Consider the following 57,190-nt stretch of genomic DNA (forward strand, 5'->3'; position numbering starts at 1 on the left):
GGCCTTGATCTGCTCGATCTGCTTCTCTCCACCGCGCGTCCAGGAAACCCCGAAGCCCTGTGGGATCAGGTAGTTGCGGGCGTAGCCGCTCTTCACCTCGACCACGTCGCCGGGCTGGCCGAGACCTGTGACCTCATGGGTCAATATGACTTTGTTAGGCATTGTTGTTCTCCTTAGCGGCCTGAGCCTGCGTATGGCAGCAAGGCCATCTCGCGGGCGTTCTTAACGGCACGGGCGATGAGTCGCTGCTCCTGAACAGAAACACCGGTGATACGGCGGGCGCGGATCTTTCCACGCTCGGAGATGAACCTGCGCAGTGTCGCGACATCTTTGTAGTCGATGACACCGACACGAATCGCCTTCGCTGGGGCGACGTTCTTGCCGTCTTTGCCCTTGCGGATCGGCTTGCGGCGGTCGCCGCTAGATTTTCCAGCCATGATTTCCTTTACTTTCCTTCACGATGTGTAGTTTGGCCGCGATCTCGGCGGGATCTGTCTGGACGAATGTCACAGCATCCGTCAAATTCCCCACTCGGGTCGCGGGACCACCGGTCAGAACGGGGTCTCGTCCGGGTAGTTGTTCGGCGCGTTGCCGGGGGTGTTCCACACGTCTCCGGCGGGTGCTGCCTGTGCTGCCGGCGCCTGCGCCCACGGCTCGTTCGTCTGGGTGGAACCACCGCTGCGGCCTCCACCGGGTGCTGAACGAGTGACCTGTGCTGTGGCGTAACGCAACGATGGACCGACCTCGTCGACCTCGAGTTCGATGCTGGTGCGCTTCTCGCCCTCTTTGGTCTCGTACGAGCGCTGCTTCAGGCGGCCGGTCGCTACGACCCGCATGCCCTTGGTCAGTGAACCCGCCACGTGCTCGGCGAACTCACGCCAGACGCTGGCACGCAGGAAGAGCGCGTCACCATCTTTCCAATCGTTCGTCGCGCGGTCGAAGTTGCGCGGCGTCGAAGCGATTGTGAAGTTGGCGACGGCAAGCCCGTTCTGCGTGTAGCGCAGCTCCGGATCCGCGGTGAGGTTTCCCACAACCGTGATGATCGTTTCGCCCGCCATCGTTACGCTTCCTTAGCGGCGTCGGCAGGTGCCGCTTCCGTGGGAGCAGCCGGCTTGGCGGCGATCGCTGCAGCCTTGCGGGCTGCCTTCTCTGCGGCCAGCTTGGTGGCCTCGGCGACCTGTGCAATCGCTTCCTCGGCCCGCAGCACCTTGGTGCGCATGACGGCCTCGGACAGTTTCAGCTGGCGGTCGAGTTCCGTCGTGGTCGAGGCGTTCGCGGTGAAGTCGACGACGGCATAGATGCCCTCAGACTTCTTGTTGATCTCATAAGCGAGCCGGCGACGTCCCCAGATGTCGATCTTGTCGATCGTGCCACCGTCGTTGCGAACGACATTCAGGAACTTGTCCAGGCTGGGTGCCACGGTGCGCTCGTCGATCTCTGGATCGAGGATCACCATCAATTCATACTGATGCATAACTAACCCACCTCCTTCGGACTATACGGTCGCAGACTTTCTGCGACAGGAGGGTTCTAGCATCGCGATCTGTGGAGGCCGGGAATCCGGCACACAGACAACCTCAGCATTCTACGCGCTGGGCGAGGGCGCCCGCAACCGCGCGCCTTGCCCCGTTGGGGCCACCGTGGTGGATCGCGCCAGTTGGCACGCTTGGTGCCAGTTCAACCGGGCACGAAGTGTTCCGGGTGGCGCGAAGTGCCTCACGGCACGCGCACCACCCGGCCCCCGGCGTCCGGGAGGTCGGCTACTTGATGGCGGCGTTCGCGGCCTGTTGCGCTGTAGCCAAGCCCTCGGCAACGGGGGTGCGTCCGAGGAAGATCTCCTCGAAGACCGGGCCGAATGCCTCTTGGGCGGCCTGCCACTTGGCGCCCTGGGGCGCCTGAACGGTGCCGTTCGCCAGCACGTCGAAGAATGGCGTGACGCCGATTCCCTTCTCGTTCCAGAAATCGAGGTACACCTGCTGGGCGGCGGTCACTGCCGGCGACGCCGACCCGGTGGCTCCGATCGGCGCTGAGCCGGCCTCACTGCCCAGCCACTGAAGTACTTTCTTGACCGCGTCGGGATGAGCGGAGTGGGCATTCGCCGCGGCGACAACACCGTTGGTCACACTGATTGCGCCGGCCGGCCCTGCGGGCATGGTGGCCACGCTCCACGGAAAGTCGGCACCCTGTTCGACGTTCGCGAGGTTGTAGACGCCGGACTGGAACAGCGCCATCTTGCCCTGGGTGAACTGGTCACGACTGAAGTCGCCGTTCGTGTTGGTGTCTGCGGCGCTCGGTGACACGTGGTGCACGTTGATCAGGTCGACCAGATACTGGAAGGCAGCCACGCCCGCGGGGGAGTCAAAGACGAACTCGTCGCCGGACTGTAGGGCGGCCCCGTTCGAACCGAGGTAGTTGATGTAGATCGCGTTCAGGTCGTTGGCCGCGTTGTAGCCGTACTGCACGATCTTCTTCGGGTCGAACTGCGGCGAGTCTGCGGTGTTCCCGTTGGCGTCAACGGTGAGTTTCTTCAGAACCGGCAGCAGGGTGTCATCCGCCCCGGTGGGGTCCCAGTGCAGCGAAGAGAGGCTGGTCGGATCGATTCCAGCGGCGCGCACCAGATCCTCGTTGTAGAACATTCCGATTCCGGGGTCAGCCAGTTGCGGCACACCCCACAGGGAGCCGTTCAGGGAATACTGCGCGACCACACTCGGGGCCCAGGCCTTCTGGGCGTCAGCACCCAGCGCCTCCGTGATGTCCAACAGGTCGCCGTTGTTCGCGTAGTCGACGAAGTTGCCTCCGTTCACCCAGAAGATGTCGTCGATGCTCTTGCCGGCGATGTCGGTGCGCAGCTTGGTCCAGTAATCGGCCCAGCCGATCACCTGCACGTCGACGGTGATGTCTTCATTCGCCTTCTCGAACTCGGCGAAGGATGTCTCGTACGCGGCCGCGACCTGGTCATCCCAGAGTCGCATGGTGACGGTTGTCTTCTCGGGCGGGCCGCTGGGGATCAGGGCGACAGCGGCGGCCACGGAGCCGGCGACAACGGCGGCGGCCGCGACCACAGCGACAATGACAGTAGAACGCTTGGGCATGGGGATTCTTTCTGGATCTTGGGGCAGGGATGGGCGGCCGGGGCCGGGTAGACGCGCCTCCAGGTGCATTCGGGCGCAACAGTGAAAGCCAACCTAACGGTACCCTGCGAATATTCCCGGTTTCGAATCCTCGTGTCCGAACCGTTATGCGGCCGCGAGCCACCGGGGAGATCGGTCCCCCGAATCCCGGCACCCCCAGCCGAGGATCGTGCTCACCGAAAGCCGGTGATGGCGATCGAACGCACGATCTGCTTCTGGAAGAGAAGGAACAGCAGGATCAACGGCACCAGGGCCAGCGTCGTGGCCGACATCACCAGGGTCCAATTGCCGTTGTACTGGGATTGCAGGCTTGCCGTGGCCACCGTGATCACACGCCACTGGCTGCCGCTGGTGACCACCAGCGGCCACATGAAGCTGTTCCACTGGCTGACCATGGTGATGAGCACCAGGGTGGCGATGATCGGTTTGCTCATCGGCACCACCACTTCTACGAGGGTGTCCAGCGTGTTCGCCCCGTCGAGACGGGAGGCGTCGATCACATCTTGTGGAATGCCCCGGAAGTATTCGCGAAGCAGGAAGATGGCGTAGGGGCTGGCGAAGGTGAACGGCAGCACCAGCCCCCAGAACGTGTTGCGCAACCCCAATTCGACCATCATCAGGTAAAGGGGGATGACCACCACCACGGCCGGCACCATCAGGGTGGACAAGTAGATCCAGAACATCGCCTCCCGACCGGGAAAGTCGACCCGGGCGAACGCATAGCCGGCGAGAACGGAGAAGGAGACCTGGAACACGGTCACGAAGACAGCCATCAGCAGGGTCACCCCGATGGCCCTGCCGAAGTCGGCCGGTCCCGTGATGAGCGAAACCATGTTCGTGAGGCTCCAGGGGTCGGGGAGCGCCAATGGGTCTTCGCGCGCGAACTGCTCGGGTGTCTTGAACGCGGTCATCGCGCTCAACAGGAACGGCCCAAGAGTGACGGCGGCCCCGACCAGCAACCCGAGGTAGATACCGGCGGTCACTATCGCCGGTGTGCGCGTGCGTCCCGCCGAACGCGCCCGGCGCGGCTTCGCCGGAAGTGCGACGACCGTCTCAGGAGCTGAGGTCATAGGTCGTCCTCCGCCCGAAATAGAGTTGTTGCGCAAGGGTGATCCCCACCAGGATGACCAGCAGTACCACGGCCATCACCGCCGCCCTGCCCATGTCGAACGTCTGGAAGGCCTCGAAGTAGATGCGGGCTGCGATCACGTCCGTGCGGTGCTGGGGGCCACCCCCAGTCAGCGCGTACACCTGGTCGAAGATCTGAAAGGTCGAGATCACGCTGGTGACCAGCACGAAGAACATGGTCGGGCGCAGCAACGGAAGCTTGACACGCCAGAAGGTCGTGAACGGGCTCGCGCCGTCAATGGCGGCAGCCTCGATCACATGCTCGGGAATATTGAGCAGGCCGGCCATGAAGAACAAGGTGATGTAGCCGACGTTGGTCCAGATCACAACGGCACACACGGCCGGCAGCGCGAGATCGAGGTTCGTCAGCCATTCCACCCGGATGCCCAGGATCGCATTCAACGCGCCGTCCGTCGGGGCGAAGATCCACTTCCAGACCACTCCGAGGGCGAGCGGGGCGCAGATCCACGGCAATACATAGATGGTTCTGAGCACGAGCGAGCCCGGCAGGCCGCGAGTCAGCCAGCTGGCCACCAGCAGCCCAAGGACGGTCTGGATCGGGATCACGATCAACACGAACACGGCCGTCACCATCAGCGAGTTCGCGAAGACCGGGTCGCTGAGCACCGACCGGTAGTTGTCGAGCCCGACGAAGCGGGCGGGGCTGATCAGATCCCACTGCTGAAAGCTCAACCAGAGCACGATGAGCACCGGGAACACGAGAAAACAGATCAGTCCGAACAGGCTCGGCGCCAGCAGGGAGTAGCCGGTGATCGCGTTGCGCCTGGCCAGCATGCGACGGCGCCTCACCGGTGCCTCGCCGCGGGGCAGGGCCGTTCGCTGAGGGTCAGTCGCGCTACGAGTCACGTGCGGCCCACCAGTCGTGCAGTCGTTTCGTCGCCTCCTCGGCGTCGAGTGGGCCCTCGTCCAGCCGCACCTCCAGGAGATAGCGGTAGGCCTCGCCCACCTCACGACCCGGCGGTATCCCCAAGATCTTCATGATCTGTCCGCCGTCGAGGTCGGGACGCACCGCGGCCATTTCCTCCTGCGCCGAGAGCTCGGCGATCCGCTCCTCGAGATCGTCGTAGGCGAAAGAGAGCCGGTCGGCCTTACGTCTGTTGCGGGTGGTCACGTCTGAACGAGTCAGGATGTGCAGGCGCTCCAGCTGGTCACCGGCGTCGCGCACGTAGCGGCGCACCGCCGAGTCCGTCCATTTGCCCTCCGTATATCCGAAGAATCGCAGATGGAGCTCGATCAGCTGTTTGACCGCGTCGATTGTCTCCTTGTCAAAGCGCAACTCACGCAATCGTTTGCCGGCGAGCCTGGCGCCCACCAGGTCATGGTGGTGAAAACTGACCTGGCCGCCGGGCTCCATCACGCGGGTGGCCGGCTTGCCGATGTCGTGCAGGAGGGCCGCCAGGCGCAGCGCCAGATCGGGTGGGGCCTGCGGGTTTCTCGATTTCTCCAGGTCGATCGCCTGTTCCAGAACAGTCAAACTGTGTTCGTAGACGTCTTTGTGGCGATGGTGCTCGTCTTGTTCCAGGCGCATTGCAGGAAGCTCCGGCAGCACGATCTCGGCGATCCCTGCGGTGACCAGAAGCTCCAAACCGGGTCGGGGATCGGAGGTCATCAACAATTTTGACAGCTCGTCGCGCACTCGTTCGGCCGAGATGCGGCGAATACTCCAGGCCATCTCGCCCATCGCCGCCCGGGTCGCCTCGTCAACCTCGAAGCCGAGTTGGGCGGTGAACCGTGCCGCCCGCATCATGCGCAAGGGGTCGTCGCCGAACGAGATCTCCGGCGACGACGGTGGGCGCAGCGTGCCGGCCAGAATGTCTTCCACCCCGCCCGAAGGGTCGACCAGAACAACCTCGGGTACCCGGAGCGCCAACGCATTCACGGTGAAGTCACGGCGAAGCAGGTCCTGTTCGAGGCTCGTACCGAACTGCACCTCCGGCTTGCGGGTCTTACCGTCATAGCTGTCTGCACGATAGGTGGTGATCTCGACCGTGTCGTGCCCAAGTTTCGCCCCGATGGTGCCGAACGCCCGGCCGATGTCCCAATGCGCATCGGCCAGCGGCACGATCACCTTCAGGATCTGGTCGGGAGTCGCATCCGTGGCGAAGTCGAGGTCGGTGGCCCGTCGGCCGAGGAACGCGTCACGGACCGGTCCGCCGACGAGAGCCAGTTCGTGGCCAGCGGCCCGGAAGGCGCTCGCCAGAGCAGTGACCGGGCCGGACGCCGCGAGTTCGCCCAGCCGCTCGAGGGATTGCGCGACCGGTTGCATGGATACGATTGTATTGGTCTTGTATTGGCGGACGGTACGAGGCTTACGGTGTGCTGGCACCGGCGACGCATTCGTTGCGCCTAGAATCACTGCATGGAGGCCGAGTGAGCAGAACGCATCGGCGTCCATGCTCGGTTGCGACCGGGTGGACCGAAGACGAACGCTCCCCGGCTGGCCGAGTCTCGGCTTTCATTGCCGCCCTGGTGTGCCTCGTTCTCGTGTTCGCCGCCGCGTCGTGGTTGGGTCCACTGGCGGGGGCTCGGGCAACTGCGGCCAGCGCCTCCGGCACTCACCTGAGCGTGACCGCCGGGCAACTGGGGATCGTCGGTGTCGGTTCGGACGTGAGCTTCAGCATGGTGATACAGAGCACTGATGGCGCTCCGGTCGCGGCCGGTCGGATACAACTGCACCTGGACCGCGCGCCCCTGGCCGACCGCAGCGCACTCGAAGCCTGGCTGAATCCCAGCAGGGAGACGACGGCACCCACCGGGGTGGTGATCACGACAGTGGCTGTGCGGGCCGGCTCCGGCACCCAGACCACGGTCACCGCCATGGTCCCGGCCAGTTCGATGAAGCTGGCCGCAGGCAAGGTCTACCCGGTCGAAGCCGTCTATTCGCGCAACGTGGACGCCCAGAGCGGAGCTGTGGCCGCCACTGCCCGCACGACCGTGGTTGCAGACGCACCGGGTACCAGAGGTGCGCTGGCCGTCGTCGCACCGTTGACTGTTCCCGCGCCGACCAACGGCGTGATCTCGGCAGACGACCTCGAGCGCCTGACCGCCGCCGATGGAGAGTTGACCGCGCGGCTCACTGCACTCCAGCACCGTCCAGTCGCCATCGGGCTCGACCCGATGATTCCCGCCTCCATCCGCCTTCTCGGCAAATCTGCACCCCAGACCGCAACCTCATGGTTGGCACGATTGGCGGCGGCCCCCAACGAGATCTTCCCGCTGCAATACGCCGATGCCGACATCGCCGGCCAGTCGCAGGCGGGGATTGGCCTGCTGCAACCGACCTCGTTCGATTTTGCCATCGATGACTCGCTCTTTCTCAAGCCAACCGCCGAACCCACCCCCGCCCCCAGCCCCGCCCCCAGCCCGTCACCGCAAGTAGGGGCGTTGCCGGATCTCCCCACCGCGGAGTCCCTCACCAAATGGCCATATTCCCTTGACGGCATAGGATGGCCCGCGGATGGCACTGTGACCGCAAAAGACTTGGATCATTTCGCCAAGGCCGGCTTGGAGACCACGATCCTCAACAGCTCCGCGATCAAAGGCGACACCACCGGCCACGGTGTCGCTGCCCGTGCTCTCATCAACGATCACCAGGTGCTGGTCGCCGACAGCAGCCTCACGGCCGCACTCAGAATGGCGGCATCCGCCTCCACCGAAGCAGTGTGGACGCAGGCGATGACTGACCTGTTCGCACAGCTTGCGGTGTACGCTGCATCGCCCGACCCTGTCCCGGTGTTGGCCGACATCGGCAGGGACACCTCGAACTTCGGCTGGTTCGACGCCACCATGTCTGCGCTGACCGGACAGAACCTGGTGGGCGCCGCAACGCTGGAATCCCTCGTGCGCGACACCGCCACGACGGGCGGGGCAATCGTGAATTCCCCAGAAAAGGCCGGCCGAATCGAGCGGATCAGAACCTTGAACGACCGGGCCACCCAGGTTGACAGGCTCGCAACCGCGGCCAAGAATCCGGCGCTTCTGACCGGGCGCTACCGCGCTGACATGCTCGCGCTGCTGGCGACGTCGTGGCTGGCCGACCCGGTGGCCTGGGAACAGAACGTCGACGAGTCGCTCGATGCCTCGGCCGGGTTGCTTGACGATGTGCGGTTGGCTCCAATGAGCGATGTGCAGATGTTCGGCGGGCAGGTCGCCATCCCGATCACGGTGATCAACGATCTGCCCCTTCCGGTGACAGTGCGTGTTCAAACGGTGCCGTCGAACGCACGCCTGGTGGTCGACGACGACGTGATCGCCGAATTGGCGCCCGGCTCCCAGACCAAGGTTCTCGTTCCCGTCACCGCCCGCATAGGGAACGGCGACGTGACCCTCAGCATCGCCCTGTTCAACGAGGACCTGAGTGTGCAACTCGACGGGCCCGAGTATGTGGCGGTCACCGTGCGCGCCGACTGGGAGACCTTCGGCACGCTGATTCTCGCGGTTCTGGTGGTCGGATTCTTCGGGCTGGGGATCTTCCGCAACATCCGTCGTCGTCGCAAGAGCCGAAAGGCGGGTGCCGTCGACCCGGGCGGAGCCGCGCCCCCCGTAGGCTCAAGCCATGCCGAGGAGCAGCATGACCAGTCCAGCTAGCACCCCGGGGCAGGGTCCGTCTATCGGCCGGGCGAGTTTCGCCCTCGCCTCGGGGACCGTGGTCTCCCGCGTTCTGGGTTTCGTGAAGGCTGCCGTGCTCGCCGCCACCCTGGGGGTTGTCGGCAGCGCCTCGGGCGATGCGTTCGCGGTGGCCAACCAGTTGCCGAATACCGTCTATGCCATCGTCGCCGGCGGCGTGCTCAGTGCGGTGCTGGTGCCACAGATCGTGCGTGCCGCCCTGCACGCAGACGGCGGTCGCGGCTACATCAACAAGTTGCTCACTATCGCCATGGTGCTGCTCGGGCTGGCCACAGCGGTGACAATCCTGGTCGCCCCCTGGCTGGTGCAACTGTATGGCCCCGACTTCACGTCCGACCAACTCGCCCTGGCGACCGTCTTCGCATACTGGTGCCTGCCCCAGATCTTCTTCTACGGCTTGTACACCCTGCTCGGTGAGGTACTGAACGCAAAGAGCATGTTCGGCCCGTTCACCTGGGCGCCGGTGCTCAACAACATAGTCGCGATCGCCGGCCTGGTGATATTCATCGTGCTGTTCGGGGCGGGGTCGGGCAACCGGCCGGTCACCGACTGGTCAAGCTCGATGATCTCCATCCTTGCCGGCAGCGCCACCCTCGGTGTGGCGGCTCAGGCATTCGTGTTGCTCTATTTCTGGCGGCGTATCGGAATCAGCTACCGGCCGGATTTCCGCTGGCGGGGCGTCGGTCTCGGTGCCACCGGAAAGATCGCCGGCTGGGCGTTCGGGATGCTCCTGCTCACCACTCTTGCGGGCGTCGTGGAGTCCAGGGTCGCCTCGGCTGCTTCCGGGGAGGCGGCATCGATCTTCGCGCTGCAGACCGCCTGGTTGGTGTTCATGTTGCCACACTCGGTGTTCACCGTATCCATCGCCACCGCCTACTTCACTCGAATGAGCGAACACGTCACGCGCGGGGACGATCAGGCACTCAAATCGGATGTCTCGGCATCGATTCGCGGCATCTCGGCAATCATCGTCTTCGCCACCGCAGGGCTGATTGTTGTCGCGTACCCGTTCAGCAGCCTCTTCGCACAGGACTACGTGGGCACCCAGGCCCTGGGAAACGTGATTATCGCGTTCTTGATCGGCCTGCCCGCCTTCTGCGTATTGTTCGTGCTACAGCGCACCTTCTACGCCTTGGGAGACACGCGCACGCCGTTCTTCTTCACGCTTTTCCAGGTGGTGCTCTTTTCGGTCGGGGCCTTCCTGTGTCTCTTCCTGCCGGTTCAACTCCTTGCGATCGGGATCGCCCTGACAATGTCGATCTCTGGAACACTCCAGACCCTGCTCGCTGCAATACTCTTGCGCCGTCGCCTTCGCCACATCGACGGCTTTCGGATCGTACGGTCCCTCACCCGCTTCGTCGTGGCCGCGATCCCCGCAATGATCATCGGCTTCATTCTGGTGTGGTTGCTGGGCGGTCTCCGGAACGGCGGATTCGCTGTCACCGGGGTTCTGGGTGCTGGGCTCTCCATGATCCTGGTCGGGGTGGCCATGACCGCCTGCTACGTCGGAATGCTGCATCTGATGCGCGTGAGTGAGTTGCACGACGCACTCGGACCGCTGAAGCGACGGTTCGGCCGGGTTGGGCCCTAGGCCTGGTTCAGCCTCGGTGCCGTTTGCCCGTGGCGCACGGATACCTGCCGTAAGGGTGCTGGAATAGTGGCCGGTTAGGATGTGTTGTAGGGAAGGCGAGCGGCGAGCATGCCGGGAGATTCGGTCGTGTTCTGCAGGCCGTCCACAGTCACACAAGAGGAGTGATCGTTGCGTCAAGTCATCATTATCGGTTCGGGCCCCGCTGGCTACACCGCGGCGATCTATGCCGCCAGGGCAGGGCTCGCCCCGCTTGTTATCGCCAGTTCGGTGGAAGCCGGGGGCGAACTGATGAACACGACCGATGTGGAGAATTATCCGGGGTTTCCCGAGGGTGTTCAAGGCCCTGACCTGATGATGAGCTTTGAGGCGCAGGCAGAGCGCTTCGGCGCAGAGATCCTGCTGGATGACGTCACTTCGGTCGAGCTCGAGGGCCCGGTGAAGAAGGTCACACTCGGCTCCGGCGAGGTCGTGGAGGCTCTCGCGGTGATCGTCGCGACAGGCTCTGCCTATCGCAAGCTGGGACTCGCCGATGAAGAGCGCCTGACGGGGCGCGGCGTGTCGTGGTGCGCCACCTGCGACGGCTTCTTCTTCAAGGAGAAGACGATCGCTGTCGTCGGCGGCGGCGACTCCGCGATGGAAGAGGCCACGTTCCTCACCCGGTTCGCCGACAAGGTCTACGTGATTTACCGTGGGGACACCCTGCGGGCATCCCTGACGATGCAACAGCGAGCCTTCGACAATGAGAAGATCGAATTCATCTGGAACAGCCAGGTCACCGCGATCAACGGCGAGGAGTCGGTGACGGGAATCACGGTGCACAACTCCGCCACCGGCGAAGATTCGACCCTGGAGGTACAGGGTCTGTTCATCGCGATCGGGAGCGACCCGCGTACCGCACTGGTGAGCGGCCAGATCGACCTGTCCGACGACGGCACGATAGCCGTTGAGGGACGTACCTCGAAAACCTCTCTGACCGGGGTTTTCGCAGCGGGAGATGTGACAGACCCGACCTATCGGCAGGCCGTGACCGCCGCAGGAACCGGCTGCGTGGCCGCCCTCGACGCCGAACACTATCTGGCCACCCTGCCCGCCGAGACGATCGCCCAGACCCAGGGGCCCGCGGCCCCGGAAGAGAAGGAACTGGTCACTTCGTAAACGTCGGTCACCGGTGGTCACCCCAAGCACGACCGCTGGAGCGCTCGAGCGGGCCGGGCCCCGCAGACGCCCAAGATCCATGACGGTCCCGATCGACGACAGTCCAGATTGACAACAGTGCAGATTGACAACAGTGCAGATTCAACGAATGAGGAGAAACATGTCCAACGTAAAAGCAGTCACCGATGCCAGTTTCGAGAACGACGTTCTCAAGTCGGAGAAGACCATCCTGGTCGACTTCTGGGCCGAATGGTGCGGTCCGTGTCGCGCGGTCGGTCCCATTCTCGACCAGATCTCTGTCGAGCACAGCGACAAGATCGAAATCGTCAAGCTCAACGTCGACGACAACCCGCAGACCGCTGCCAAGTACCAGATCACCTCGATCCCGGCGATGAAGGTGTACCAGGGCGGCGAAGTCGTCAAGACAGTGATCGGAGCCAAACCAAAGCCGCAGCTGGTTGCAGAGCTGGCTGAGTTCCTGGCCTGATAGTTTCTGGTCTGATAGTTCCCGATCTGTGGCCCAAGTCTCGGCCGCAGTTTCGTTCATGACTGGAGCGCTGTGAGCACGAACCTCCCTATCGCGGGTGATCAATCCGGTGACCATTGGAGTGCCCATTACTCCATCCGGGCGGCTGGGTGGACGGTTTCAGACGTGCGTGCACTGTTCGCCGTTGCCTCACGCCCAGACGTGGTCTCGCTGGCCGGCGGAATGCCGTTTGTCTCTGCACTGCCGCAAGACGTGGTGCAGGACGCAGTATCTCGCGTTCTGCGTGAGCAGGGTGCGGCAGCCCTGCAGTACAGTTCAGGGCAAGGAGTTCTCAAGCTGCGTGAGCAGATACTCGAAGTGATGGAACTCGAGGGGATCCAGGCGCCTGCAGACAATGTGATGGTGACCACGGGCTCCCAACACGCGTTGGATCTGGTCACCGAGTTGCTGATCGATCCCGGCGACGCGATTCTCGTCGAGGCACCGAGTTACGTCGGCGCAATCGGGGTATTCCGCTCACACCGGGCGAGCGTGGTGCACGTCGATGTGGACGATGACGGGCTCGATCCAGGCGACCTGAGGGCTAAGATCCAGGCAACACGGGCTGCCGGACACCGAATCAAGTTTCTGTACACCATTCCGAACTTCCAGAACCCTGCCGGTGTCACCCTCTCCCCCGCACGCCGAAGCGAGGTTCTGGAGATCTGCCGGGCAAACGACATTCTGGTGCTGGAGGACAATCCGTACGGCTTGCTCTACTTCGACCGGCCCCCTCCTGCTTCTCTGCGCTCTCTCGACGACTCCGGGGTGATCTATTTGGGAACCTTCTCGAAGACGCTCGCCCCCGGTTTTCGTGTGGGTTGGGTCTTGGCACCCCGGGCCATCCGCGAGAGGCTCGTGCTCGCCAATGAGGCTTCGATACTCTGCCCCAGTTCGTTCAGCCAGCTGGTGATCTCCGAGTACCTGGCGAGTGCGGACTGGAAGGCACAGATCAACACGTTTCGTGGCATCTATCGGGAGCGCAAGCTCGCCACCGTGAACGCACTCGCCGAATACCTGCCGAACCTCCGCTGGACAGACCCCAACGGCGGGTTCTACGTCTGGGTTACCCTGCCGGAAGGGCTGGACACCAAGGCACTGTTGCCGAGCGCGCTCGAGGCGAAGGTGGCCTATACTCCCGGCACCGCGTTCTTTGCCGACGGCGATGGCCACTCGAACCTGCGGCTATCGTTCTGTTATCCGCCTGCCGAGGAGATCCGTGAGGGTGTTCGTCGTCTGTCCACGGTGATACCGGCCTGAGTGAACTGGGCTCGACTCACCTGCGCGCGCTCGGTCCCAGGTCACGCTCATTGACGAATATTGTAATTTAACCATCTCTGATCAGGTGTTCTATTCATCTAGGCGCAACCAGAATTTTGCTCTGAAAGCCCATTCCAGTCTCGGGCTGGACGCAGAACTATTGAGCTCCGAAGCCGGACTCACCCAATTCCTCGAGTATCCGGTTGAGGTCCTCGACGCTCGCGAATTCGATGGCGAGCAGCCCTTTGGAAGCACCCAGGGTGATCTTCACCCGGGTGTTCAACCGGTCCTCCAACCGTTCGGCCACCTCATCGAGATGACCGCGGCGCCTACCAGCCGCGGGTCGGGCCTTGCGGGCCTTGGGTGCGGCACCGGCCGCCGCCTCGGCCGCTCGAACCGAGAGGTCCTCATTGACGATCTTGTCGGCCAGCCTGGCCATCGACTCGGGGTTTCCTGTCGACAGGATCGCGCGGGCGTGCCCGGCGGAAAGAACTCCGGCGGCCACACGCTTCTGGATGGGTTCCGGCAGCCGCAAGAGTCTTACGGTGTTCGCGATCTGGGAACGTGACCGTCCGATGCGTGTCGAGAGCTCCTCCTGAGTGATACCGAAGTCAGCCATCAATTGCTGGTAGGCCGACGCCTCTTCCAGTGGGTTCAGTTCCGAACGATGCAGGTTCTCCAGCAGGGCATCCCGCAGCATGTTCTCATCCGCGGTCTCCTTCACAATCGCCGGAATCGTATCCAAGCCGATCTGCAGGCTGGCGCGCAGACGGCGCTCCCCCATGATCAGTTCATACTTCTTGCCGGGAACTCCGGTGAGCGGCCTGACCACAATCGGCTGCAGGAGGCCGACTTCGCGGATGCTGTGCACCAATTCGGCCAGATCTTCTTCATCGAACACCGCGCGCGGTTGCTGGGGATTGGGAGTGATGTCCAGCGGGGAAACATGCGCAAGGTGTGCCCCGGGCACCCTCACCAGATCGGTCGAGGAATCCGTCGCCGACGGAAAGAAGACATCTACGGGACGGGTGCTCTCGTCGCTGACGGGTATGAGTGCGCCGATACCACGGCCCAGTCCAGTTCGTTTAGTGGCCATCAGGCGGTATATCCTTCGGTTCTCGGTTGGGTAGATTCAGTGGCGGCTCCACGGATGGCAATCTCGGTGGCTGCCTCCAGATAAGACAGGGATCCGGACGAACTCATGTCGTACGAGATCACACTCTGGCCATAACTGGGCGCCTCGGACACACGCACAGAGCGGGGGATCACCGCAGCCAGAGTCTGGGCCGGGAAGTGGTCACGAACCTCCTGCGCCACCTGGTGGGCGAGGTTGGTTCGGGAGTCGAACATCGTCAACAGGATCGTGGACACGTGCAGGGTCGGGTTCAGGTGCTTCTCAATCAGCTCGATATTCGTGAGCAGTTGACTCAACCCCTCCAGCGCGTAGTACTCGCACTGGATCGGGATGAGAACTTCGCGCGCGGCGACAAAGGCATTGATCGTCAGGAGACCCAGTGACGGGGGACAGTCGATGAAGACGTAGTGGAATGGCTCATCCATCGTCGCCAGGTGGGCATCCAGAGCGCGGCGCAACCGCTGCTCACGGGCAACCATCGAAACAAGTTCGATCTCGGCGCCGGCCAGGTGAATGGTCGCGGGAACACAATAGAGGTGGTCGAACTCCGGGCTCTTCTGAATGACATCACCCATGGGGTCATCGCCGACCACCACATCGTAGACGCTGGCGACACTGGACCGGTGGTCGATGCCGAGTGCTGTCGATGCATTCCCCTGCGGGTCGAGGTCGATGACCAGCACTCTGGCACCCGAACGCGCCAATGCGGCCGCGAGGTTGACCGTGGTGGTGGTCTTTCCCACCCCACCCTTCTGGTTGGAGACCGTGATGACCCGTGTCGTCTCGGGCAGGGGAAGGTCGGTATTGGCCAGCACGCGGCGCCTACGGGTCATATCCGCGATCTCTCGCGCGAGCGGAGTCGTCGCATCGAAAGTATCCGAAGCGGGCGTCGCCTGAGGCGTCTCGGTAATCGGATCAGGCTCGTCGTTCTGCTCGCCCTCATGGTCGTTCTCGGGTTCAACGGCAGATTGTTTCACGTGAAACATCGGGTCGCGGCCCTCGGCTGAGGCGGGATCGGCGGAGACAGATTGTTTCACGTGAAACATCTTCCCATTCTGTGGAGCTGGCGCGGAAGAACCATCACCACAGTCAGTACTCGCCGTGCCCAAGGCATTCACCGCGGGGGTCACGCTCGAGGGATCGTCGACGTCGACGGTTGCAGCGTTGAGCGGGTGAGCGGATGGCGAAGAGATCACCTCTGAAAGATTCTCGGCAGGTGCCAGTGAACCAGTACTGGTGGGGGACTGTTCGGGCTGTTCATCAGCGAGCAGGGGAACAGGCGCGCCGAGCTTGTCGGCTGCTGGAGTGTCAACCGGAACAACTTCGGCCGGTGAACGAGATTCCACGGATTCGCCGGCGGCGGGTGAACGCTCGATCGGGGCAGCGAGTACGTCATTCATGGCAACACCGGGTTGCGCATCAGAGGACACCTTCCGCGCCGGAGGCGGTCCGCTTTCCTTCGTGGCACGCCGACGAAATCCCCATGCTGCCATGAATCCGCCTCCCCTTCAGTGGTCATTCAACTGTAGCCCGTACCACTCGGGTCACCTCGTCAAGCACGCCGTCACCGAGCGTGACCACCTCTACATCTCGAAGTCTGAACCTGCGCACGACTTTACTGGCCGCTTCGATCTCCTTCTCAGCCCCCGCACCCTTCATCAGAACCAATTCACCGGCCGGGCGCAGCAGTGGGGCGGTCATGGGAATCAGCTTGGAAAGGCCACTGACTGCGCGCGCAGTCACCTGGGAGAACTCGCCCTCTCGGCCCGTCTCCTGCGACCGGGCCCGCAGAACCGATACATTGCGGAGTCCCAACGCCTGAACTTGTTCGTTCAGCCAGGTGACACGCCTGTCCATTGGTTCGATCAGCACGAAATCCACATCAGGTCGGGCAATTGCCAAGACAATACCCGGTAGACCCGCGCCGCTTCCGACGTCTCCCACCAAACCCGGTCGCAGCAGTGGGGCGACCACCGCACAGTTGAGAATATGCCGCGTCCAGAGGCGGGGAAGTTCCAATGGACCAATCAGGCCGCGCTCTTCACCGTGCTCGGCCAACGCTCCCGCGAACTCGCGTGCCAGAACGATCCGCTCTCCGAAGAGCTGAGCAGCGGCGGCGGGTTCTCCCTCGAGCTCGCTGAGTGTCATTGTTTCACGTGAAACTATTGGCTGGCGCTGATCACCGTGTGGCGATCGTTGCCTGCGCCCTCAGACGCAGAGTGGTAGCCACGAGCCGCTACCAAGTCGTGGACAATCTTGCGCTCATAGGAGGTCATCGCGGGTAACGCGGCGCCGGCCGCCCCCTCTTCGATCCGCGCTATCGCGCGGTCGACAAGGTGGGAGAGTTCCTTCTCCCGCGCCTCACGAGAGCCGCCGATGTCAAGAATGAGACGGGAGAATTTTCCGTTCTTGGATTGCACGGCCAAACGCGTCAACTCCTGAAGAGCATTGACGGTGTCGGGTCGCGAGAGTAGTCCGAGATTGCCGTTATCGGGAGCATTGACGGCGACGTAGGCCCTGCCCGGTCGCGCTTCGATGTCTATGTCGCCATCAATGTCGCAGATATCGAGGAACTCCTCAATATAGTCCGCGGCAATGTCACCCTCTTCTTCAATCTCGGCGACGGTGCTGGCGACGCGGTCGGCGTCACGGGATCCGTCCCTGGTCGGAACGCTGAGAGTGTCTTTCGTTTGGTCATCGTCGGTCAAAACTTCTCCAAAGACGTCGTCTTTCGGTGAAACCTGTGTCATTTCAAAAGCTACTTTCCGCCGGGTTTCTTCTTGGCTCTGTTCTTGCTTATCGGTTGTTGCCTTTGAGTCGGTTTCGCGGGCTCTTCCTCAATCACAATGGTGTCGGGGTCCAAGGACTTCGCTTCCTTCGGCAACTTGCCTTTTCGTGCCAATCGCTCTTCACGCGCCTTGGCTGCCTCGCTTCCCGGGGTGGGCATGTTCCGGATCACGATGAACTGCTGGCCCATGGTCCAGAAGTTGGAGGTCAGCCAGTAGAACATGACACCCAGGGGGAAGGCAAAACCGGAGAAGATGAACACCAGCGGCAGCAGATACAGCATGATGCGCTGCTGCTTGAACGTCGGAGATGCCTTCGCCTCTGCGGACATGTTCTTTGAAATGATCTGCAACTGAGTGATGAACTGCGAGCTGGTCATCAGCACCACCATGATCGCAGCCACCCACATGACTGCCACCTGCTGCGGTTCGGCATTCATTGCACTGGAGAAGCTCGAACTGAGCGGAGCAATGCCAAAAAGTTTCGCGGAGCCGAACTGGGCACCAAGTTCCGCCGACAACGGGCCGACTCCGGCGATACCGTGTTGCGCATTGTTGAGAACTTGGAACAGTCCGAAGAAGATCGGCATCTGCAGCAGCAGGGGGAGGCACGAGCTCAGCGGGTTGGTTCCTGTCCGCTTGTACATCGCCATCGTCTCGCGGCTCATTGCCTCACGGGACGCCTGGTCCTTCTTTCCCTTGTACTTGTCCTGGATCTTCTTCAGGTGTGGGGCGACTTCGAGCATCTTTCGCTGGCTCTGGATCTGCTTCACAAAGATCGGGATCAGCGCCGCCCGAACCACCAGCACCAGACCGACGATCGACAACACCCAGGTCAGACCCGCTGCGGGATCCATGTTCCCGATATTCGTCAATGCCCAATGGAAGAAGACAAGTATGAGTTCGATGGCCCATTTGATGGGCCAGAGCAGAGTGCCTATGAGATCCATTGGTGAGTCAGGCCTTCCCGTGCGCGCGCACGATCACAAATCCGAATGAGGTCAGGGAATACCGCGCCACCCTGGCCGGAGGAACATCGTCGATTCCGCCGGCAGCCCACGGGTGACAGCGGGCGATTCGCCGCAGCCCCAGACCCGTCCCCGGAATCAATCCACGCTGTTGGATCGCCTGCAACGTGTACGCGGAGCACGAAGGGTAATACCTGCAGACATCACCATAAAGGGGAGAGATCGCGAATCGATACAACCTGAGCAGAACCACGGCTAGATTGCGGGGCGCAAGAAACAGGAACCACATCACTTTGCTCACGTTCCACTACCCTTACTGATTCCCCGGACAACCTCTGATTGCAGGGTAACCCACGAAGCGGTGGACGAACCCGGGAGAGCCCGAATCACGATATCGGTCCCTTCCTTCACATGCGGCAATTCCAGGGCGCAGATCGCTTTGAGTCTTCGCCGGACTCGATTGCGCACCACGGCTCCTCCGACACTCCGTGCGGTGATGAACCCAAATCTGACGCCACAAGGCTCATCGCTTGGAAACAGGTAGACAACGGTGTTCTTGCCGACGACCCTGCGGCCGCGGCGAACAACATTCCTGTAGTCCTCCGCCCGGACAAGACGGTTGACACGGGCCAGCACCGCTAGATGTTATGCAGACAGTTCGGTGCGACCCTTGCGCCGGCGCGCAGACAGGATCGAACGGCCGGCGCGGGTGCGCATGCGCAGACGGAATCCGTGCACCTTGGCGCGGCGGCGGTTATTGGGCTGAAAAGTTCTCTTGCTCACGGTGTGGTCTCCACGTACTGTATCTCCGAAACCACGAAGGGTGGCCAGGAATGCTTGGGGATTGCCTAAACGGCTAAGGTCAACTGATTAAACCTACGGCCTACAGGCGGTTAGGTCAAACCGCTACAGGCCAAACGATCAATTCTCTCGTATGATCAAGCGCGATTCGCTCAAGACACGCGGGGCATCACCCAATGAATTTGGTTCAGACCTGCGCCAGTCAATAAAGTTATCCAGAGAGTTATCCCCAGCCTACCTGAAGCGAAACTGCATGAACTCGCGGAAATCGGTACTGTCAGTGGATAACTTCGTGGGTAATTGTGGATGAATACCGTGCGAAACGGTTGCCTCAACTGCAGCGCACGCAATGGCGCGTGCGCTTCGAAACACTATGACTAAGGACGCTATGACTGCAGACGATCAGTCCATCAAAGACATCTGGAATCTGGTTCTCACCGAACTTTCTGCAGACGATCGAATCACCCCGGCCCTCAATGGCTTCGTCAACCTGGTCGAACCCAAGGGGATCATGACCGGCACGCTGTATCTGGAAGTGCCCAACGAATTCACCCGTGGCATGCTCGAGCAGAGAATGCGGATGCCCCTGCTCAATGCAATCGGCAGCCTCGACGAGACCCTGGCAGTGTCCACGTTCGCGATCGTTGTGAATCCAGAGATCACTCCGGAGGACTACACGACGGCGCCCGATCACATCGACCCACCCTTCGTCGAGCACGCACCCCTGCTGCACACGGATCCTGAACCCGTCGCCGGACGCAATTCCGATACCAGACTCAACCCGAAGTACAGTTTCGACAACTTTGTCATCGGCGGCTCCAACCGGTTCGCCCATGCTGCTGCTGTTGCTGTCGCCGAAGCTCCGGCGAAGGCCTACAATCCGCTGTTCGTTTACGGTGAATCGGGTCTGGGCAAGACACATCTGCTCCACGCAATCGGCCACTATGCCATGAGCCTGTACCCGGGGATCCGGGTTCGGTATGTCAGTTCCGAAGAGTTCACCAATGACTTCATCAACTCGATCGCGAACAACCGGGGCTCTCACTTCCAATCCCGCTATAGGAACATCGACATTCTTCTCATTGATGACATTCAGTTCCTCCAGGGAAAGTCAGAGACCCAGGAAGCCTTCTTCCATACCTTCAACACCCTTCATGATCACAACAAGCAAGTCGTGATCACCAGTGACCTGCCGCCGAAGCACCTCACCGGTTTCGAAGATCGAATGCGCAGCCGGTTCGAATGGGGTCTGATCACCGATGTTCAGGCACCGGACCTCGAGACTCGCATAGCAATCCTGCGAAAGAAGGCCCAGAACGACAAGCTCCAGGTGCCCGACGAGATCATGGAGTTCATTGCAACGAAGGTCTCCTCGAACATTCGGGAGCTGGAGGGCACCCTGATCCGCGTCACAGCATTTGCGAGCCTCAACCACACGGTCGTCGATATGACCCTGGTGCAGACGGTGCTCAAAGACCTGATCACCCTCGACGATGACAATGTGATCTCACCGGTGGAGATCATCAATCACACGGCCGACTACTTCAAATTGACCGTCGACGACCTGTACGGATCCTCTCGCTCCCAGGCCATTGCCACGGCCAGGCAGATCGCGATGTACCTGTGTCGTGAGCTCACCAGCCTCTCCCTGCCCAAAATCGGACAGTTGTTCGGCAATCGCGATCACACCACTGTGATGTACGCGAACAAGAAGATCAGTGAATTGATGAAGGAACGCCGTTCGATCTACAACCAGGTCACCGATCTCACCAGCCGGATCAAACAGAATCAACGGTACGGTTCCCTCTGATTTTCGAATTCGTGGGTTCTGCCTCCTCATCCGACCGCATCTGTGGCCTGTGGATGAAGCTGTGGATAACTCGCCTGAAATGTCCAAAGAATGTTGATAAGAAGCTTCAGGATGTGCAAACCTCGTGTTCGGGCGTGGCAGGATTGCGCGCATCCACAACACTTCGCCCTGCGAGTTCCACAACTTACAGACGTGTAGTTCTCGGAGATCCCGTGGGTGACCAAGTCTTGTCCACACTTTCCACAACGGTTAATGTCTTTAATCCTTAAAGAATTTAAAGAGGGTCTGAAAGAACCTTTACCCGCGCACACAAAATCACCTGAGCGGGCTGCTCTCCCCACAGATACACGAAACGCGAGCAAGACCGATAGCATTGCGCTCACAACTATTTCCTCCAATATCAGGGGTGACCTTCGTGAAGTTTCAGGCCAATCGAGATATATTCAACGACGCCGTTTCATTTGCAGTGAAGCTTTTGCCCCAGCGAACCACCCTGCCGATTCTGAGCGGTGTGCTTATCGAGGCGACCGAAGACGGTCTCGTCCTGAGCTCATTCGACTACGAGGTCTCAGCACAGACAACGGTCGTCGCCGATGTCGAAGAGACCGGCCGAGTGCTCGTCTCGGGCCGTCTTCTCGCGGAAATCGCCAATAAATTGCCACAGGCGCCAGTGAACTTCACAGTGGAACAGTCCCGGGTTCTGGTCTCGTGCGGATCGGCAAACTTCACTCTGCTCTCGATGCCGGTGGAGGAATATCCGAGCATCCCCCAAGTGCCGGGCCAGACCGGCTTGTTGCCTGCAAACGAATTTGCCGAGGCTGTTGCCCAGGTCTCCGTCGCGGCTTCGAGGGATGATGTCACTCCGGTGATCACCGGAGTGCAGTTGGAGATAGCCGACAATCGGTTGAGCCTGGTCGCCACCGATCGTTACCGAGTGGCGGTGCGCGAAATCGATTGGGATGCAGCGAAGAGCACCATTGAAGCCGTGACGGCGTTGGTGCCTGCGCGCACATTGCAGGAGGTCGGAAAGACATTCGGCCACAGTGGAACCATCGAGGTCGGAATCACGAACACCGACGATCGCGAACTCATCTCGTTCACCGCCGACCGTAAAACGGTCACCTCTCTGCTGATCAAGGGCAACTTCCCGCCGGTTCGCCGTCTGTTCCCCGAGGTTGTGGATAACTATGCGGTGATGAACACGGCCGAGCTGGTCGAGGCGACGCGCCGTGTGTCGTTGGTTCTGGAGCGAGAGGCTGCATTGCGGTTCTCCTTCACCGCCGACGGACTGACTCTGGAGGCGACCGGGTCCGAACAGGCCCAGGCCTCTGAAACCATCGACGCGATCCTCACCGGAACGGACACCGTCGTGTCACTGAAGCCGCAATTCCTGTTGGATGGCCTCGGTGCAGTGCGCTCGGAGTTCGTTCGGATCTCCTTCACCAAGACAGAGAATCCGAACAAACCGGGCCCGGTGCTCATCACCAGCCAGACATCGAAGGAACAGATCGGTTCCGACAGTTACAAATACCTTCTGCAGCCAAACCTCTTGTTGCGTTAGGCCTGGAGCAGAACGGGTACCAGAGCAACAAGGGAGAACAGGTCGAGTGGACGACGATGCGGGTTAGACATCTGAATCTGGTCGACTACAGAAACTACCGGTCGGTTGATGTCGCACTCGCTGGAGGCGCCAATCTCTTCGTGGGCAAAAACGGGCAGGGAAAAACCAATCTCGTCGAGGCATTGGGCTATCTGAGCACACTGGGCTCCCATCGGGTCTCCCAAGATCAAGCCCTCATTCGAAATGGGGCCGATGCGGCCATCATCCGGGCACGGCTTTCCCACGCCGAACGCGAGATCCTGGCCGAGGTGCAGATCAACAGGTCGACCCCGAACCGCGCCCAGATCAACAAAGGTGTGATCAAACCCAGAGAACTGCCGAGATATTTCTCCAGTGTGCTCTTTGCACCGGAGGATCTAGCCCTGGTCAGGGGAGAACCGGCGAACCGAAGACGATTCATCGACCAGTTGTTGATTCTGCGGGCGCCCAGGATGGCGGGGGTCATCGCCGACTACGAACGCGTTCTGAAGCAGCGCAATACCCTGCTGAAGTCTGCTCGATCATCCGGGCTCGCCGGAAACCAACTGAGCACACTCGAGATCTGGGATGAACGGCTGATCGAATTCGGCACGGTCATCATCACCGAGCGCAATTCCCTGGTGCGCGAGCTGAGGGAACCGATGCGCTCCTCCTACCGGGCGATCGTCGACGCCGACCACGGGCCCGATGTGACCATGGAGTTGACCGTCCCGGCCGATACGGACGACTTACAAACTACCTCGGACAATTTTCGCAACGCCTTGGCCTCTGTTCGACGAAACGAGATGGATCGGGGAATGACCTTGGTCGGCCCCCACCGGGATGACCTGCACTTCGAGCTCAACCAGCTGCCGGCCAAGGGGTATGCCAGCCACGGTGAGAGCTGGTCGTTCGCGCTCTCATTGAAACTCGCTTCTGCCGACCTTCTCAGGCGACGATCGACTGTCGGGGATCCGGTTCTCATCCTTGATGATGTCTTCGCGGAACTCGACGCGTTTCGCCGGGCGCGCCTGGCCGCAGCGATCGGCGATTATGAGCAGGTTCTGATCACCGCCGCAGTTTTCGAGGACATTCCGGAATCACTGCGTGCCCACACCGTGCACATCCATGCCGGAACAATCATCGACGGGCCCGTCGATGTCTGATCCTCGTGCGAGTGAATCGGTTCGGGTCTACCTGCGGTTCAAGAAGGTCTTCGGTGATGGAGCGTCACGTTCCTATGCGGCGAGGAAACGGGCCACGCGTGATCCGGGGGCGAGCGTTCCGTTCGGCACGGGTCGAGATCCGCATGGATTGAACGACGTCATTGGCGCCCTGACCAGTTCCATGGGCTGGAACTCGTCTCTTGCGCAGTCGGAACTGATGGATTCGTGGCCCGACGTGGCGGGCGAGGACACAGCCAGGCATTCGTCACCGGTCGGAATCACCGATGGGTTATTGACGGTGCAATGTGAGTCGACGGCCTGGGCGACCCAGTTGCGGCTCATGAGACACGTGATCCTCAACCACATCGTCGAGAGGTTCCCGGATGCGGGCATTGAATCGATTCGCTTTCAGGGGCCTGACGTACCCTCGTGGAAACGCGGTCCCAGATCAATTCCAGGCCGGGGCCCGCGCGATACTTACGGTTGAGTAGACAAAAGAGGTCACCCCATCGAAAAAGTCGCCTCAGAAGGCCGTTGACGCGGTTTTGTGGTGCGGGCTTTGCTAGAATGAGTAGTCGAGAATAATTCTGTCAGGAGCCCCGTCACCCAATGTCACTTGAATCGAATAATTATGTCCCCGATGGCGAATACGGTGCCAGTGCGATTCAAGTACTCGAAGGGTTGGAAGCGGTACGCAAACGACCGGGAATGTACATCGGGTCAACGGGTCCCAGGGGGTTGCACCACCTTGTGTACGAGGTGGTCGACAACTCCGTCGATGAGGCGTTGGCCGGCCACTGCGATCACATTGAGATCACCATCTGCCCCGACAACTCGATCCGAGTGGTCGACAATGGCCGGGGAATTCCGGTCGACATCGTTGAGAGTGAAGGCAAATCAGCCGTCGAGGTCGTACTGACGGTTTTGCACGCGGGCGGAAAGTTCGGCGGCGGCGGTTACGCAGTCTCCGGCGGATTGCACGGTGTCGGCGTCTCGGTGGTGAATGCCCTGTCCAGCCGCCTCGAGGTCGAGGTTCGGCGCAGGAACCATTACTGGCGTCAGAGTTATCGCGATGGTTTTCCCCAGGCACCGCTGGCCCAGGAAGAAGAGGCCGACAGCACAGGAACCATGGTGACCTTCTGGCCGAACCCGGATATCTTCGAAACGGTCGAATTCGACTATGAGACCCTGAGGTCGAGGTTCCAGCAGATGGCGTTCCTGAACAAGGGACTCACGTTGAAGATCACTGACGAGCGCGAACTCGATGACAACGGCGAGCACGCCAGCGACACCTACCTCTATGAACAGGGGCTGGTCGACTACGTCGAGTATCTCAACCGCACCAAGCGCGGCGATCTGGTGAACGAAGACATCATCTCGTTCGAGGCCGAAGACACCGAGCGCAAGATCTCGCTCGAAGTTGCGATGCAGTGGACCACCGGTTACAACGAGAGCGTTCATACCTACGCGAACACGATCAACACGCACGAGGGCGGCACCCACGAAGAGGGATTCCGTGCGGCACTCACCTCGCTGGTCAATCGCTATGCGCGGGACAAGAACATCTTGAAGGAGAAGGACGAGAACCTGTCCGGTGATGATGTTCGTGAAGGACTCACCGCCGTCATCTCGGTGAAACTGGCGGAACCGCAGTTCGAGGGTCAGACGAAGACCAAACTCGGCAACACCGAGGCGAAGGCATTCGTGCAGAGGGTCGCCGGCAGCCAGCTCGGCGACTGGTTCGACCGCAACCCCACGCAGGCCAGGGACATCATTCGCAAAGCCATCCAGGCATCCCAGGCGCGGATCGCGGCGCGCAAGGCCAGGGAGCAGACCAGGCGCAAGGGCTTGCTGGAGTCAGGGGGCATGCCCGGTAAGTTGAAGGACTGCCAGAGCAAGGACCCGAGCGTTTCTGAGATCTTCATCGTCGAGGGTGACTCGGCCGGCGGCTCAGCCGTGCAGGGCCGCAACCCGGAGACCCAGGCGATCCTTCCCCTGCGAGGCAAGATCCTGAACGTGGAAAAGGCCAGGCTCGACCGGGCCCTCGGCAACAACGAGGTGCAGGCGATGATCACCGCGTTCGGCGCGGGCATCGGCGAGGACTTCGCGCCCGACAAGGCCAGATACCACAAGATCATCCTGATGGCCGATGCCGATGTCGACGGGCAGCACATCACGACGCTGCTGTTGACGTTGCTGTTCCGGTACATGCGGCCGTTGATCGAACTCGGCTACGTGTACCTGGCCCAACCGCCGCTGTACCGCATCAAATGGAGCAACGCGGCCCACGAGTACGTCTACAGCGATGCCGAGCGTGATGCTGTGCTCGCTCACGGGCAGACAACGGGCAAGCGGGTGCCCAAGGACAACGGCATCCAGCGTTACAAGGGTCTGGGTGAGATGGATTACAAAGAATTGTGGGAGACCACGATGAATCCGGCTAGCCGCACCCTGTTGCAGGTGACGCTTGATGATGCGGCCGCCGCGGATGAGATCTTCTCCACCTTGATGGGTGAAGACGTCGAATCACGCAGAAACTTCATCCAACGCAACGCCAAGGATGTTCGTTTCCTCGACATCTGATGGATCCTGATCGCCGTGGGCATCGAGGACCGACGAGCGAGAAACCTGTCCGGGTGACCGGGCCCAAGCCAAGACACTCGGACAACTGAGAGACGAAACGACAACATTCATGGCAGACGACGAGAACACTCCAGACCAGCCGCAGGACACCGCGGGTGAGATCGAGACGATCACCACCGACACCGGGGTGATCGTTCTGAACCACGACAAGATCAAGCAGGTCGACCTGCAGCTGGAGATGCAGCGATCTTACCTCGACTACGCCATGAGCGTCATCGTGGGCCGTGCCCTCCCCGATGTGCGCGACGGACTGAAGCCGGTGCACCGCCGGGTGATCTACGCCATGTACGACGGCGGTTACCGCCCCGACAAGGCGTTCTCCAAGTGTGCGCGCGTCGTCGGCGACGTGATGGGGCAGTTCCACCCCCACGGTGATTCTTCGATCTACGATGCGCTGGTGCGTCTGGTGCAGCCGTGGAGTCTCAGGTACCCGCTCGCCCTGGGCCAAGGAAACTTCGGTTCTCCCGGAAACGACGGCGCAGCAGCCCCCCGGTACACCGAGACCAAGATGGCGCCGCTCGCGCTTGAAATGGTGCGCGACATCGACGAGGACACCGTCGACTTTCAGGACAACTACGACGGGCGCACCCTGGAGCCGGTGGTCACCCCCTCAAGGTTCCCCAACCTGCTGGTCAACGGATCCGTGGGAATCGCCGTTGGTATGGCCACAAACATCCCCCCACACAACCTTCGGGAAGTGGCATCCGGCGCCCAGTGGTACCTGGAGAATCCAGAGGCGAGCCGCGAAGAACTGCTCGACGCCCTGCTGCACCGCATCAAGGGCCCCGACTTCCCCACCGGTGCGCAGATTCTCGGCGTCAAGGGAATCCAGGACGCCTACCGCACCGGCCGCGGGTCGATCACCATGCGAGCGGTCGTCACCGTCGAAGAGTTGCAGGGACGCACCTGCCTGGTCGTCACCGAACTGCCCTACCAGGTCAACCCAGACAACCTTGCCACCCGGATCGCCGAACTGATCAAGGACGGAAAGCTGGGCGGCATCGCCGACCTCAGGGACGAGACATCCGGCCGCACCGGCCAGCGCCTGGTGATCGTGCTGAAGCGCGATGCGATCGCCAAGGTCGTGCTGAACAACCTGTACAAGTTCACCCAGCTGCAGGAGAACTTCGGGGCCAACATGTTGGCCATCGTCGACGGTGTTCCGCGTACCCTCCCGCTGGACGGCTTCATCACCCACTGGGTGGCACATCAGATCGATGTCATCGTCAGGCGCACGGCGTTCCGGCTCAAGCGTGCCGAAGAGGAAGCCCACATCCTGCGCGGCTACCTGAAGGCCCTGGATGCCCTCGACGAGGTGATCGCCCTGATTCGCCGCTCGGCGACTGTTGATGACGCCCGTGAGGGCCTGATGCAGCTACTCGACGTCGACCAGCTCCAGGCCAATGCAATCCTGTCGATGCAGTTGCGCCGTCTCGCGGCCCTCGAACGTCAGAAGATCATCGATCAGGCTGCTGAACTCGAGCGCCAGATCGCTGAATTCCAGGCGATCCTGGCCAGCCCACAGAGGCAGCGCGACATCGTCAGCACCGAACTGGCCGACATAGTCACCAAGTTCGGCGACGACAGGCGCAGCGAGATCATGTACGGCTTCAACGGCGACATGAGCGTCGAAGACCTGATCCCCGAAGAAGAGATGGTTGTCACCGTCACTCGGGGCGGGTACGTCAAGCGCACCCGCAGCGACAACTATCGCAGTCAGCACCGTGGCGGCAAGGGCGTGCGCGGCGCGACCCTTCGCGCCGACGACGTCGTGGAGCACTTCTTCGTCACCACGACCCACCACTGGCTGTTGTTCTTCACGAACACGGGCCGGGTCTACCGGGCCAAGACCTACGAACTGCAAGAAGCCGGCCGAGACGCCAAGGGCCAGCACGTCGCGAACCTGCTCGCTCTCGAGCCCGGTGAAGAAATCGCCCAGATCCTGGACATCCCTGACTATCAGGCGGCCACCTACCTGGCCCTGGCGACCCGTGACGGACTGGTCAAGAAGACCCTGCTGACCGAGTACGACACCAATCGTTCCGGGGGAATCATTGCCATTCGCCTGCGCGAGGGCGACGAATTGGTCAGTGCGCTGCTGGTCGACGAAGACTCGGACATCATGTTGTTCTCCCGCAAGGGAATGTCGATTCGGTTCACCGCATCGAACGAGGCTCTGCGGCCGATGGGGCGTTCCACCTCGGGAGTCATCGGAATGCATTTCCGTGGTGAGGATCAATTGCTGGATGCCGCTGTGGTCAGCGACAACGGATACGTCTTCGTCGTCACGGAAGGCGGGTACGCGAAGCGCACCGAGGTGTCCCAGTACCGAATCCAGAACCGGGGCGGCATCGGTATCAAGGTCGCCAAACTGGCCGAGGATCGCGGGGACCTGGTCGGCTCGCTGATCGTGGACGAAGATGATGAGATCCTGGTGGTGATGGCAGGTGGCAAGGTGGTACGTTCTGCAGTGTCTGAGGTGACAGGCACCGGTCGAAACACCATGGGTGTCATCTTCGCCCGTTTCGACGACGACGACCGGATCATCGCCGTGGCACGGAACGCGGAGCGCAACCTGGTATCAGAGGATGCCGACGCAGAACCAGACGCCTCGGCCAATGCAGATGCCGATACCGGCAATCTTCAGGAAAACTCTGATAAACAAGATGCTTCACCGGAAAGCGCAAGCGACAACCAGAAGGAAACACCCCTAGATGAGCAGTAGCGTCGCGGAGAAACTCGCCAAGAAGTCTGCCCGATCTGCGAACACCAAGCAGGTTCGGCTTCGGCTGGTGTACGTTGATTTCTGGTCCAGCCTGAAATTGTCCTTTCTGATCGCTTTGGCGCTGGCCGTCATGATGATTGTGGTCACCTTCTTGGTGCACACCGTACTGACGACGACTCACGTCTTCGACACCGTCGATTCGTTGATGGCGCAGTTGGCGGGCCAGGATGCTGAAGGGATCAGTCTCAAGGAGATACTCTCGCTGCAGACGGTGATGGGCTTCACCGTCGTCGTCGCCGTGCTGAACACGGTCGTGGTGACGGTGCTCGGTGCGGTCATCGCCCTGCTCTACAACCTGAGCGTGAAGATCACGGGCGGGCTCTTGCTCGGGTTCAGCAACAACTGATCGGTTCTCGATTGTGAGTAAGGGCAGGTTTTCCGGTAAGGTAAACCTGCCCATTCAGGGGCTATAGCTCAGGTGGTTAGAGCGCTTCACTGATAATGAAGAGGTCCCAGGTTCAAGTCCTGGTAGCCCCACAAGGGAACGTAAGAAGTTTTCTTTCCCCAATGGGGACGTAGCTCAATTGGCAGAGCACCGCCTTTGCAAGGCGGGGGTTAGGGGTTCGATTCCCCTCGTCTCCACAGATTGCAACGAACGAGGGCCCCGACATCCAGCGGATGTCGGGGCCCTCGTTCGTCTCTGTCTGCCGAATCAGGATTCACACGGTTCAGGGCGACTCGGGCTCGTCGTCCGCGATCCACAGTTCGTCGTCGGCGCGGAACGTCTGCCAGAGGGCGTACCCGACGCCGGCCAGTGCGGTGATGCCGACGATGATGCCGAGTACTCCGCCGACGCCCACATGCCGCTTCGGCTCGGGTACCGGAACCCGCGCCGCGCGCAGGGCCTCGGCTCCGCGTGACTTTGCGGTGCTCAGTGCCTTATCGAAGTTTCCACTCCTGGCCATGTCCACAACAGACAAAGTGGAGCCGATTACGGCGGCCACCGAGGGCAACACGTTGTCCACCAGCGCGTGACGGGCCGAACCGGCGACGTTACGGCCGAGTTCGACCGACCGGTCGACACGAGGGCGCACTTGATGGTCGATCACACCTTTCACTCGGGGTGAGACCTCTTCTTGAGCAAGCAACGACAATTGGCGTTTGGCCTCGCGCATGACTTCCCGGGACTGTTCCAGCACATCTTGCTGCTGCTGCCACAGATCGTCGGCATTGCCGCGCAGGCGCTTCAATTCCTTATTGCGCTTTCGTGATAAACCCACTGCGTCCTCCATCGATAGGGTAAAGAAGCGTTTCACCTCCATCTTGCCACGCATCCCCGTGAGCACAAATACTCAGGGGGCCACCAGCCGAAACTTCGTGATTGCCGCGAACACTGGCCAACCTCGGGCAACGACCCAGCCGGGGTGTGCGAGAATGAGTCTCATGTCTTTGCATACTGCAGTCGCAACCATTGAAACCACCGTCGGCGAGATCAAGGTCAACCTCTTCGGTAACCACGCCCCCAAGACGGTCAAGAACTTCGTCGGCCTCGCAACCGGGCAGATCGAATGGACCCACCCGGACACCGGGAAGACTTCGACCGACCCGCTCTACAACGGTGTCGTCTTTCACCGCATCATTCCGGGATTCATGATCCAGGGCGGCGACCCGCTCGGAACCGGCACCGGCGGCCCCGGCTACCAATTCGACGACGAAATCAACCCCGAGCTCAACTTCACCAAGCCCTACGTGTTCGCGATGGCCAACGCCGGCCTGCGTGGCGGGCGGGGGACCAACGGTTCCCAGTTCTTCATCACGGTCGGCCCGGCCGAGTGGCTCCAGGGCAAGCACACCATCTTCGGCATCGTCGAGGACGAGGCATCCCAGAAAGTGGTCGACAAGCTCGCCCAAGTGGCCACAGACGGCCGTGACCGCCCGCTCGAAGACGTCAAGATCATCTCTGTGACCGTCGAGAACGTCTAGCAAGTACTGATTCGGTGAGCTATCACCCGGTGAGCGGCGCGGAACAGCGTTCCGCGAACTTCTGTTACCGGCACCCGAACCGGCAGAGCTTCATTCTCTGCCAGCGCTGTGGACGCACGATCTGCCCGGAATGCCAGACCCAGGCGGCGGTGGGTGTGATCTGCCCGGAATGCATGCGTGAGCAGCGGGCGAGTGCGCCGCGCACCAAACCGGCGATCCTCACCCGGGTTGCCGGCGAGGGCAAACCGGTGGTCACGTATTCCATCATCGCGCTGTGCGTGTTCCTCTACATCCTTCAATGGATCCCCGGGCTGGGAGTGACGAACGCTCTCATCTACGCGCCCGCATTCTCCGACCCGAACAGTCCATACTCAGACGTCTCATTCCAGCCGTGGCGGATGATCACCGCGACCTTCCTGCATTCCACGGGCTTCATCTTCCACCTGCTGTTGAACATGTACATGCTGTGGATCTTCGGCCGGATTCTCGAGACGCTGTTGGGGCGCGGGCGCTACCTCGCCCTGTACCTGCTCAGCGGCCTCGGCGGTTCGGTGGCGGTGATGCTGCTGGCGCCGGTTGACCAGTTCGTTCTCGGTGCCTCAGGGGCCATCTTCGGCCTCGTGGGCGCATTCGTGGTGATTCAGCACCGCATGGGTGGCAATATGACCCAACTGCTGGTTCTGGTGGGTATCAACCTCGTGATCGGGTTCATCCCGAACCTCAACATCGCCTGGCAGGCCCACGTGGGCGGTCTGATGGTCGGCGCGCTGATCGGTTACATCTATTTGGAGACCCGAACCCCCAGTAATAAACGGATCCAGATCCTCGGCGTCTCCGCGGTCGCCGTGGTGTTGCTGCTGATCAGTTTCTCGAAGGCACTGTTCTAAGAGTTATCCACAGGTCTATCCACATTGGGGATAATTACAGCGGTGTAATTGTCGAAGGCCTCTAAGTTCTGGCGATCCCGCACGGGCCGGTTGTCGCATTCACTCGAAGCGGTGCTCAGCGCCACCGAGTGGTCATCAAGAATCCGACGAACGCGATCCCGAAGCCGACAAGAATGTTCCACGAACCGAGCGCGGGAACCGGATACTGGCTGTTGCTCACGTAGAAGACAATGATCCAGGCCAAGCCGACCAGCATGAATCCGAACATCACTGGTTTGAACCAGACGGCGTTGGGCTGATCGTGCTTGGAGCGCGCGGCCTCGTTGCGGTCGGGCTGGGGAGTCGTAGTTCGTGCCATGACATACGACTCTAGTCGGTTTCAGCTGAAGATCCTGACGGCAGCGACGCACCCCAACAGTTGAAGGGTCCCCGGCGGCGTGGAGACTGTGGAGAAATGCACATGGCGCCTCCCATAGACTTGCCCCTATGCATGTTCAGGAGCCGGGTATCCCTGCGCCGCGTGCCGATACTTCGGGGCGAGAATCACCACTCCAGCGCCCACGGCACACACGGCGACAGGTGAGTGTCGTTGGAGTACTCGGGGAACTCTTGATCACCGCCGGCGTGCTGGTTCTGCTGTTCCTCGGTTGGCAGTTGTGGTGGAACGACTTTATCGTTGCCGGCCAACAGCGCACCGATGCCACGGAACTCAGTCAGACCTGGACCAAGGACCACCCGGTGGCTCCGTCGAATACGGCGCAGCCGGAGGAGACGGAGAAGCCCGCGGATACGGCTGCTGACCCCGTCGTCGTCGAGCAGGCGAACCACGGCGACGACTTCGCCATCTTGTATGTACCGCGGTTCGCCGAGTATGAAAAGAACTATTCTCGGGTCATCACCGAAGGGGTCGACCACGTCGCGATTCTGAACGCCGGAAGGGTCGGACACTACCCGGACACCCAATTGCCGGGAGAAGCCGGCAATTTTGTTCTGGCGGCCCATCGCAGCGCCTACGGCGGTGGCATGCATTGGATCACCGACTTCCGGTTGGGCGACCGGATCTATGTCGAGACCGCGGACGGGTGGTACTCCTATGCGTTTCGGGACCTCGAGTTCGTGCCGGATACCCAGATCGACGTGCTTGCCCCTGTACCTCGCAATGGCGGCGTGACACCGACTGATTCAATCATCACCCTCACCAGTTGCAACCCTCTCTGGTCGACGGCAGAACGTGTGATCGCCTACGGCGTGTTCGATTCGTTCCGGCCGAGGGCCGCAGGTGCTCCCGCTGAGATCACGTCGGCTGTCGCCGCGCATGAGGAGAGCTGAAATGTATGGAGCAATCTGGCGCACCCTACCCGGACCGGTCTGGCTGCGCATCGCGCTGGTGTTGGTGCTCGTGGTCGCCGTGCTCGCCGTGTTGTCGACCTGGGTCTTTCCCTGGGTCGATTCCGTCATCAACGACCAGCAGGTGACGGTCGGCAACCAATGAGGCTGAGAACATGACCCGAGTACTTGTCATCGACAACTACGACAGTTTCGTCTACACCCTGAACGGCTATCTCGGCCAACTCGGTGCTGATACGCACGTCGTGCGCAACGACCAGATCGCCGAAGCCGACCTGGTCAGCATGCTGGCTGAATTCGATGGTGTTCTCCTCTCCCCGGGCCCCGGCACCCCGGAACAGGCGGGGATCTCCGTTCCGATGGTGCACGCGGCACTCGACTCGGGCACGCCGCTTTTCGGGGTGTGCCTCGGGCACCAGGCCATCGCCAGTGCGTTCGGCGCAACCGTGGCCGTTGCAGCCGAGCTGATGCACGGAAAGACCTCCGAAGTCACTCACGACGGCAGCGAGTTGTTCCTCGACGTTCCGACGAACTTCATCGCAACCCGGTACCACTCGCTGGCCGTAGTCGACGCCACAATGCCGGCGGTCCTGAGAGTGACGGCGCGAACTGACGACGGCGTGATCATGGGCCTGCAGCATCGGACGGCTCCGCTCTACGGGGTGCAGTTCCATCCCGAGTCGGTGCTCACCGAGGGTGGATACACCATGCTCGGCAACTGGCTCGAACGGGTTGGATGCGTGGGCGCGCGGGATAGGGCCCGCACCCTGCATCCGCTGGTGCGCCTGAACTGAGCGGTGTTGCTGAGCCGTGCACTTTGCTGGGCCGTGCAGTGTGCTGGGCCGTGCAGTGTGCTGGGCCGTGCACTTTGCTGAGCCGTGCAGTGCGCTGAGCTGAACCGCGGGCAGGGTGTTAGCCGGAGCAGTACTGCAGAATCACGCTGGAGCCCTGCGGAACATCTCCGGGCGCCAACGATTGGTGGGACACCGGCGTGTTGGGCTCGGCCGGACAGTTCGGGTCGGGTTGGGGAACAGCGGTCAACTGCAGATTGGCGCTGTCGAGGATGTCGGTGGCGGCAGCCATCGATTGGCCTGTCAGATCTTGCAGTTTCACCATCCCGTTCGAGGCGTGGAGCTTGATGGTGGTGCCCACGTCGACCGCCTGGCCGCTGGCAGGGTCGGTGCCGAGCACCTTGTTCGGCGCCACAGTGGGTGAGTTGCGCATGTCCACGGTCCCCGGTGTGAGGTTGGCGTCGAGCAGGGCCTTTTTGGCGTCGTCGACCGATTGGCCGATGAGGTCGGGAATCTCGACCTTCTGGGTGCCGAGCGAGACGTAGAGCTTGATCACCTCGCCGACCTTGACGGTGGAATTCGCGGGCGGCTCCGAGCGCAGTACCTGGCCGGAGGGTATCGTCGGTGACTCCTCATCCACTCGGCTGGGAATCAGCTTCAAGCCCTCCAGGGTGGAGGCTGCGGCGTCGAAGGTCTGCCCCGAGAAATCGGGCACGTCCCTGGTCGATTCGGAGACAAGGTTCGACGGGCTCAACGAGACGACCCAGAAGACCACGGCCGCCAGAATGATGATCACGCTCGCCACACCCGCCCAGATCCAGATCACCGGAGGGCGGTTCTGGGTGCGCACCACGGTCTGGTTCTCGGCCAACTGGCGGATCGCCTGTTCCGACGACGAGGCTGCGGTGGGCGGCGCGCCGAACAGGTTCGCGCCGGGCTCTTCCACCTTGCGGCGGGGAATGATGCCGCTGCCGGCCATGACGACATCTTCTCGGAACTCCGCGGCCGACTGGAATCGGGCGAACCGGTCTTTGTCCAGCGCGTGCAGCACCACCTGGTCAAGCGCCGGGGAGACTCTCGGGTTGAGCGTGGAGGGGGCCACCGGCGGTTCGCTGACATGCTGGTAGGCGATCGCCACCGGGGTGTCGCCACGAAAGGGCACTCGGCCGGTGAGCATCTCGAACAACACGACACCGGCTGAATACAGGTCGGTGCGGGCATCCACCGTCTCGCCCTTGGCCTGCTCTGGCGAGAAGTAGGAGGCCGTGCCGAGAATCGCGGTGGTCTGGGCGACCGTGGCCGAGGAGTCGGAGATGGCGCGTGCGATACCGAAGTCCATGACCTTCACCTGGCCGGACTGGGTGAGCATGATGTTGCCCGGTTTGATATCGCGGTGCACCACGCCGGCCCGGTGGGAGTATTCCAGCGCGGTCAGGATCCCCTCCATGATGCGGGTCGCCTCGGATGGGTCGAGCGGTCCGTGGCCGATCACATCTTTCAACAGGCGACCGGAGACGCGTTCCATGACGATGAACGGCAATTGCACTTCGTGGCCGCGCTCGTCGTTGACAGTCTCTTCGCCGGCGTCGAACACCCGCACGATCGTGGGGTGCGCCATTCGGGCGGCGGCCTGTGCCTCTAGCCGAAAACGGGTGCGAAAACTGGGGTCGGCCGCGAGTGATGACTTGAGGATCTTGATCGCAACCGTGCGGCCCAGTCGGGTGTCTGTGCCAGCGTAGACGTCGCTCATGCCGCCTCGACCGATCAGTTCGCCCACCCGGTATCGATCGGCGAGCAGGCGACCATCTTCACTCACTAAATCTTCTCCAGTCGGCGTAATTTCGATCCCAGTCTATTCGCCGCCCTACCCCTGATCGGGTGCTGGCTCGCCCGCGGGGGGCTGTGAAGGTTCAACGGGCGGTGCAACGACCTGCACGGTCAGACCTGGAGACGGGTCGGACTCCTGGGCCCCGCAGATCACCGTGTAAGTGATCTGTATGGACTCGCCGGCCGCATCGTCCTTTGCCTTGATGGTGGCGTTCAGGCTGGTGGAACCGTTCTCACCGACCAGGCTTCCGCCGCCGTCGACCGTGATGTTGTATCCGGCCAGGGTCTGCCCTGCGGGGCATTGGGCCGACGACAACGTGATCTTGAACTCGTTGCCGGCAACCACCGTGTTCGGTGGGTCTGACTGCATCGAGGCCGGTGAGCTGGGAGCGTTCGGCTTTGCGATATCGGAATAGACGAAGAGGGTGATGGTCGAGCCGATCGGAACAGTCCCCGTCGGGTTCACACGATAGACGGTGTCAACCGAACCCTGGTCAGGTGCCTGATTGCCCTGCTCCACGTTGACCTTCATGCCGAGGGCCTTCAGCTTGTCTGTAGCCTCCTGGCTGGTGAGCGTCTCGAAGTCGCTCGCATTGACCTCGGCCGTGGTGGGCGCCGTGGACGGAGGCGTGGTCGGTGACGGAGTCACGCTGACCGACGGCGACGGCGACGGCGACGGCGAGACCGGTGACGGGGTGACCGGGCGGTTGAACAGCGCGATCATGCCACCGATCAAGACGATCAACAGGATGGCGATCAACGCGATCAGCGGCCAGGTCCACGGGTTGCGTTTCTTCTCTGTCGTGGTCTGTACCGGCGCCGTCGGCTCGGACAGGCTTGCGCCTGCGGGCAGCAGCATGGTGGTCTGGTCGGAGGCGCCCCGTGGCAGCAGCGCCGTGGCCTGCGTGACCGTATTCGACCCGAGAACAGCGGGAACGGATGCGGCGGCTGCCGCGACATCCCCGCGTCGCAACGCCTGTGCCGCCCGGGCGAGGTGGGCAGCCGAGGCCGGACGATCGGAGGGGTCTTTCGCGAGGCACGCGTAGACCAGGTTGCGAACGGGTTCGGAGACGGTCACCGGCAGGTCGGGCGGAGACTCGTTGATCTGCGCCATCGCGATTGCCACCTGCGACTCGCCGGTGAACGGCCGGCGACCCGCGAGGGACTCGTAGGCGACGATACCGATGGAGTAGATATCGGTGCTGGGCGACGCGGGGTGACCCGAGGCCTGCTCCGGGGAGAGATACTGCACGGTGCCCATCACCTGTCCGGTGGCCGTCAGCGGAACCTGGTCGGCGATGCGGGCGATACCGAAGTCGGTGATCTTCACGCGACCATCGGGGGTGATCAGCAGGTTGCCGGGTTTGATGTCCCTGTGCACCAGACCGGCGGAGTGCGCGGCGTGCAGTGCCGCCGAGGTCTGCGCGACGATGTCGAGCACGCGGTCGGTCGACAGCACCCGTTCGCGTTCGAGGATCGTCGACAGGGCCTCCCCTGGCACCAACTCCATCACCAAGAAGGCGCTGCCTTCTTCCTCGCCGTAGTCATAGACATTGGCGATACCCTCATGGTTGACCAGGGCGGCGTGGCGGGCCTCGGCCCGGAAACGCTCCAAGAACCCGGGATCGCCCATGAATTCATCTTTGAGGATCTTGATCGCGATGACGCGGCCGATCACCAGATCGGTCGCCTCCCACACTTCACCCATGCCACCGATCGCTATGCGCGAAAGCAGCTGGTACCGTCCCCCGAACGTGAGTCCCGCTGTCGGTCTCATTTATTCAGCACCGCCTCTAATACTTGTTTTGCGATCGGAGCGGCAAGCAGGTTGCCGTACCCCTCCTGGCCCATTCCGCCACCATTCTCAATGAGAACGGTAATGGCAAATTCTGGATTGTTCGCCGGGGCAAAACCGGTGAACCACAGTGTGTACGGGTCATCCGGCCCGTTCTCTGCCGTCCCCGTCTTCCCGGCGACGCTGACTCCGTCTATTCTTGCATTACTGGCCGCGCCGTTCTCGACTCCGGAGACCATGATCTCGGTGAGTTGTCGGGCTGTCGTCGGGCTGATCGCGTCGCTGTAGACCTCGGGTGAGAACGAGTCCAGCACACGCAGGTCGGGTGACAGGATCGAATCGACCAGATTCGGCTTCATCACGGTGCCGCCGTTGGCGATCCCGGCCGTGACCATCGCCATCTGCAACGGGGTGGCACGGTCACTGCCCTGGCCGAAGGCCGAGAGTGCCACCTGGGCCTTGTCCGTGGTGTACTCATAGGTGCTCGGGGTCACATCCAGTGGAACCTGGAGCTCCTTGTTGAACCCGTACTTCTCCGCCTCGTCCAGGATCGCCCGGCTGCCGAGGGCGATTCCCAATTCGGCCATCGGGATGTTGCAGCTGAGGCGCACGGCGTCGGCGATCGACACGGTTGCCCCATCGCCGCAGGTTCCCCGCCCAGAATTGTAGATCACGGCGGTCGAACCGGGCAGGGTGAAAGAAGCCGGATTCGGGAACTGGCTGTCGGGGGTGAATTTGCCCGACTGGAATGCGGCTGACGCGACGACGAGTTTGAACACCGAGCCGGGAGGGTTCAGGTTTCCGGCGATGGCCCGGTTGTAGAGGGGGTCCGCCGGGTCTGCGATGAGCGCGTCGTAGTTCTCGATGATCGTGGACGTCTTGTGAACGGCGAGCTCGTTCGGGTCGAAGCTCGGCTTCGACACCATGGCCAGAATCCGCCCGGTCTTGGGCTCGGTGACGATGACGGCACCCTGCAGGTCACCGAGGGCGTCCCAGGCGGCCTGTTGGGCGACCCGATCGAGGGTGAGCTCGACCGCGGCACCCTGCGGAATCTGTCCCGTGATGATGCTGTTGAGCTTTTCGAAGAACTGCGAGTTGGCCGTTCCGGTGAGTTCGGCGTTGAGGGCGTTCTCGATTCCGGTGCTGCCCTGTCCGATGGTGTAATAACCGGTCGCCGGGGCATACAACTGGCCGTCCGTGTAGACGCGGATGAACTTGTACATGTCATCGATGGGTTTGGAGAGTGCGACCGCCTCACCCTCGACGAGTATCGGGCCGCGTTTGGCCGAATAGGCTTCGATCACGGCGCGCGTGTTGCGGGCATCCGCCTGCAGATTGTCGGCCTGAAACACCTGGATGATCGATGTGGAGGTCATCAGGGCGACGAACATGAGCAGCACAACGATGCTGACACGTTTCAGTTCACGATTCATCTGTCAGATCACCATCCTCGGCTGGTTGCGCACGCTGTCGGACAGGCGCAGCAGGAGGGCGACAATGATCCAGTTGGCGACCAGCGATGAGCCACCGGCGGCCAGGAACGGCGTGGTGAGCCCGGTGAGGGGGATGACCCGGGTGACGCCGCCGACGACGATGAAGACCTGGAGCGCGACGATGAAGGCGAGGCCGACGCCCAGAAGTTTTCCGAAGTCGTCTTGCCCCGCGAAGCCGATGCGGAATCCCCGGGAGACGAACAGGAGGTAGAGGCCGAAGATCGCGAAGAGACCGATCAGGCCGAGCTCTTCGCCGAGGCTGGTGATGATGAAGTCGCTGTTGGCGAGCGGCACCAGGTCGGGGTCGCCCTCGCCGAGGCCCGTACCGATCAGACCTCCGTGGGACAGCCCGAAGATGCCCTGTACGAGCTGGTAGCTGCCCGGGTCGGCGCCAAAGACCTCCGGGTGGAACGCATCCAGCCAGTTGATCATGCGGCCGTGCACATAACTCAGCGACTGTGCGGCGATGTAGGCGCCGGCCGCGAACAGGCCGAGGCCGATCAGCACCCAACTGAGGCGGGCCGTGGCGACATAGAGCATGACCAGGAACAGGCCGAAGTAGAGCAGCGATGTACCTAGGTCACGCTGAAAGATGATCACCGACATCGACAGAGCCCAGACCACCAGGAGCGGGCCGAGGTCGCGCAGGCGGGGGAAGCGAACGCCGAGCACCTTCTTGCCCACCATCGACAGGCTGTCCCGGTGCTGCACCAGGTACCCGGCGAAGAAGATCGCCAGGGCAATCTTCGCCACTTCGCCGGGCTGGAAGCTGAAGGCACCCACGGATATCCATACCCGGGCGCCAGAGACCTCGGTGCCGATGAACGGCAGCATCGGCAGCAACAGGAGTACCAGCGCGATGAAACCGGCCACATAGGTGTAGCGCTGAAGGACGCGGTGGTTCCTGACGACGGCAAGCGTGATGATGGCGATGACAATGGCGAGCGCGGTCCAGACGATCTGGCGAGTCGATGCGGCGTCCCAGCCGCTGTCACCCTCGGCCAGGTCGATCCGATAGATCATCGCCACTCCCAGGCCGTTCAACACGGTGGCGACCGGCAACAGGAACGGATCGGCGTCGGGTGCGATATACCGCATGACGATGTGCATGCCGAACACCAGCACCGACAGGCCGATTCCGAGGGTCACCAGGGAGGTGTCGATCGACCGCAGCGCCCCGAGTTGCACGAGGACGATGGCTGCGGTGTTGATCACGCAGGCGAAGACCAGCAGGAACAGTTCGCGGTTGCGCAATTTCTGCGGGATGCGTAATGGCTTCAGCAGCTTCATGGCGCCGGTGGGCTCGGGGTTCAGCGGGGAGGCCTCGACCACGGGCCCGCCGCGGCTATCGGATGGCGGCATCGGTCAACCAATTGACGATCGTGATCGCCTCGCTGTACGAGTCGACGTTGATGGTCTCCTCCACCCGCGCACGGTCGTAGGGACGTAATTCGTCGAGGGTGAGAGACGTGACCATGTATTCGTGCGACAGGGAGATCGGCCCGAGGCTCTGTTGCACGCCCTGGAAGACCACGACGGTTTCGCCGTTCGTGCCGACGAAGAATCGCGTCTGGGTCCACTGGTAGGCGAGACTGAGTGCCACCGCGACGACGGCGACGATGAGGACAATTCCGATCACCAGATTGCGCTTGCGCCTCCGGGCCCGGCGCTTGTCCTCGGCGATCAGCTCGTCGAGATACTCTTCCGACTGGCTCTCGAAGTGCGACTCGGGCGGCGGCTTGAGGGTGTGCAGGCGCAACAGGGGCAGGCGCACGGGCTTGGTACGGGAATCCGTCTCGAAGACGAGGGGCGAGGCCGCGGAGCCCACCGTGTTCGGCCGGCCGGGCGGCGTATCCGGGTCGGCGGTCACATCGACGAGCACCACAGTCACGTTGTCGGGGGCTCCCCCGTCGAGGCTCTTACGAACCAATTGGTGGCAGGCGTCATCCGGGTTGGAGTGACGGGAGAGGATTCCTGTGATGACCGTGTCGGAGACCACGCCGGAGAGTCCGTCCGAGCAGAGCAGCCAGCGGTCGCCGGGCCGCGTGTCAAGGATCATCGTGTCGATCTCCGGTGACGATTCCACGTCACCGAGCACGCGCATCAGCACCGATCGGCGCGGGTGCACCAGGGCTTCCTCGGGCGTGATGCGGCCGGAGTCGACCAGGCGTTGCACGAACGTGTGGTCGACCGAGATCTGGCTGAGCTCACCGTCGCGGTAGAGGTAGATGCGGGAGTCACCGATGTGAGCGATCGCGATCTGGTCGCCCACGCGAATGAACCCCGACACGGTCGTGCCCATGCCGGTGAGTTCCGGGTGCTCGAAGACGGCTTCGGCCAGCAGGGAGTTGGAGGCGATCAGGGCTGATTGCAGGGCGAACTCGGCGTCATGGGCAGAGGTGTACTCCATGTCGGCGTCGCGAATCCGTCGGATGGCGATGGCAGAGGCCACGTCACCGCCGGCGTGGCCACCCATCCCATCGGCGACCACGAACAACTTGTTTCCGGAGTAGCCAGAATCCTGGTTGTTGGAGCGGATTCGGCCGACATGGGAGACCGCGGCGCTGAGGGTACCGATCGTCATGCGCTACCGCCGGAGCTCAAATGTGGTCATGCCGATCTTGATCGGGGTGTCCAACGGAATCGGGGTGGGAACGCTGACCCGTTTGCCGGCAAGCAGGGTGCCGTTGGTGGAATCGAGGTCCTGCACCATCCAGTCATTGTTCCAGAGCATGAGACGGGCGTGGTGGGTCGAGGTGTAGTCGTCGCGGATGACCAGGCCGGAATCACTCGACCGTCCGATCGTGAGGGGTTCGCTGCCAAGGGTGATGACGGTGCCGGCTCGGGGGCCGGAGGTGATCATGAGGCGGCTGGTGTTGTTGATGGTGGCGATGGTTCCCGAGCTGACGGTGGGCTCGGCGGTATGGCCGGAGACAGGTGCCGCGGCTGGAGCGGTACCGCCCGGAAAGGCGGCGCTGTCCGGAAGGCCGGCTGCTGCGACCTGTGGCTGGTCGGTGATCTTTCGCGCGCGCTGTCCGAACAGGTCGCTGCGCAGAGCGAAGACGATGGCGAAGATGAAGAACCACAGAAGGGCGAGGAAGCCCACGCGGAGAACGAGGAGCGTAAGTTCGGATACGTCACTCATGGCGTGCCCCAGAAGTTGTCGCCCGGTTTCTTGCGGTCGCCCTGACCGGGTTTCTGGTGGTCACCGGGTTGCTCGTCGACCCGGAGGTCGGCGAACTGGTCGATCGTTGAGGCCTGAGGGAGCACTCGGAACACAATACGCGTTCGGCCGATGGTTATCACGGAGTCTGGCGGGAGCGGTGCCTGGGTCACGCGCTGCCCGTCAAGCTGGGAGCCGTTCGTCGAGCCCAGGTCGTTCACCTGGGCGCGGGTGCCGTCCCACAGGATCTCGACGTGTTTGCGGCTGGTTCCGGTGTCGTCGACGGTGATGTCGGCATCCGAGCCGCGGCCGATCACGGTGCGCGATTTCACTATTGGGTATCGCTTGGCGCCGATGTCGATAACAGGAGTCCAGGCGACGGTGCCCTTCACGTTGACTGACTCGATGCGGCTCATCCCCTCGGTCAGATGGGGATCCTCGGTGAGCCGGATGCTGATGCCGCCGGCGAACTGGTAGTGCTGCTTCGTCGCGTGCTGTTGCACGACCGAGGTCAGTTCGTCGACGAGGGTCGGGCCGATCTGGCGCAGGCGATCATGGTCGACGGCCGACACGAAGATGGTGAAACTGTTGGGCGCCAGAATGCGGTCACGCGTGACCACCACCGCTTTGGTGTCGAGTTCGCGACGCAGCGCCGAGGCCAACTCGACGGGCTGCAACCCTGATCGAAAGGTCTTGGCGAAGGCGCCGTTGACGACGCGCTCCAAGCCTCTCTCAAAGTTGTCCAGTATGCCCACAGGTCTCCCGATCTGGTTCGTGACTATGAGAATGCTACTTGGCTGGGCTGGAAAGAGCGTGGTTTGAGGCTCGGACGCCGTTTCCCGTGGGGCTTTCGAGTCCCTCGCGCGCGGATGTCCGCTCCTAACTTCTATAGGGAGTGCGCGCTGCCAAATCAGGCACCCTGCTCTAATCCGGCGCAATCGCGCATGTTTTCGGCGACGAAACTACGGTCCCGCCTGTATTCGCGCTCGCTGTATCACGCAGACGCCGCCAAATAGCGCTCGGCCCCAAGAGGTGATAATGTCACTTGAGTTCGCGCGAGTGGCGGAATTGGCAGACGCGCTGGCTTCAGGTGCCAGTGTCTTAACGGACGTGGGGGTTCAAGTCCCCCCTCGCGCACAGTGGGTGTTTCGCGAAATCAGGTGTACCGGGTTCGCGAAATACCAGAAAGAAGGCCGATCAGGGAGTGATTCCCGGGTCGGCCTTCAGCTTTTTGTGGCGTTTCGCCTTCTGGCCTGACTTTCACGCCGGCTCTGCGCTGATTTCATCGATTAAAGCGGAAAAGCCTGCTTTTTGGGCAGGCTGACGCTGTGCGGTGTGCGGGAAACAAGAAAAGGTAAGCCGAGGGGCCGGGTGTTATGCCGGTGGCGGGTGATGCCCGGTCGTGGCGGCGCCTCCGGTGAACATTGTGGTGAGACTGTCAGTTCGCCTCGGGGCCCGGGCCTTAGCTTTTTTTGGGCGGACTTGCAGCAGGTCGCGGATGAACGAGTGTATTTTGCGCAGGTTCATCGATACCAGGGCCAGCGTGGTGGCGAGGTAGGCGAAGGTGAAGCCGCGGCCTTGGCGGCGGCCCGGGTCGGCGATGTTTTCTTTGGTGGGGTCTTTCACGCTCTTGTTGATGGACTCGATGGTGTTCCGCATGCCGTACCAGCGACGCCAAGTGGCGGATTTGTAGACAAACTCCTGCGCACGTTTGATGCCGGCGCTGGGCGGGATGGTGACCGTTTTTGGCGTGGTCGGTTTCTTGATGAGCTTGTGGGTGAGCTGGTCGTACGCCAGGTACTTGTTCGGGTCTGGGTAGAGGAACCGTTGGTAGCCCTGTTTGTCGCGGTGGCCCTTTGGCTTCAGCCGGTACTGCTCGCGGGAGATAAGTCGGCCGTCGCGGGTTTCTTTGTCGATTTTCTTCTCGCGGTAATCCTTCCACGCGTTGACCAGGTCGGTGGGCATGTACTTGACGTACCAAATGCCTTCGACCTGGATGGCGCGCGCGTGCGAAGCCTTATTGCCCATGTCGGTGACCTTGTAGTCCGCGACGAACTTCCACCCACGTGCCCGAGCGGGGGCTTGGAGTGTTTCGGGGTCCGCGCCGGGGACGTAGGCACGGTCGCTGAGCAGGTACCCAACCGGGAAGCCGCGCTCGTGGAGTGAGTCGAGCATGCGCATGCCGGCACCGCGGGTTTTGCCGGGGTTGTGGAACCCAACCGCGGTCGCCAGGAACGGAAATGTTTGCGGTTCGTTTGGGTTGTTGCGGGTCATCGCTGCGATTTCAGCTTCGTACCCGAAGACTTCCCCCTTGCGGCCGGTTCCCTCATGGTTGCCGGTGCGTTTCCAGTAGGAGGCGTCGTAGTCGATGCTGCGGCGCGGCAGGTGGGGTGGTAGCCTTTCGCCCGGGTTCCCGGCGGCCCCTTGGACCGGAATGCAGGTGGCGTCGATGGCGGTGTTGCCCTTGAACCGGCGCCAGAGATCCCGAGGAAGATAGCTGACCGACGCGTCGATGAGCTGATTGCAGAGCCAATCCATCCGGGTGAGTTTCTTCGCGCACTCGGCCGGGTCTCGTTTGGCGATTTCGGCCTGGTATTCGCCTTCCTTGCGGAGGATGCGATTACGGCGACCGGGCCGGGAGTCGACGAGTTTCATCAGCTTCTGGCTGCTGCGCCATATCCGGTCATACCAGTCCTGTTCGCTGCCGTCCGTTCGGGTTATGCCGATGAGGGCGAGTTGTTTTCGCCGCAGCCGGTGTTTGAGGGTGGTCGCTAACTCGGTGAAGACCATCCCGCGTCCTACTTGAACCTCCATTAGGAAGAGGATGAGTACGGCTTCGAAGCTGATGGTTGCCGGACGTCCGGCGGAACTCTTGCGTTCCTCTGCATGCCAAGTCTCGAGCTGTTTGACGACGCCGGAACGGTCGATGATTCGTTTCGCGTTGCTGATGTAAGCCAGCGGAAACCGGCCGTGCCGTTTTCTTTCGTACTTTCCAGGGCTCATTCCAAATGCTTCTTCGAACCAGGCTTCCGCCATCGCCGCATCCGACACAGGTTTGGCCGCAGTGAGACTCGCGGGCGCGGGGCCGTTCATTTGGCCACTCCCATCCGGAGGATTCGACGATAGTCGGCGCGTGCAGTGTCGGTCAGGTGGGGAAGATATTGGGCGAGGTTCTGGAACTTCAAGAACCCGGCCGCGGTGAGAAGGTCTTTGATGGGAGTGCCCGCTTGCAGGTGGGTGACCAGCCAGGTCGCCCGCAATCGTGCGTTGGTCGGCCTAGCGTCGCCGTCCGTGGTGACAACGAACCCGCTGAGTAGACAGCGTGAATGGGTGCGCTTGGTGGTGCCGAACACGAGGGCATCGTCATCTACGCCTCGGAGTGCTTCTAGCAGCCACGGTTCCCAAATGGCCAGCAACGGAACCAGGCGGGCGGAGTCGTTGTGGTGCACCGCAATGAGAATGCCATCGTCATCGACGGTGATGTGTCGGCGGGCCAGGTGCGCTATTTCAACGGACTTGAGGCCCGCGCCGGCGCTGAGGCTGAGCATCAGTAACGCTTTCTGCCGACGCAACGTGGTGCCTTGCCCCAATGCCCAGTTCCGGAGCGTGTCAAGTTCTGCCGCGCTGTAGGGGGCGGTACCGGATTCCCGGTCATACGCGGGTGCGCTTGCAGGCTCCGTATCGGGAAGCACCACTCGTGAGATGCGCAACAGGCGGGCCCGGTAGCTGCGCATAGTGCGCGCCGTAAGCCCGCGCGGGTTGGCCCTGATGTAGAACTCAATCGTGGACCGGTCGAGCAACACCGTCGCATCGAGTGGAAGGCCGGCATCCCGCCACGCCCACAACACATACGCCGACGCAGGCGTCAACAAGTGATGTGCAGCGGCATGAGTGAGGGGCGCGGCGATGCACACCATTCCCCGAACGAACGACGAAATGTACACCCAGTGGGTAGCCTTCATCGCCGGTCGGTAGCCGAGCATGTGTTCGTAGACGCCATCCCCCATGTGTCTGTAGATATCGCCAGCAATAGCACCATATGCCACCGACATTGGGTTCTCAAGGCTCCCGATGGCGGTCAGTAGGCTTGAGGCATGTCTCCGCGCCCACGCCGTCTGCCCCCAGCGCAGCTTGGCGTCGGTTGGCCGGACACTCCCTTCGAGGACCCTGTTGGAGAAGTCGCGCGGCAGTTCGCCCTCAACGTGCGAGACGCTATCGGAGGGCGCACGATTCGCGACGTCGCCCGGGAGACTGGTGTCGACAGAACCGTCATCAGCATGCTCATGAATGGCAAAAGCTGGCCGGATATGGTCACCATCGCGAACCTGGAACTCGGGCTTGGCCGAAAGCTGTGGCCGCACCCGCCGACGGCTGAGTGATTGTCGGCTAGTCTCTTCCGCTCCGGCAGAAGTAGCGGGCACCGACAGCAGGAGCCCAACACGGCCCAAATCTGTATGCACTTCTTTGCGAGCCCCTGGTTCAAAAGTGACTGCTGAGGGAGTCGGGGTTGAGCTAGCGCTCTCATAGTTATCTTTCGTCATGCAATTGTCTATGCGCGGTGCGAATACGAGATGCGAGCCAATTGCTAATTCACGGGCAAATGATGCGATCAGGCGAGTGGCCCCGCCTATGGTTGAACAGAATGCCAAACCGTCCCTACCGGGTCACACCGGGGGGTCACGGCCGGCGAGGCCACGCCCGGTGTCCGTGCCCACCGATACCGTGAGACAAAAATCTGAGCACAACACCCCCGCATCATCAACGACGGGGGGCAAAAATCATGCCGGGCCGGCTGGTCACAGAGAGCCACTTTTTGACCCTAATCGAGCTCGGGCGGGCCTGATTGCGCCCGGAAACATGAACCCGGGGCGCTCTGGCGGCCCCCGAGCGTCGGATGCGGGCCACGCCGGCTGCCGGAGGGCTCCTTGTGTGTTCTTGCGCTGTTGCCAAAGCACCCAACTCCCGTTCTGACCGGCCAATCCGAGGTTTACGAGTCATTTGAGGTTGATTTCGGCAGCTCTGTTGACCCACCACGCATTGTTTTGACCACACCCCGGTAAGGGACACGTCTCGCGCCGGGGGTCATCCACGTAACCGACCGTTCAATCATCGGCCGGTGCTGCCGGTAAACGGCTTGGAAGTCCGGGTCAGTAGCGCGTGTGAGGGGAGGCCTCCGGAAATCTTCCGATCGACTTAGGGGGAAATTGCACGCGACGCGTTCAAGACCAAGGGGCCTGATCGACGTTGATCGGCTTTGCGGACTCCTCCAGCAGCAGGAGCTCGGCGCGCGGCGTGAAAAAGTCGATGTGCCGCCATGGAGCCGATCGAGGCAATCAGGCGGTGGAAGCGAATGTCGTGTTCGGCCGCGGCAGCGCAGTCGCAAGCTTGGACCGGAGCGCCTTGGATCGGTGCACACCGGTAAGCGTTCCGTAGCGAGGTACCACCTGGACGACCTCGAAAGATCCGCCTCCGACCCAGGAAACTTGGTTGGTGACGCCGCCGCGGTCCGTTCCGGCGAGGACCTGCTGTAGCCGCGGGAGCGTGAAATCGAGGACCGTCTGGGTGTTTCGCTCAACCGTGATCCAACGGCGCCGCATCTTGTGTGCGGTCGCGGCCGTAGTCCCTGAGCCTGCGAACAGATCGACGACGAGCTCACCAGGGTTGGTCGCTATGTGAAGGATGCGTTCAAGAAGCACCTCGGGCTTGGGCGTATCAAAAACGGGGCGTTCGGGGAATAGTTCCAAAAGATGGCGCTTCGCGTCGTCGTTGGTCCCAACGTCGGACGATCCCCAGACGGTAAATGGCACCAGGCCCCGAAGCTGGTGTGCGAATAGCTTGATGCGCGGACTCCCTGCACCGCCCTTCGGGAACCAGATGCGGTCCTCTTCGACCAATTGCTGGTACGTCGGTTTGGTCGCGTACCAGGAGCGGCCGCGCGGAGGACGGACGATGTCCCCCGATGGCGTGACAATCTCGTACTGCTGCGCCTTGCGGAAACCGGGAGCCGTGAATGGCGCGTCTGCCCATGGGCCGCGCGGATCGTCGTCGCGGTTGCGGAGCGTCGTCTCTTCCTTCGTGAGGAGGTTGCGGCTTAGCTTCCACTTTCGAGGTCCAGAAAGCGCGTACACGAGGATGGTGTCGTGGTTTGAGGAGAATGCGGCGCGCGAGTCGCGAGTCGTTCGTTTCTGCCAGATGACCGACGCGACGAAAGCGTCCTCCCCGAAGACTTCGTCCATAATAAAGCGGGCTCGGTGAACTTCGCTGTCGTCGAGATGCAGCCAGACGGAGGCATCATCGCGGAGATAGGGCTTCAACGCCAAGAGTCGGTCACGCATCATGCTGAGCCACATCGGCCGCGCGAGCGAATCGCCATACTGATTGAAAGTCTTGCCGGTGTTGAACGGAGGGTCCATGTAAACGGCTCGAACGCCCTCGGTAAAAACGGAAGTCTCGCTCAATGCCTCCAGCACATCGAGTCCATCACCGATCGCAAGCAAGTTAGAGTTTGACCCGATAGGCACTGTGCTGAACGTCTCCATCGTCAACGGACGACGCAACGTGGCATCGGACTCAGTGACCCACCTATATGAAGTAACTCCGGAGGCACGCAGCGATAGGTCCTTGTTCGGCCAAGTGAGCTCGACTCCCTGATTCATCTAACGGGTCACCATACTGTCTGTGCGCGGCTCGGCAATGGATGTCCGAGGCCTCCTCCAGACTACAATGACATGAGCCACGGACAGAGGAGGCGCGACGGGACGTGACTGCCCTTCACACCACGACTGCGCCTCTAGCGACCAAGCCGTTCATCCGATGGGCGGGTGGAAAGACCAAGCTCTTGCCGCGCATTCTGCCTTTCATACCTTCGAGGTTCGCGAGCTATCATGAGCCGTTCCTCGGCGGAGGAGCGGTCTTCTTTGCAGTACAGGACCGCATCGACGGCCGTGCCAACCTCGCCGACCTGAACCCACACCTCGTGAACGCATGGATGGCGATGCGCGACAACCAAAATGAGCTGCGCCCGCTCCTCGACGCGCACAAGGCGAGGGACTCGAAGGAGTACTTCTATGAGGTCCGGGCGCAAGCACCGACTGATCCGCTCGAGAGTGCCAGTCGGTTCCTCTACCTCAACGCGACGTCGTGGAACCACCTCTGGCGCGAGAACTCCAAGACCGGCGCGATGAACGCCCCTTGGGGCGACCGTTCGTTCAAGGGATTTAGCGACGATACGTATCCGGCTCTCGAACGTACCCTCGCGATCGCCGACATTCGCACCGAGGACTTCCGGTTGGCACTCAGTCGACCGCGGCCTGGTGACTTCGTCTACCTCGACCCGCCATACCTGCCGATTTTCACGAACTCGGACGAGAAGGAACCGACTGCAAAGTTCAACAAGTACAACGCCAAGACCTTCGAGCTCCCGGATCTCATAGACCTAGCTGCGATCTGCCGCGGGCTCTCTGAGCGTGGCGTTAGCTGGGTCATGTCGAATCGCGACACGAAGGCAGTTCGAGAGTTGTTCGACTTCGCCGATATCGTGGGCTTCACAGCACATCGTTCAGTGGCGGCTCAGAGCAAGCGTGAGGTTGAAGCGCACCGCTCCCCGGAGGCCGTTGTCATCGGGAGGTAGTCATGGTCGCACAGTCAGTCGAGGCGGTCTGGGTATGGCGGTTCGGCATGAGCACGTTCAAGGCGACATACGGCCGCTTCGATCAGACCGCGGCTGGTGACTCATACACGAAGAACTTCTTGCAGGTCAGTGGCGAGTGCCGCGATCTGCTCTCCTCTGTCTTCCACATCGCTCAGGAAAAGGGAGCCAGACATGATCTGACTTATGTCTGGCCGGGCGGCGAGGTCCTGGGCCACGCGAATTGGTCAGTCGACCGGTACCATCTGAACTGGCCGATGGGAAGGGCTCCGCTCCCATGGAAGCTGACCCCGAACCCAGTGGAGACTGCCGTCGGCACAATCCCCGGGAACCCGAACCGCGGCTCACAGTCAGACGCCGATACAGAGTGGGCAGATCTCGATGCCCGCGCCCTCGAGCCATACCTAGTCGCGGTGAAGCTCCGGGGGGAGCAGAACCGCCTTCACGTCCGCGCATATTTGGACAAGCCCCCAACCGACGTGGAATGGGCAGCGCTCGATTCCTTGCCCGGGGGAATCCCATCTGCCGCGCGCAGCACGAATGGGAATAGGGGCTGCGCGTCGCTCGAGGTCAAGGGCGGAGTCACTGCGGCACCCGAGGTTGCGAAGCTGGTCGAACACCTCGAAGAAAACCCGAACGTTCTCCTTGTCGGACCACCAGGAACAGGCAAGACCGTTCTCCTCGATAAGCTCGTTGACTTCGTTGAGCACAGTGCGGGCGGCCTCCTGTTCGACCCAGATGAGCCGCACGGGGCATTCAGCGAAGCGGCGGGAGCTCTACCGGGGGAGACACGCACCGTCGTCCTTCACCCGGCGTACAGCTACGAGAACCTGGTCGTCGGCCTGTTGCCGGAGGAGGCCCCCCGGGGTGGCGTCGTGGTGAAAGCAGCACCGGGACCGCTCGTGAAGCTTGCCCAGTACGCCTCGACGCCAGGCCGGAGGGCGCTGCTCGTCCTCGACGAGTTCAATCGTGGCAACGCGGCCGCAGTACTTGGTGACACGATCGCCCTACTCGACAAGGACAAGAGAGGCACCGCGGTCGTCGATCTCCCGTACAGCAACGGGACTACTGTGCCGGCACGATTCACCCTGCCGAAGAACCTCTGGGTCGTCGCCGCCATGAATTCGTCAGACCGCTCCGTCGCACCGCTTGATGCGGCTCTCCGGCGTCGGTTCTCGATCATCGAGATGCCACCGAACTACGCGGTGCTGAGCCAACACCTCGACGCCGAAGAGGAACCCGACTTCGATGCGGATTTCATCGAGTGGACGCCTGCCACCGTAGCCGCCCTGGCGGTGGACCTGCTGCAGGCTGTCAATGCCCGCATCGATGCAGTGCTCGGTGCGGACTTTCGGCTCGGGCAGTCAAATTTCTGGGGTATCCGCGGTGACTCGGTCGAGGACGCGGCCGCTAGCCTGGTCTCCGCTTTCGACTACCGCATCGTGTCGACGTTGAAGCTCGCAATGCAGGACGACGATGGAGCCTTGGCCGCTGTGCTGCGTGCCGGCACGGCGGAGAGTCCGAAGGGCGGGGCAACGGCCGTCGCGTACTGGCAGAAGGGTGACACCGAGCTCGGCACCTATGCCTCGGCGCGACTGCACGTGAGGGAGCTGTCGAAGATCCCACAGCGGGACGCTATGACAGAGCTACGGCGACAAGCGGGACGCTGATGTCTGAACGTCTCCATATGCGGGAGTATGAGCAGGTCTCCGTCACCGCTTGGCGGATGCAAGACCTGCGCGATGGAGCTGCGCAGCTGCATCGTCAACTGCGGCCCACAATCCGTCAATTCCGTGGGGACGGCCAGGGTGCCTCACTTGGGAACGTCGTCGGCTCGTTCTCGCTGCCGAGCGGGGATGTTGTCGAGGTCGCGCCGAAGGTACGAGCAGAGGACTGGACAACCGCAGTTATCCATCTCCTGTCGGAGGATACGCGCCTCGCCGTGACTGGTTCGCAACATTCGCGACCCTCGGACCGCAAGAACGACCTGACGGCGGCTCTCGCGCTGGAGTATGCGCGGCGCCTTGAGCGGGCCCTGCGCAAGGACGGGCCGATGATGGTCTACGAGCGCAGGCATGAGGTCAGTCGCAGGTGGCGCGGGCGGCTTGATGTCACGACGTGGGCGCGTAAGAGTGTGGTCGATCCCACACTATTCCCGATGGGACACGACGAGCTCTCGGTTGTGAACGGCTTCACTCGTGGACTATCCGTCGTTGCCGGGCTACTCGGGAGGTCTGCGGCGGGAGGCGAGGTTGCCTCACGGCTACGCCGCCTCCAGAACGCGGTCATCCCCGGATCACCGGTACCGGCTTTCGTCAACCCCGCGGTGGCTCGTCTTCGCTTCCCCGCACAGTGGGCGTCGTATGAGCCGGCTTGGGACATCGCAGCCGCCATCCTCCGCAGCCAGTCCGTGGTTGGTGACCCCGGGCGTGCGACTGGGCTCGAGGTTGCTGTCGAGCCGTGGCGGCTACTTGAGACGCTCTTGGGACGCGGCCTCGCCGCCCTTGCAGCGACCAACGAATATATCCGCGTCGAACCAAAGGCCACGTACCCGCTGCTGGTCGACAGCATCGACATTTCGGCTGCCCGCGCCGATAACTTCCCGCGCCGGGTCGAGCCCGATGGTCTCCTGAAGCATGCGGACGGTCGGGTGCTGGCGACGTTCGAAGCCAAGTACTCGAACCAACCGAAAAGCGAACATGTATACCAGTCATTGGCAACGGCAGCTGCGCTTAGCGCGCCGATAGCAGTCTTGTTGTACCCGTGGAACGAGGCACCTCGGCGGTTCGACGTCACTGGGTTTCATGAGTGTCCGACGATCCTCGTATCCATAGGGGTCGACCTCTTCGGTTACCGTCGTGGCGAGAGCGACCGTGAACTCGCGGTGACGCTGCGCGACCTGATGGGTGCGCATTCCCACGCCTTGGCCTCGCGGTAGACCCGGCGGGACGGTGGAGTGGTTGATGTGTCGGGCACGGTTGACGCAACTCTCAAATCGGGCGAGTGTTGCAACGATCGCTAGAACCCAAGCCGCCCATGGGCAGTTCGTAATGGACATTGACAGCCGATCTCAGCGCCGCAACTTCGGACTAGCTAACCTTCCTGAGCTGCAAGTGTTGTCGGTATTCCACGGTGCCTAGGGTGGGCACATAGGACAGGTACCGGCTCAGGTTTTCGAACTTGGCGATGCCGGCGGCGGCCATGAGCGCTTTCATCGGTGTGCCCGCTCGAAGGTGGGTGACTAGCCACGTGGCCCGTAGCCGGTCACTTCTGGGCTTGAGATCCCCTGTCGTTGTTTCGACGAAGCCACTCAACAGATTCTTGGACTGCTTCCGAACCGGCCGGCCGAACACCGAATCATCGTCGCTGACGTCTTTCAGGCCAGCCTGGAGCCAGGATTCCCAGCTTGCTAACAAGGGGACCTCACGGCTGCCTACCCTGATCACAATTCCTTGGTCATCGATAAGGATGTGGCTCCGGTTCAGGGCTGCGATCTCGGTGGAACGCAACCCAGCGCCCGCGCAAAGGCTCAACATCAGAGCCCCTTTGCGCCGTTTCAACTCGGTGCCTTGACCGAGCGCCCAGGACTGAAGCGATTCGACCTCATCGGTTGAATACGGGGGTACCCCGGCGCGATCATTCAATGGGCGCATGGCGGCCGGCTGTTCGTCCGGCAGGAGGGCTTCCGCCATGCGCAGGAGCATAGTGCGGTAGTTGCGCAGCGCACTCGGGCGAAGTTTCCGCGGGTTGGTGCGAACGAAGTGCTCAATCACTTCTCGGGAGAACAGGACCTCTTGATCAAGAGGTAGGGCGGCGTCTCGCCATGCCCACAACGCGAATGCAGATACCGGGGTCAAGAGCAACCGTTCGGAATAGGCGGTATGTGGTGCGGCCACGGAGACGGCCTCGTGAACGAAGGCTCTTATCTGCTCCCAATGTGTCGCCTTCATCTGTGGCTGATATTTCTGCATGATTCGGATCCCCTTATGTCTGTAGTAATCGCCACCAGTGTTGCAGGGGCCTACGACATAGACCAGAGCTAACGCCTACTCCGCGCCACTCACCGCCGTACCAGTGGACGGGAATATCGACATTCGCCTCAGGCGATCAGGGCGTAAACAGACCAGATCTGCCTTTCTTTCGCATTCGGGGTGTGGGGTGCTGAAACCCGCCGCAGGGTATCGAGTGTCCCCGACAGAAAGGAGGGCCCGATGGCCCCCAACTCAAATTCCACTGCAGGTTTCGAAGTGTTCCTCTCGATAGAAGCTCTGGCCGAGGCGGTGAAAGTTCATGGAGAAACGATGGTGGCTTTGGCGACTTTGTACGCCACCAGGCCATTGCGCTCCATTCTTCGGCAAGACTTAATGGATGCCACAGAGCATCTCGATTTCTTGACTTTTCCGGTCTTAGACCTGGGTGAGAATAGCCTTTCAGGTGTCACGTCACGATTCTTGGGGAGCGCGACTGTCGGCATTCCGCTGGTCTACGGGAACGACGACGCCGGGCGCCACCTCGACGGGGTTGCTCAACTGCTCCATCTGGCCCAATCATGGGCACGCTCTCTTAGCCGCGACGTCGTAGCCGTTGCCGGGTGGCGAATCATGGAAGACGAGGACATGCGTGAAGACAGAATCAGAGTCTTCGAGACACTCTTCTTGTATGTCGACAATGCGCTAGCAGTCGCCGCCTCTTTGGGTGAGGTGACCCTTGGGCAGCGGGGGAGCTTGGAGAGCACCCCTGAACACAACGGTAGAAGTGTGGAAGCAGTCATCATGACGGCGTGCATCACTGGTATTTTCCGCATGATGGCTGACCAGGGCGAGGAAGCGTTGCGGGCCGCGTTGCAGACAGCGATTGTGGCGCTGCTTGAGAGTTGGGGGTACAAGCCGGCCAGGCGAAATCCCGTCAGTCTCAAACTCGTCTGATGCGGGTCGCTCGACCCGGCCAACTGGCGACCGGGTCGAGCGGCCTTTTGTCAGTAGCCGACACTGCGACTGGCAGCGATGCGTCACGGTGGCCACGTAGCCCAGTTGGCGTTTAGGCACAAAGGTAGGCTGAGCTGATGTCCCACGCTGCGACGACCACCGTGATTCACGGTGAGGCATTGGATGTAATCCGTGGGTACCCTGACGATTCATTCGACGCCGTGATTACTGATCCGCCCTATGGTGCGCGGCTGACGCGCAACGAGACGTACCGTGGGCAACCGCACTGGGACCACCAAGGGGTCAACTTTCAAGCTGAGTTTTGGGCAGAGGTTCGCAGAGTGACCAAACCAGGCGGCAACCTCGTAGCTTTTGGGCATCCGAGGACGCAGCACCGTCAGGCAGTTGCGGTCGAAGACGGCGGTTGGCGACTGGTCGATCAGATTGCTTGGGTACACGGGCAAGGAACGGTACCGCGTCTCCGATGGATGGATACGGAGCTTGTTCGCGTCGGGGTAGATCCCGCTGCGGCCGCTGAACATGCCGGGTGGAGCCACAGCGTCCGGCCCGCTCTTGAACTGATTCTCCTCGCCCGAAACTTAGGAGGCACGGAGACTCTGGTGGACGCTATCGCTTCTCGTGGCGGTAGCGGGGGTTTCAATCTGGATGCCGTACGCATTCCGGCCGGTAGGGAGAACCGTTCCAGGGTGCCAGGCCGAGTAGGTGCAACCGCGATGCTCGCAATCGACCGGCCTGAGGGAGCCGCCTCCGTACCGCACCCGGAGGGCCGCCTGCCAGGCAATGTTGTTCTCGAGCACGCCGAGTATTGCACAGATGATGGGTGCTCCGCGATGTGCATCGTTCTGGCGGTAGACGAGCAAGGGTGTGCGACCCGAGGTCGGGGTGAGGCTGCGTCGCGCTTCTATCCGATTCTGCATCACCCAAAGGCCGCGAGAGCGGAGCGTCCGATTGTTGACGGGGTCAGCCACCCAACGGTGAAACCACGAGGAGTCATGGACTGGCTGGTCGCCCTCGCCTGCCGACCCGGTGACACCGTGCCCGATATGTTCGCCGGCACCGGGACCACCCTTGAGGCGTGCAGGGCAGCAGGAGTGCATTCGGTCGGCATCGAGCGCGAAGCAAACTATATCCCGCTGATCCATGAACGGCTGAAGAGCTAACCCAACCCCACCATAATTTCCTGCTCACAATGCACTGTAACTGTTCCGAGGCATCCGCGCCGTCCACATCAAAGCCAGTCGCTCCGCGCTCGGCATCAGCGACAAACTCCAATCTGGTCGTTAGCTTGATCGCCGGCGCCCCCGCGCCGGAGAACCGATCGGTTCTCCGGCGTTCTCTCGCGTGTCAGTTGTTGGGTGACCAACGACCCGTTTGAATCAACCAATTGTTGTAGGAGACCAAATGGATCTCTTGCGCTTTCCGCTGGTCGAACGACTGGTGCCAGAGTTGCACCCTCGCTTGGACGTACTCGAGATACTCCACCGCGTTCGTGGTCCACCGGTAGTGGTAACTGAGGTCACCGTCCGCAGCTGACGGCTCCAAGTCAATCCACACGATCGTACCGGCTCCATTGCCAATCGCATCGAAGAGGGACTGGCGCAAGTGTCTCCAACCCTTCGGGATTCGCTGTTCGACCCGTCTGACAGATGCATAGGCGTGCGCCATAATTTGACTCCACGCTTCATTGTCACTCTCCGAATCGAGGCGAACGAGCAATTCCCGAAGTTCGGGAAGCCAGGAGAGGATGTCGTCCGCAGCGTCTCGACGAAGTGAACGCTGGTCACTTCTCCGTCGACGGAGGCTATCCGCCCAGGCAGCAATGACGCCGCCCATCGCGCTCCCGCCAAGCCTGGTCACCGTGTCTGTCATAACCGTCCTCTGGTTGCCGAATAGTGTGTGTACATCGAAGCAGAAGCCACCGACATTTTCACGCGGCTCGACCGCATTGGAAATGCGCTTCGGAAGAGTGACGGGTTCGGTGTCAGGGCATGAGGGGAGGCACTATCCCGGGGAAGAAACGTCATTACCTCTGTCTAGCAGCGGTGGACGAGTGACGCGGAGTTCAGGCCGTGGAAGTTTAGTGAACAGGTTTCGCGGACCGGCTACTCGCCTGCGGTGCCAGATGGTTGAGGAGGAGATCGTGGTGACCGGTCGATGTCGCTGGAATCGGTCGAGTTGTCCCGGCGTGCTATCACGCTCGAATGACGGGCCGCGTAATCATTGTCTTTCCCCTGGCCAAGCGAGGGGGATTACCAGACG

The 57,190-nt window shown here is 61.8% G+C and carries 54 protein-coding genes and 3 tRNA genes (2 of these 57 running past the window's edge); 26 read left to right on the top strand and 31 right to left on the bottom strand.

What is annotated here, in order from left to right; all coding sequences use genetic code 11:
• The 8 genes from rplI to DL891_RS09965 form a co-directional block, all read right to left on the bottom strand.
• Positions 1–162, bottom strand: the 5' portion of a protein-coding gene (gene rplI, locus DL891_RS09930) for a 50S ribosomal protein L9 (RefSeq protein ID WP_111720270.1). The gene continues 294 nt to the left of window position 1, outside the view; only the first 162 of its 456 coding nucleotides appear in the window; its start codon is at positions 160–162; its stop codon lies off the left edge, out of view.
• A gap of 11 nt (positions 163–173) precedes the next feature.
• Positions 174–437: a 30S ribosomal protein S18 gene (rpsR, locus tag DL891_RS09935; RefSeq protein WP_111720271.1), complete on the bottom strand. Its 264-nt coding sequence runs from the start codon at positions 435–437 to the stop codon at positions 174–176.
• A gap of 114 nt (positions 438–551) precedes the next feature.
• Positions 552–1,058, bottom strand: coding sequence for a single-stranded DNA-binding protein (locus DL891_RS09940; RefSeq protein WP_111720272.1), 507 nt, complete (start codon positions 1,056–1,058; stop codon positions 552–554).
• A 2-nt stretch (positions 1,059–1,060) separates the two neighbouring features.
• Positions 1,061–1,474, bottom strand: a complete 414-nt coding sequence (rpsF, locus tag DL891_RS09945; RefSeq protein WP_111720273.1) for a 30S ribosomal protein S6 — start codon at positions 1,472–1,474, stop codon at positions 1,061–1,063.
• A 286-nt stretch (positions 1,475–1,760) separates the two neighbouring features.
• Positions 1,761–3,092 carry a sugar ABC transporter substrate-binding protein gene (locus DL891_RS09950; RefSeq protein ID WP_111720274.1) on the bottom strand — a complete coding sequence of 444 codons (1,332 nt, stop codon included), beginning with the start codon at positions 3,090–3,092 and terminating at the stop codon, positions 1,761–1,763.
• Positions 3,093–3,304: 212 nt separating this feature from the next.
• Complete coding sequence (locus DL891_RS09955; RefSeq protein WP_111720275.1) at positions 3,305–4,201, bottom strand: carbohydrate ABC transporter permease; 897 nt, start codon at positions 4,199–4,201, stop codon at positions 3,305–3,307.
• Positions 4,185–5,054, bottom strand: a complete 870-nt coding sequence (locus DL891_RS09960; RefSeq protein ID WP_111720276.1) for a carbohydrate ABC transporter permease — start codon at positions 5,052–5,054, stop codon at positions 4,185–4,187. Before DL891_RS09960 ends, DL891_RS09955 begins: the two co-directional genes overlap by 17 nt.
• Positions 5,055–5,115: 61 nt before the next feature.
• Entirely contained in the window at positions 5,116–6,546 is a 1,431-nt protein-coding gene (locus DL891_RS09965) for a CCA tRNA nucleotidyltransferase (protein WP_111720277.1), read from the bottom strand.
• Between the two features lie 104 nt (positions 6,547–6,650).
• Here DL891_RS09965 and DL891_RS09970 point away from each other — a divergent pair, with 104 nt between their 5' ends.
• From DL891_RS09970 to DL891_RS09990, 5 genes are all read left to right on the top strand, one after another.
• Positions 6,651–8,867, top strand: coding sequence for a DUF6049 family protein (locus tag DL891_RS09970; protein ID WP_111720278.1), 2,217 nt, complete (start codon positions 6,651–6,653; stop codon positions 8,865–8,867).
• On the top strand, positions 8,851–10,497 hold the full coding sequence (gene murJ, locus DL891_RS09975; RefSeq protein WP_111720279.1) for a murein biosynthesis integral membrane protein MurJ: 1,647 nt from the start codon (positions 8,851–8,853) through the stop codon (positions 10,495–10,497). Before DL891_RS09970 ends, murJ begins: the two co-directional genes overlap by 17 nt.
• Before the next feature lie 168 nt (positions 10,498–10,665).
• Entirely contained in the window at positions 10,666–11,652 is a 987-nt protein-coding gene (trxB, locus tag DL891_RS09980) for a thioredoxin-disulfide reductase (RefSeq protein WP_111720280.1), read from the top strand.
• A 148-nt stretch (positions 11,653–11,800) separates the two neighbouring features.
• Positions 11,801–12,139: a thioredoxin gene (trxA, locus tag DL891_RS09985; protein WP_111720281.1), complete on the top strand. Its 339-nt coding sequence runs from the start codon at positions 11,801–11,803 to the stop codon at positions 12,137–12,139.
• A gap of 72 nt (positions 12,140–12,211) precedes the next feature.
• Complete coding sequence (locus tag DL891_RS09990) at positions 12,212–13,438, top strand: PLP-dependent aminotransferase family protein (RefSeq protein ID WP_111720282.1); 1,227 nt, start codon at positions 12,212–12,214, stop codon at positions 13,436–13,438.
• A 157-nt stretch (positions 13,439–13,595) separates the two neighbouring features.
• Here the strand turns inward: DL891_RS09990 and DL891_RS09995 are convergent, their stop codons facing one another.
• The 8 genes from DL891_RS09995 to rpmH all read right to left on the bottom strand — a co-directional run bounded on the left by DL891_RS09995 (position 13,596) and on the right by rpmH (position 19,110).
• Positions 13,596–14,534, bottom strand: a complete 939-nt coding sequence (locus DL891_RS09995; RefSeq protein ID WP_111720283.1) for a ParB/RepB/Spo0J family partition protein — start codon at positions 14,532–14,534, stop codon at positions 13,596–13,598.
• The gene (locus DL891_RS10000; protein ID WP_232819109.1) at positions 14,534–15,406 is read right to left on the bottom strand and encodes a ParA family protein; all 873 of its coding nucleotides are present in this window, start codon (positions 15,404–15,406) and stop codon (positions 14,534–14,536) included. Before DL891_RS10000 ends, DL891_RS09995 begins: the two co-directional genes overlap by 1 nt.
• A 682-nt stretch (positions 15,407–16,088) precedes the next feature.
• Positions 16,089–16,721, bottom strand: coding sequence for a 16S rRNA (guanine(527)-N(7))-methyltransferase RsmG (rsmG, locus tag DL891_RS10005; protein WP_111720284.1), 633 nt, complete (start codon positions 16,719–16,721; stop codon positions 16,089–16,091).
• 14 nt (positions 16,722–16,735) lie between these two features.
• Positions 16,736–17,323 (bottom strand): R3H domain-containing nucleic acid-binding protein, encoded by a 588-nt coding sequence (locus DL891_RS10010; protein WP_111720285.1) that lies wholly within the window; start codon positions 17,321–17,323, stop codon positions 16,736–16,738.
• 8 nt (positions 17,324–17,331) lie between these two features.
• Positions 17,332–18,309, bottom strand: coding sequence for a membrane protein insertase YidC (gene yidC, locus DL891_RS10015; RefSeq protein WP_111720286.1), 978 nt, complete (start codon positions 18,307–18,309; stop codon positions 17,332–17,334).
• A gap of 7 nt (positions 18,310–18,316) precedes the next feature.
• Positions 18,317–18,616, bottom strand: coding sequence for a membrane protein insertion efficiency factor YidD (gene yidD / locus DL891_RS10020; protein ID WP_111720347.1), 300 nt, complete (start codon positions 18,614–18,616; stop codon positions 18,317–18,319).
• 8 nt (positions 18,617–18,624) lie between these two features.
• A complete protein-coding gene (rnpA, locus tag DL891_RS10025; protein ID WP_111720287.1) occupies positions 18,625–18,963 on the bottom strand; it encodes a ribonuclease P protein component in 339 nt (112 codons plus the stop codon).
• A gap of 9 nt (positions 18,964–18,972) precedes the next feature.
• The gene (gene rpmH / locus DL891_RS10030) at positions 18,973–19,110 is read right to left on the bottom strand and encodes a 50S ribosomal protein L34 (RefSeq protein ID WP_055810406.1); all 138 of its coding nucleotides are present in this window, start codon (positions 19,108–19,110) and stop codon (positions 18,973–18,975) included.
• Between the two features lie 406 nt (positions 19,111–19,516).
• Here rpmH and dnaA point away from each other — a divergent pair, with 406 nt between their 5' ends.
• The 9 genes from dnaA (at position 19,517) to DL891_RS10075 (ending at position 29,693) form a co-directional block, all read left to right on the top strand.
• A complete protein-coding gene (dnaA, locus tag DL891_RS10035; RefSeq protein ID WP_111720288.1) occupies positions 19,517–20,938 on the top strand; it encodes a chromosomal replication initiator protein DnaA in 1,422 nt (473 codons plus the stop codon).
• Between the two features lie 415 nt (positions 20,939–21,353).
• On the top strand, positions 21,354–22,499 hold the full coding sequence (gene dnaN / locus DL891_RS10040; RefSeq protein ID WP_111720348.1) for a DNA polymerase III subunit beta: 1,146 nt from the start codon (positions 21,354–21,356) through the stop codon (positions 22,497–22,499).
• Between the two features lie 56 nt (positions 22,500–22,555).
• Positions 22,556–23,683, top strand: coding sequence for a DNA replication/repair protein RecF (gene recF / locus DL891_RS10045; RefSeq protein WP_111720289.1), 1,128 nt, complete (start codon positions 22,556–22,558; stop codon positions 23,681–23,683).
• Positions 23,676–24,170, top strand: coding sequence for a DUF721 domain-containing protein (locus tag DL891_RS10050; protein WP_232819104.1), 495 nt, complete (start codon positions 23,676–23,678; stop codon positions 24,168–24,170). The genes recF and DL891_RS10050 overlap by 8 nt, the downstream gene beginning before the upstream one ends.
• A 122-nt stretch (positions 24,171–24,292) precedes the next feature.
• Positions 24,293–26,266, top strand: coding sequence for a DNA topoisomerase (ATP-hydrolyzing) subunit B (gyrB, locus tag DL891_RS10055; RefSeq protein WP_111720291.1), 1,974 nt, complete (start codon positions 24,293–24,295; stop codon positions 26,264–26,266).
• 109 nt (positions 26,267–26,375) lie between these two features.
• Positions 26,376–29,051 (top strand): DNA gyrase subunit A, encoded by a 2,676-nt coding sequence (gene gyrA / locus DL891_RS10060; protein WP_111720292.1) that lies wholly within the window; start codon positions 26,376–26,378, stop codon positions 29,049–29,051.
• Entirely contained in the window at positions 29,041–29,457 is a 417-nt protein-coding gene (locus DL891_RS10065) for a DUF3566 domain-containing protein (RefSeq protein ID WP_111720293.1), read from the top strand. The genes gyrA and DL891_RS10065 overlap by 11 nt, the downstream gene beginning before the upstream one ends.
• 57 nt (positions 29,458–29,514) lie before the next feature.
• A tRNA-Ile gene (locus tag DL891_RS10070) sits at positions 29,515–29,588 on the top strand.
• Between the two features lie 32 nt (positions 29,589–29,620).
• Positions 29,621–29,693 (top strand) — tRNA-Ala (locus DL891_RS10075).
• Between the two features lie 86 nt (positions 29,694–29,779).
• Here DL891_RS10075 and DL891_RS10080 read toward each other — a convergent pair.
• Positions 29,780–30,331 carry a hypothetical protein gene (locus DL891_RS10080; protein WP_157962468.1) on the bottom strand — a complete coding sequence of 184 codons (552 nt, stop codon included), beginning with the start codon at positions 30,329–30,331 and terminating at the stop codon, positions 29,780–29,782.
• Between the two features lie 163 nt (positions 30,332–30,494).
• Between DL891_RS10080 and DL891_RS10085 the strand changes: the two genes are divergently transcribed.
• Together DL891_RS10085 and DL891_RS10090 are read left to right on the top strand one after the other, a co-directional pair.
• Positions 30,495–31,034 (top strand): peptidylprolyl isomerase, encoded by a 540-nt coding sequence (locus DL891_RS10085; RefSeq protein WP_111720295.1) that lies wholly within the window; start codon positions 30,495–30,497, stop codon positions 31,032–31,034.
• Positions 31,035–31,048: 14 nt separating this feature from the next.
• Entirely contained in the window at positions 31,049–31,921 is an 873-nt protein-coding gene (locus tag DL891_RS10090) for a rhomboid family intramembrane serine protease (protein ID WP_232819105.1), read from the top strand.
• Between the two features lie 115 nt (positions 31,922–32,036).
• On the opposite strand, the gene DL891_RS10095 is transcribed toward DL891_RS10090, so the two are convergent.
• Positions 32,037–32,279 carry a cell division protein CrgA gene (locus DL891_RS10095; protein WP_111720296.1) on the bottom strand — a complete coding sequence of 81 codons (243 nt, stop codon included), beginning with the start codon at positions 32,277–32,279 and terminating at the stop codon, positions 32,037–32,039.
• Between the two features lie 221 nt (positions 32,280–32,500).
• Here DL891_RS10095 and DL891_RS10100 point away from each other — a divergent pair, with 221 nt between their 5' ends.
• From DL891_RS10100 to DL891_RS10105, 3 genes are read left to right on the top strand one after another with little or no spacing between them, the layout of a single operon-like run.
• Positions 32,501–33,250 carry a class E sortase gene (locus DL891_RS10100; RefSeq protein WP_157962469.1) on the top strand — a complete coding sequence of 250 codons (750 nt, stop codon included), beginning with the start codon at positions 32,501–32,503 and terminating at the stop codon, positions 33,248–33,250.
• Position 33,251: 1 nt separating this feature from the next.
• A complete protein-coding gene (locus tag DL891_RS17325; RefSeq protein WP_198668842.1) occupies positions 33,252–33,413 on the top strand; it encodes a hypothetical protein in 162 nt (53 codons plus the stop codon).
• Positions 33,414–33,423: 10 nt separating this feature from the next.
• A complete protein-coding gene (locus tag DL891_RS10105) occupies positions 33,424–34,062 on the top strand; it encodes an aminodeoxychorismate/anthranilate synthase component II (protein WP_111720298.1) in 639 nt (212 codons plus the stop codon).
• Between the two features lie 118 nt (positions 34,063–34,180).
• Here DL891_RS10105 and pknB read toward each other — a convergent pair whose 3' ends face one another.
• The 7 genes from pknB to DL891_RS10140 are packed head-to-tail and all read right to left on the bottom strand — an operon-like array spanning position 34,181 to position 43,092.
• Positions 34,181–35,875 (bottom strand): Stk1 family PASTA domain-containing Ser/Thr kinase, encoded by a 1,695-nt coding sequence (pknB, locus tag DL891_RS10110; protein WP_111720299.1) that lies wholly within the window; start codon positions 35,873–35,875, stop codon positions 34,181–34,183.
• Between the two features lie 48 nt (positions 35,876–35,923).
• Positions 35,924–37,663, bottom strand: a complete 1,740-nt coding sequence (locus DL891_RS10115) for a serine/threonine-protein kinase (protein ID WP_111720300.1) — start codon at positions 37,661–37,663, stop codon at positions 35,924–35,926.
• Entirely contained in the window at positions 37,660–39,114 is a 1,455-nt protein-coding gene (locus DL891_RS10120; protein ID WP_111720301.1) for a penicillin-binding protein 2, read from the bottom strand. The genes DL891_RS10115 and DL891_RS10120 overlap by 4 nt, the downstream gene beginning before the upstream one ends.
• A gap of 3 nt (positions 39,115–39,117) precedes the next feature.
• Positions 39,118–40,464, bottom strand: coding sequence for an FtsW/RodA/SpoVE family cell cycle protein (locus DL891_RS10125; protein ID WP_111720350.1), 1,347 nt, complete (start codon positions 40,462–40,464; stop codon positions 39,118–39,120).
• A gap of 55 nt (positions 40,465–40,519) precedes the next feature.
• The gene (locus tag DL891_RS10130) at positions 40,520–41,758 is read right to left on the bottom strand and encodes a PP2C family serine/threonine-protein phosphatase (RefSeq protein WP_111720302.1); all 1,239 of its coding nucleotides are present in this window, start codon (positions 41,756–41,758) and stop codon (positions 40,520–40,522) included.
• A gap of 3 nt (positions 41,759–41,761) precedes the next feature.
• Positions 41,762–42,319, bottom strand: a complete 558-nt coding sequence (locus DL891_RS10135; RefSeq protein WP_111720303.1) for an FHA domain-containing protein — start codon at positions 42,317–42,319, stop codon at positions 41,762–41,764.
• On the bottom strand, positions 42,316–43,092 hold the full coding sequence (locus DL891_RS10140) for a DUF3662 and FHA domain-containing protein (RefSeq protein ID WP_111720304.1): 777 nt from the start codon (positions 43,090–43,092) through the stop codon (positions 42,316–42,318). The genes DL891_RS10135 and DL891_RS10140 overlap by 4 nt, the downstream gene beginning before the upstream one ends.
• A 298-nt stretch (positions 43,093–43,390) precedes the next feature.
• Between DL891_RS10140 and DL891_RS10145 the strand changes: the two genes are divergently transcribed.
• Positions 43,391–43,474, top strand: a tRNA-Leu gene (locus tag DL891_RS10145).
• Positions 43,475–43,711: 237 nt separating this feature from the next.
• On the opposite strand, the gene DL891_RS10150 is transcribed toward DL891_RS10145, so the two are convergent.
• Entirely contained in the window at positions 43,712–45,430 is a 1,719-nt protein-coding gene (locus DL891_RS10150; protein WP_111720305.1) for a hypothetical protein, read from the bottom strand.
• Positions 45,427–46,389 (bottom strand): hypothetical protein, encoded by a 963-nt coding sequence (locus DL891_RS10155; protein ID WP_111720306.1) that lies wholly within the window; start codon positions 46,387–46,389, stop codon positions 45,427–45,429. The genes DL891_RS10150 and DL891_RS10155 overlap by 4 nt, the downstream gene beginning before the upstream one ends.
• Before the next feature lie 42 nt (positions 46,390–46,431).
• Between DL891_RS10155 and DL891_RS10160 the strand changes: the two genes are divergently transcribed.
• Entirely contained in the window at positions 46,432–46,716 is a 285-nt protein-coding gene (locus DL891_RS10160) for a helix-turn-helix transcriptional regulator (RefSeq protein ID WP_111720307.1), read from the top strand.
• Between the two features lie 954 nt (positions 46,717–47,670).
• On the opposite strand, the gene DL891_RS10165 is transcribed toward DL891_RS10160, so the two are convergent.
• A complete protein-coding gene (locus DL891_RS10165; RefSeq protein WP_232819106.1) occupies positions 47,671–48,834 on the bottom strand; it encodes a site-specific DNA-methyltransferase in 1,164 nt (387 codons plus the stop codon).
• Between the two features lie 263 nt (positions 48,835–49,097).
• On the opposite strand from DL891_RS10165, the gene DL891_RS10170 reads away from it, so the two are divergent.
• Genes DL891_RS10170 through DL891_RS10180 form a run of 3 tightly spaced genes read left to right on the top strand, consistent with a single transcriptional unit; the run spans position 49,098 to position 52,923 of the window.
• A complete protein-coding gene (locus DL891_RS10170) occupies positions 49,098–49,967 on the top strand; it encodes a Dam family site-specific DNA-(adenine-N6)-methyltransferase (RefSeq protein ID WP_111720309.1) in 870 nt (289 codons plus the stop codon).
• Positions 49,968–49,969: 2 nt separating this feature from the next.
• On the top strand, positions 49,970–51,655 hold the full coding sequence (locus DL891_RS10175; protein ID WP_111720310.1) for an McrB family protein: 1,686 nt from the start codon (positions 49,970–49,972) through the stop codon (positions 51,653–51,655).
• The gene (locus DL891_RS10180; RefSeq protein WP_111720311.1) at positions 51,655–52,923 is read left to right on the top strand and encodes a hypothetical protein; all 1,269 of its coding nucleotides are present in this window, start codon (positions 51,655–51,657) and stop codon (positions 52,921–52,923) included. Before DL891_RS10175 ends, DL891_RS10180 begins: the two co-directional genes overlap by 1 nt.
• Before the next feature lie 151 nt (positions 52,924–53,074).
• On the opposite strand, the gene DL891_RS10185 is transcribed toward DL891_RS10180, so the two are convergent.
• Positions 53,075–53,956: a tyrosine-type recombinase/integrase gene (locus DL891_RS10185; RefSeq protein WP_111720312.1), complete on the bottom strand. Its 882-nt coding sequence runs from the start codon at positions 53,954–53,956 to the stop codon at positions 53,075–53,077.
• A gap of 240 nt (positions 53,957–54,196) precedes the next feature.
• Between DL891_RS10185 and DL891_RS10190 the strand changes: the two genes are divergently transcribed.
• On the top strand, positions 54,197–54,910 hold the full coding sequence (locus tag DL891_RS10190) for a hypothetical protein (protein WP_111720313.1): 714 nt from the start codon (positions 54,197–54,199) through the stop codon (positions 54,908–54,910).
• A 137-nt stretch (positions 54,911–55,047) separates the two neighbouring features.
• Positions 55,048–56,091, top strand: a complete 1,044-nt coding sequence (locus tag DL891_RS10195; RefSeq protein WP_111720314.1) for a site-specific DNA-methyltransferase — start codon at positions 55,048–55,050, stop codon at positions 56,089–56,091.
• A 184-nt stretch (positions 56,092–56,275) separates the two neighbouring features.
• On the opposite strand, the gene DL891_RS17110 is transcribed toward DL891_RS10195, so the two are convergent.
• Both DL891_RS17110 and DL891_RS10205 read right to left on the bottom strand, forming a co-directional pair.
• Positions 56,276–56,485: a hypothetical protein gene (locus DL891_RS17110; RefSeq protein ID WP_157962470.1), complete on the bottom strand. Its 210-nt coding sequence runs from the start codon at positions 56,483–56,485 to the stop codon at positions 56,276–56,278.
• Between the two features lie 695 nt (positions 56,486–57,180).
• Positions 57,181–57,190, bottom strand: partial view of a hypothetical protein gene (locus DL891_RS10205; protein ID WP_232819107.1) — the 3' end only. Its footprint extends 392 nt past the window's final position; only the last 10 of its 402 coding nucleotides appear in the window; its start codon lies beyond the right edge, outside the window — the gene reads right to left on this strand; its stop codon occupies positions 57,181–57,183.

It is taken from the genome of Homoserinimonas sp. OAct 916 (assembly GCF_003260275.1).
GTDB lineage: Bacteria > Actinomycetota > Actinomycetes > Actinomycetales > Microbacteriaceae > OACT-916.

What these genes read in the sequence shown, in the direction of transcription:
- rpsR (WP_111720271.1), bottom strand. Translation starts at nt 437, where the DNA reads ATGGCTGGAAAATCTAGCGGCGACCGCCGCAAGCCGATCCGCAAGGGC.
- DL891_RS09940 (WP_111720272.1), bottom strand. Translation starts at nt 1,058, where the DNA reads ATGGCGGGCGAAACGATCATCACGGTTGTGGGAAACCTCACCGCGGAT.
- rpsF (WP_111720273.1), bottom strand. Translation starts at nt 1,474, where the DNA reads ATGCATCAGTATGAATTGATGGTGATCCTCGATCCAGAGATCGACGAG.
- DL891_RS09950 (WP_111720274.1), bottom strand. Translation starts at nt 3,092, where the DNA reads ATGCCCAAGCGTTCTACTGTCATTGTCGCTGTGGTCGCGGCCGCCGCC.
- DL891_RS09955 (WP_111720275.1), bottom strand. Translation starts at nt 4,201, where the DNA reads ATGACCTCAGCTCCTGAGACGGTCGTCGCACTTCCGGCGAAGCCGCGC.
- DL891_RS09960 (WP_111720276.1), bottom strand. Translation starts at nt 5,054, where the DNA reads ATGCTGGCCAGGCGCAACGCGATCACCGGCTACTCCCTGCTGGCGCCG.
- DL891_RS09965 (WP_111720277.1), bottom strand. Translation starts at nt 6,546, where the DNA reads ATGCAACCGGTCGCGCAATCCCTCGAGCGGCTGGGCGAACTCGCGGCG.
- murJ (WP_111720279.1), top strand. Translation starts at nt 8,851, where the DNA reads ATGACCAGTCCAGCTAGCACCCCGGGGCAGGGTCCGTCTATCGGCCGG.
- trxA (WP_111720281.1), top strand. Translation starts at nt 11,801, where the DNA reads ATGAGGAGAAACATGTCCAACGTAAAAGCAGTCACCGATGCCAGTTTC.
- DL891_RS09995 (WP_111720283.1), bottom strand. Translation starts at nt 14,534, where the DNA reads ATGGCCACTAAACGAACTGGACTGGGCCGTGGTATCGGCGCACTCATA.
- DL891_RS10000 (WP_232819109.1), bottom strand. Translation starts at nt 15,406, where the DNA reads ATGACCCGTAGGCGCCGCGTGCTGGCCAATACCGACCTTCCCCTGCCC.
- rsmG (WP_111720284.1), bottom strand. Translation starts at nt 16,721, where the DNA reads ATGACACTCAGCGAGCTCGAGGGAGAACCCGCCGCCGCTGCTCAGCTC.
- DL891_RS10010 (WP_111720285.1), bottom strand. Translation starts at nt 17,323, where the DNA reads ATGACACAGGTTTCACCGAAAGACGACGTCTTTGGAGAAGTTTTGACC.
- yidC (WP_111720286.1), bottom strand. Translation starts at nt 18,309, where the DNA reads ATGGATCTCATAGGCACTCTGCTCTGGCCCATCAAATGGGCCATCGAA.
- yidD (WP_111720347.1), bottom strand. Translation starts at nt 18,616, where the DNA reads ATGTGGTTCCTGTTTCTTGCGCCCCGCAATCTAGCCGTGGTTCTGCTC.
- dnaA (WP_111720288.1), top strand. Translation starts at nt 19,517, where the DNA reads ATGACTGCAGACGATCAGTCCATCAAAGACATCTGGAATCTGGTTCTC.
- recF (WP_111720289.1), top strand. Translation starts at nt 22,556, where the DNA reads ATGCGGGTTAGACATCTGAATCTGGTCGACTACAGAAACTACCGGTCG.
- DL891_RS10050 (WP_232819104.1), top strand. Translation starts at nt 23,676, where the DNA reads ATGTCTGATCCTCGTGCGAGTGAATCGGTTCGGGTCTACCTGCGGTTC.
- gyrB (WP_111720291.1), top strand. Translation starts at nt 24,293, where the DNA reads ATGTCACTTGAATCGAATAATTATGTCCCCGATGGCGAATACGGTGCC.
- gyrA (WP_111720292.1), top strand. Translation starts at nt 26,376, where the DNA reads ATGGCAGACGACGAGAACACTCCAGACCAGCCGCAGGACACCGCGGGT.
- DL891_RS10065 (WP_111720293.1), top strand. Translation starts at nt 29,041, where the DNA reads ATGAGCAGTAGCGTCGCGGAGAAACTCGCCAAGAAGTCTGCCCGATCT.
- DL891_RS10085 (WP_111720295.1), top strand. Translation starts at nt 30,495, where the DNA reads ATGTCTTTGCATACTGCAGTCGCAACCATTGAAACCACCGTCGGCGAG.
- DL891_RS10095 (WP_111720296.1), bottom strand. Translation starts at nt 32,279, where the DNA reads ATGGCACGAACTACGACTCCCCAGCCCGACCGCAACGAGGCCGCGCGC.
- DL891_RS17325 (WP_198668842.1), top strand. Translation starts at nt 33,252, where the DNA reads ATGTATGGAGCAATCTGGCGCACCCTACCCGGACCGGTCTGGCTGCGC.
- DL891_RS10105 (WP_111720298.1), top strand. Translation starts at nt 33,424, where the DNA reads ATGACCCGAGTACTTGTCATCGACAACTACGACAGTTTCGTCTACACC.
- DL891_RS10115 (WP_111720300.1), bottom strand. Translation starts at nt 37,663, where the DNA reads ATGAGACCGACAGCGGGACTCACGTTCGGGGGACGGTACCAGCTGCTT.
- DL891_RS10120 (WP_111720301.1), bottom strand. Translation starts at nt 39,114, where the DNA reads ATGAATCGTGAACTGAAACGTGTCAGCATCGTTGTGCTGCTCATGTTC.
- DL891_RS10125 (WP_111720350.1), bottom strand. Translation starts at nt 40,464, where the DNA reads ATGAAGCTGCTGAAGCCATTACGCATCCCGCAGAAATTGCGCAACCGC.
- DL891_RS10130 (WP_111720302.1), bottom strand. Translation starts at nt 41,758, where the DNA reads ATGACGATCGGTACCCTCAGCGCCGCGGTCTCCCATGTCGGCCGAATC.
- DL891_RS10135 (WP_111720303.1), bottom strand. Translation starts at nt 42,319, where the DNA reads ATGAGTGACGTATCCGAACTTACGCTCCTCGTTCTCCGCGTGGGCTTC.
- DL891_RS10150 (WP_111720305.1), bottom strand. Translation starts at nt 45,430, where the DNA reads ATGAACGGCCCCGCGCCCGCGAGTCTCACTGCGGCCAAACCTGTGTCG.
- DL891_RS10155 (WP_111720306.1), bottom strand. Translation starts at nt 46,389, where the DNA reads ATGTCGGTGGCATATGGTGCTATTGCTGGCGATATCTACAGACACATG.
- DL891_RS10160 (WP_111720307.1), top strand. Translation starts at nt 46,432, where the DNA reads ATGTCTCCGCGCCCACGCCGTCTGCCCCCAGCGCAGCTTGGCGTCGGT.
- DL891_RS10175 (WP_111720310.1), top strand. Translation starts at nt 49,970, where the DNA reads ATGGTCGCACAGTCAGTCGAGGCGGTCTGGGTATGGCGGTTCGGCATG.
- DL891_RS10180 (WP_111720311.1), top strand. Translation starts at nt 51,655, where the DNA reads ATGTCTGAACGTCTCCATATGCGGGAGTATGAGCAGGTCTCCGTCACC.
- DL891_RS10185 (WP_111720312.1), bottom strand. Translation starts at nt 53,956, where the DNA reads ATGCAGAAATATCAGCCACAGATGAAGGCGACACATTGGGAGCAGATA.
- DL891_RS10190 (WP_111720313.1), top strand. Translation starts at nt 54,197, where the DNA reads ATGGCCCCCAACTCAAATTCCACTGCAGGTTTCGAAGTGTTCCTCTCG.
- DL891_RS10195 (WP_111720314.1), top strand. Translation starts at nt 55,048, where the DNA reads ATGTCCCACGCTGCGACGACCACCGTGATTCACGGTGAGGCATTGGAT.